49 protein-coding genes (1 of these 49 cut by a window edge) are annotated in these 54,978 nt (G+C 64.7%); 38 read left to right on the top strand and 11 right to left on the bottom strand.

What is annotated here, in order from left to right; translation table 11 throughout:
• Nucleotides 1-332 precede the first annotated feature (332 nt).
• From PQR42_RS35300 to PQR42_RS35285, 4 genes are all read left to right on the top strand, one after another.
• On the top strand, nucleotides 333-536 hold the full coding sequence (locus PQR42_RS35300) for a cold-shock protein (RefSeq protein ID WP_007181784.1): 204 nt from the start codon (nucleotides 333-335) through the stop codon (nucleotides 534-536).
• 334 nt (nucleotides 537-870) lie between these two features.
• Nucleotides 871-2,292: a hopanoid biosynthesis associated radical SAM protein HpnJ gene (gene hpnJ, locus PQR42_RS35295; protein WP_408389915.1), complete on the top strand. Its 1,422-nt coding sequence runs from the start codon at nucleotides 871-873 to the stop codon at nucleotides 2,290-2,292.
• Complete coding sequence (gene hpnI / locus PQR42_RS35290) at nucleotides 2,289-3,449, top strand: bacteriohopanetetrol glucosamine biosynthesis glycosyltransferase HpnI (RefSeq protein ID WP_408389917.1); 1,161 nt, start codon at nucleotides 2,289-2,291, stop codon at nucleotides 3,447-3,449. Before hpnJ ends, hpnI (PQR42_RS35290) begins: the two co-directional genes overlap by 4 nt.
• 96 nt (nucleotides 3,450-3,545) lie before the next feature.
• Nucleotides 3,546-4,541: a flippase-like domain-containing protein gene (locus PQR42_RS35285; protein ID WP_408390051.1), complete on the top strand. Its 996-nt coding sequence runs from the start codon at nucleotides 3,546-3,548 to the stop codon at nucleotides 4,539-4,541.
• An 83-nt stretch (nucleotides 4,542-4,624) separates the two neighbouring features.
• On the opposite strand, the gene PQR42_RS35280 is transcribed toward PQR42_RS35285, so the two are convergent.
• Both PQR42_RS35280 and PQR42_RS35275 read right to left on the bottom strand, forming a co-directional pair.
• On the bottom strand, nucleotides 4,625-6,028 hold the full coding sequence (locus tag PQR42_RS35280; RefSeq protein ID WP_408389919.1) for an ATP-binding protein: 1,404 nt from the start codon (nucleotides 6,026-6,028) through the stop codon (nucleotides 4,625-4,627).
• Complete coding sequence (locus PQR42_RS35275; protein WP_408216010.1) at nucleotides 6,025-6,684, bottom strand: response regulator; 660 nt, start codon at nucleotides 6,682-6,684, stop codon at nucleotides 6,025-6,027. Before PQR42_RS35275 ends, PQR42_RS35280 begins: the two co-directional genes overlap by 4 nt.
• Nucleotides 6,685-7,026: 342 nt before the next feature.
• Here PQR42_RS35275 and PQR42_RS35270 point away from each other — a divergent pair, with 342 nt between their 5' ends.
• From PQR42_RS35270 to hpnK, 3 genes are read left to right on the top strand one after another with little or no spacing between them, the layout of a single operon-like run.
• Entirely contained in the window at nucleotides 7,027-7,377 is a 351-nt protein-coding gene (locus PQR42_RS35270) for a hypothetical protein (protein WP_408216008.1), read from the top strand.
• Between the two features lie 12 nt (nucleotides 7,378-7,389).
• Nucleotides 7,390-8,664 carry a bacteriohopanetetrol glucosamine biosynthesis glycosyltransferase HpnI gene (hpnI, locus tag PQR42_RS35265; RefSeq protein WP_408389922.1) on the top strand — a complete coding sequence of 425 codons (1,275 nt, stop codon included), beginning with the start codon at nucleotides 7,390-7,392 and terminating at the stop codon, nucleotides 8,662-8,664.
• On the top strand, nucleotides 8,654-9,478 hold the full coding sequence (hpnK, locus tag PQR42_RS35260; RefSeq protein WP_408216003.1) for a hopanoid biosynthesis-associated protein HpnK: 825 nt from the start codon (nucleotides 8,654-8,656) through the stop codon (nucleotides 9,476-9,478). The genes hpnI (PQR42_RS35265) and hpnK overlap by 11 nt, the downstream gene beginning before the upstream one ends.
• Before the next feature lie 84 nt (nucleotides 9,479-9,562).
• On the opposite strand, the gene PQR42_RS35255 is transcribed toward hpnK, so the two are convergent.
• Genes PQR42_RS35255 through PQR42_RS35245 form a run of 3 tightly spaced genes read right to left on the bottom strand, consistent with a single transcriptional unit; the run spans nucleotide 9,563 to nucleotide 15,151 of the window.
• On the bottom strand, nucleotides 9,563-12,613 hold the full coding sequence (locus tag PQR42_RS35255; protein ID WP_408389924.1) for an efflux RND transporter permease subunit: 3,051 nt from the start codon (nucleotides 12,611-12,613) through the stop codon (nucleotides 9,563-9,565).
• Nucleotides 12,610-13,731, bottom strand: a complete 1,122-nt coding sequence (locus PQR42_RS35250) for an efflux RND transporter periplasmic adaptor subunit (protein WP_408389926.1) — start codon at nucleotides 13,729-13,731, stop codon at nucleotides 12,610-12,612. Before PQR42_RS35250 ends, PQR42_RS35255 begins: the two co-directional genes overlap by 4 nt.
• Nucleotides 13,721-15,151, bottom strand: coding sequence for a TolC family protein (locus PQR42_RS35245; protein ID WP_408390054.1), 1,431 nt, complete (start codon nucleotides 15,149-15,151; stop codon nucleotides 13,721-13,723). Before PQR42_RS35245 ends, PQR42_RS35250 begins: the two co-directional genes overlap by 11 nt.
• Before the next feature lie 254 nt (nucleotides 15,152-15,405).
• On the opposite strand from PQR42_RS35245, the gene PQR42_RS35240 reads away from it, so the two are divergent.
• Together PQR42_RS35240 and PQR42_RS35235 are read left to right on the top strand one after the other, a co-directional pair.
• Complete coding sequence (locus PQR42_RS35240) at nucleotides 15,406-16,065, top strand: response regulator (RefSeq protein ID WP_408389928.1); 660 nt, start codon at nucleotides 15,406-15,408, stop codon at nucleotides 16,063-16,065.
• Entirely contained in the window at nucleotides 16,065-17,429 is a 1,365-nt protein-coding gene (locus PQR42_RS35235) for a sensor histidine kinase (protein WP_408389930.1), read from the top strand. Before PQR42_RS35240 ends, PQR42_RS35235 begins: the two co-directional genes overlap by 1 nt.
• Before the next feature lie 25 nt (nucleotides 17,430-17,454).
• Here the strand turns inward: PQR42_RS35235 and PQR42_RS35230 are convergent, their stop codons facing one another.
• Nucleotides 17,455-18,441, bottom strand: coding sequence for a LysR family transcriptional regulator (locus PQR42_RS35230; protein ID WP_408389932.1), 987 nt, complete (start codon nucleotides 18,439-18,441; stop codon nucleotides 17,455-17,457).
• 305 nt (nucleotides 18,442-18,746) lie between these two features.
• Between PQR42_RS35230 and PQR42_RS35225 the strand changes: the two genes are divergently transcribed.
• The 8 genes from PQR42_RS35225 (at nucleotide 18,747) to PQR42_RS35190 (ending at nucleotide 29,489) form a co-directional block, all read left to right on the top strand.
• Nucleotides 18,747-20,231, top strand: coding sequence for a UbiD family decarboxylase (locus PQR42_RS35225; protein ID WP_408389934.1), 1,485 nt, complete (start codon nucleotides 18,747-18,749; stop codon nucleotides 20,229-20,231).
• On the top strand, nucleotides 20,224-20,853 hold the full coding sequence (locus PQR42_RS35220; RefSeq protein WP_408389936.1) for a UbiX family flavin prenyltransferase: 630 nt from the start codon (nucleotides 20,224-20,226) through the stop codon (nucleotides 20,851-20,853). The genes PQR42_RS35225 and PQR42_RS35220 overlap by 8 nt, the downstream gene beginning before the upstream one ends.
• Nucleotides 20,850-23,888, top strand: a complete 3,039-nt coding sequence (locus tag PQR42_RS35215) for a xanthine dehydrogenase family protein molybdopterin-binding subunit (protein ID WP_408389938.1) — start codon at nucleotides 20,850-20,852, stop codon at nucleotides 23,886-23,888. Before PQR42_RS35220 ends, PQR42_RS35215 begins: the two co-directional genes overlap by 4 nt.
• The gene (locus PQR42_RS35210; RefSeq protein WP_408389940.1) at nucleotides 23,885-24,706 is read left to right on the top strand and encodes an FAD binding domain-containing protein; all 822 of its coding nucleotides are present in this window, start codon (nucleotides 23,885-23,887) and stop codon (nucleotides 24,704-24,706) included. The genes PQR42_RS35215 and PQR42_RS35210 overlap by 4 nt, the downstream gene beginning before the upstream one ends.
• Nucleotides 24,707-24,738: 32 nt before the next feature.
• A complete protein-coding gene (locus PQR42_RS35205) occupies nucleotides 24,739-25,260 on the top strand; it encodes a (2Fe-2S)-binding protein (RefSeq protein ID WP_408390056.1) in 522 nt (173 codons plus the stop codon).
• The gene (locus PQR42_RS35200; RefSeq protein ID WP_408389942.1) at nucleotides 25,253-26,830 is read left to right on the top strand and encodes an AMP-binding protein; all 1,578 of its coding nucleotides are present in this window, start codon (nucleotides 25,253-25,255) and stop codon (nucleotides 26,828-26,830) included. Before PQR42_RS35205 ends, PQR42_RS35200 begins: the two co-directional genes overlap by 8 nt.
• Nucleotides 26,831-26,834: 4 nt before the next feature.
• Nucleotides 26,835-27,641: an enoyl-CoA hydratase/isomerase family protein gene (locus PQR42_RS35195; RefSeq protein ID WP_408215969.1), complete on the top strand. Its 807-nt coding sequence runs from the start codon at nucleotides 26,835-26,837 to the stop codon at nucleotides 27,639-27,641.
• Between the two features lie 471 nt (nucleotides 27,642-28,112).
• Nucleotides 28,113-29,489 carry an MFS transporter gene (locus tag PQR42_RS35190; protein ID WP_408389944.1) on the top strand — a complete coding sequence of 459 codons (1,377 nt, stop codon included), beginning with the start codon at nucleotides 28,113-28,115 and terminating at the stop codon, nucleotides 29,487-29,489.
• Between the two features lie 153 nt (nucleotides 29,490-29,642).
• Here the strand turns inward: PQR42_RS35190 and PQR42_RS35185 are convergent, their stop codons facing one another.
• Complete coding sequence (locus PQR42_RS35185; protein ID WP_408389946.1) at nucleotides 29,643-30,554, bottom strand: LysR family transcriptional regulator; 912 nt, start codon at nucleotides 30,552-30,554, stop codon at nucleotides 29,643-29,645.
• Between the two features lie 199 nt (nucleotides 30,555-30,753).
• Here PQR42_RS35185 and PQR42_RS35180 point away from each other — a divergent pair, with 199 nt between their 5' ends.
• Nucleotides 30,754-31,515 carry a ProQ/FinO family protein gene (locus tag PQR42_RS35180; protein ID WP_408494927.1) on the top strand — a complete coding sequence of 254 codons (762 nt, stop codon included), beginning with the start codon at nucleotides 30,754-30,756 and terminating at the stop codon, nucleotides 31,513-31,515.
• A gap of 15 nt (nucleotides 31,516-31,530) precedes the next feature.
• Here the strand turns inward: PQR42_RS35180 and PQR42_RS35175 are convergent, their stop codons facing one another.
• Nucleotides 31,531-32,883: a TAXI family TRAP transporter solute-binding subunit gene (locus PQR42_RS35175; protein ID WP_408389950.1), complete on the bottom strand. Its 1,353-nt coding sequence runs from the start codon at nucleotides 32,881-32,883 to the stop codon at nucleotides 31,531-31,533.
• A 127-nt stretch (nucleotides 32,884-33,010) separates the two neighbouring features.
• Between PQR42_RS35175 and PQR42_RS35170 the strand changes: the two genes are divergently transcribed.
• From PQR42_RS35170 to hypB, 19 genes are all read left to right on the top strand, one after another.
• Nucleotides 33,011-33,454: a DUF2946 domain-containing protein gene (locus tag PQR42_RS35170; RefSeq protein WP_408389952.1), complete on the top strand. Its 444-nt coding sequence runs from the start codon at nucleotides 33,011-33,013 to the stop codon at nucleotides 33,452-33,454.
• 106 nt (nucleotides 33,455-33,560) lie between these two features.
• Complete coding sequence (locus PQR42_RS35165; protein ID WP_408215954.1) at nucleotides 33,561-34,457, top strand: hypothetical protein; 897 nt, start codon at nucleotides 33,561-33,563, stop codon at nucleotides 34,455-34,457.
• 15 nt (nucleotides 34,458-34,472) lie between these two features.
• Nucleotides 34,473-34,865 (top strand): copper resistance CopC family protein, encoded by a 393-nt coding sequence (locus PQR42_RS35160; RefSeq protein WP_408390059.1) that lies wholly within the window; start codon nucleotides 34,473-34,475, stop codon nucleotides 34,863-34,865.
• Nucleotides 34,866-35,000: 135 nt separating this feature from the next.
• A complete protein-coding gene (locus PQR42_RS35155; protein WP_408215952.1) occupies nucleotides 35,001-36,056 on the top strand; it encodes a HoxN/HupN/NixA family nickel/cobalt transporter in 1,056 nt (351 codons plus the stop codon).
• Nucleotides 36,057-36,393: 337 nt separating this feature from the next.
• The gene (locus tag PQR42_RS35150; RefSeq protein WP_408215949.1) at nucleotides 36,394-37,452 is read left to right on the top strand and encodes an NADH-quinone oxidoreductase subunit B family protein; all 1,059 of its coding nucleotides are present in this window, start codon (nucleotides 36,394-36,396) and stop codon (nucleotides 37,450-37,452) included.
• Nucleotides 37,453-37,505: 53 nt separating this feature from the next.
• Nucleotides 37,506-39,320, top strand: coding sequence for a nickel-dependent hydrogenase large subunit (locus PQR42_RS35145; RefSeq protein WP_408215946.1), 1,815 nt, complete (start codon nucleotides 37,506-37,508; stop codon nucleotides 39,318-39,320).
• Nucleotides 39,317-39,919, top strand: coding sequence for a NifU-related iron-sulfur-binding protein (locus PQR42_RS35140; protein ID WP_408389956.1), 603 nt, complete (start codon nucleotides 39,317-39,319; stop codon nucleotides 39,917-39,919). Before PQR42_RS35145 ends, PQR42_RS35140 begins: the two co-directional genes overlap by 4 nt.
• Nucleotides 39,916-40,554, top strand: coding sequence for a DUF5947 family protein (locus tag PQR42_RS35135; RefSeq protein ID WP_408389958.1), 639 nt, complete (start codon nucleotides 39,916-39,918; stop codon nucleotides 40,552-40,554). Before PQR42_RS35140 ends, PQR42_RS35135 begins: the two co-directional genes overlap by 4 nt.
• Nucleotides 40,547-41,206 carry a DUF6084 family protein gene (locus PQR42_RS35130; protein WP_408215938.1) on the top strand — a complete coding sequence of 220 codons (660 nt, stop codon included), beginning with the start codon at nucleotides 40,547-40,549 and terminating at the stop codon, nucleotides 41,204-41,206. The genes PQR42_RS35135 and PQR42_RS35130 overlap by 8 nt, the downstream gene beginning before the upstream one ends.
• Complete coding sequence (locus PQR42_RS35125) at nucleotides 41,203-42,615, top strand: hypothetical protein (RefSeq protein WP_408389960.1); 1,413 nt, start codon at nucleotides 41,203-41,205, stop codon at nucleotides 42,613-42,615. Before PQR42_RS35130 ends, PQR42_RS35125 begins: the two co-directional genes overlap by 4 nt.
• The gene (locus PQR42_RS35120) at nucleotides 42,612-43,163 is read left to right on the top strand and encodes a hydrogenase maturation protease (RefSeq protein WP_408389962.1); all 552 of its coding nucleotides are present in this window, start codon (nucleotides 42,612-42,614) and stop codon (nucleotides 43,161-43,163) included. Before PQR42_RS35125 ends, PQR42_RS35120 begins: the two co-directional genes overlap by 4 nt.
• Nucleotides 43,164-43,223: 60 nt before the next feature.
• Entirely contained in the window at nucleotides 43,224-43,325 is a 102-nt protein-coding gene (locus PQR42_RS35115; RefSeq protein ID WP_370707810.1) for a DUF6893 family small protein, read from the top strand.
• A 24-nt stretch (nucleotides 43,326-43,349) separates the two neighbouring features.
• Nucleotides 43,350-45,761 (top strand): carbamoyltransferase HypF, encoded by a 2,412-nt coding sequence (gene hypF / locus PQR42_RS35110; protein ID WP_408389964.1) that lies wholly within the window; start codon nucleotides 43,350-43,352, stop codon nucleotides 45,759-45,761.
• Nucleotides 45,762-45,789: 28 nt separating this feature from the next.
• Nucleotides 45,790-46,065, top strand: coding sequence for a HypC/HybG/HupF family hydrogenase formation chaperone (locus tag PQR42_RS35105; RefSeq protein ID WP_408389966.1), 276 nt, complete (start codon nucleotides 45,790-45,792; stop codon nucleotides 46,063-46,065).
• Nucleotides 46,066-46,096: 31 nt separating this feature from the next.
• Nucleotides 46,097-46,804: a D-sedoheptulose-7-phosphate isomerase gene (locus PQR42_RS35100; protein WP_408389968.1), complete on the top strand. Its 708-nt coding sequence runs from the start codon at nucleotides 46,097-46,099 to the stop codon at nucleotides 46,802-46,804.
• The gene (gene hypD, locus PQR42_RS35095) at nucleotides 46,801-48,066 is read left to right on the top strand and encodes a hydrogenase formation protein HypD (protein ID WP_408389970.1); all 1,266 of its coding nucleotides are present in this window, start codon (nucleotides 46,801-46,803) and stop codon (nucleotides 48,064-48,066) included. Before PQR42_RS35100 ends, hypD begins: the two co-directional genes overlap by 4 nt.
• A complete protein-coding gene (hypE, locus tag PQR42_RS35090; RefSeq protein WP_408215917.1) occupies nucleotides 48,063-49,145 on the top strand; it encodes a hydrogenase expression/formation protein HypE in 1,083 nt (360 codons plus the stop codon). The genes hypD and hypE overlap by 4 nt, the downstream gene beginning before the upstream one ends.
• A 21-nt stretch (nucleotides 49,146-49,166) precedes the next feature.
• On the top strand, nucleotides 49,167-49,496 hold the full coding sequence (gene hypA / locus PQR42_RS35085; RefSeq protein ID WP_408215914.1) for a hydrogenase maturation nickel metallochaperone HypA: 330 nt from the start codon (nucleotides 49,167-49,169) through the stop codon (nucleotides 49,494-49,496).
• Complete coding sequence (hypB, locus tag PQR42_RS35080; RefSeq protein WP_408389972.1) at nucleotides 49,496-50,410, top strand: hydrogenase nickel incorporation protein HypB; 915 nt, start codon at nucleotides 49,496-49,498, stop codon at nucleotides 50,408-50,410. Before hypA ends, hypB begins: the two co-directional genes overlap by 1 nt.
• Nucleotides 50,411-50,464: 54 nt before the next feature.
• Here hypB and PQR42_RS35075 read toward each other — a convergent pair whose 3' ends face one another.
• The 3 genes from PQR42_RS35075 to PQR42_RS35065 form a co-directional block, all read right to left on the bottom strand.
• Nucleotides 50,465-51,667, bottom strand: coding sequence for a porin (locus PQR42_RS35075; protein ID WP_408389974.1), 1,203 nt, complete (start codon nucleotides 51,665-51,667; stop codon nucleotides 50,465-50,467).
• A 133-nt stretch (nucleotides 51,668-51,800) separates the two neighbouring features.
• Nucleotides 51,801-53,264: an amidase family protein gene (locus PQR42_RS35070; protein ID WP_408389976.1), complete on the bottom strand. Its 1,464-nt coding sequence runs from the start codon at nucleotides 53,262-53,264 to the stop codon at nucleotides 51,801-51,803.
• Between the two features lie 45 nt (nucleotides 53,265-53,309).
• Nucleotides 53,310-54,623 carry an MFS transporter gene (locus PQR42_RS35065; RefSeq protein ID WP_408215904.1) on the bottom strand — a complete coding sequence of 438 codons (1,314 nt, stop codon included), beginning with the start codon at nucleotides 54,621-54,623 and terminating at the stop codon, nucleotides 53,310-53,312.
• Nucleotides 54,624-54,928: 305 nt separating this feature from the next.
• Here PQR42_RS35065 and PQR42_RS35060 point away from each other — a divergent pair, with 305 nt between their 5' ends.
• On the top strand, nucleotides 54,929-54,978 hold the beginning of the coding sequence (locus PQR42_RS35060; protein WP_408215902.1) for a LysR substrate-binding domain-containing protein. 883 nt of this gene lie beyond the right edge of the window; only the first 50 of its 933 coding nucleotides appear in the window; it begins with the start codon at nucleotides 54,929-54,931; its stop codon lies off the right edge, out of view.

Raw genomic sequence — 54,978 nt, 5'->3', positions numbered from 1 at the left:
TCGAGGTGGCCATGCTGGGGTTCCTGTGTAGGGGAAAACGACAGGTCGCGCGGTCTTGAAACATTGGGCTGGACCCGCGCGGCCATGGATGGACTGCCGATAACCGATTATCTTATCCGATTGTGCGAAATCGCACCGGCGGCCCCGCCGGCCGTGGTGCGCGGCATGCGTCTTGCGGCATGGCTGCTGCGGCGGCGGAAAACCGGGCAAAGCAGCGCCGCGCAAAGAAGCGTAGAGTCGAGCAGCGGTGACAGGATCCGGCGCACACCCGCGGCGGCGGGCGTAGCTCGGCGAATGCAGCCCAATCAACCCAGATGCACAGAGGAATCGACATGCCAACCGGTACAGTGAAGTGGTTTAACGACGCAAAAGGCTTTGGCTTCATCACCCCCGACGACGGCGGCGAAGATCTGTTCGCCCACTTCTCGGAGATTCGTTCCGAAGGTTTCAAGTCCTTGCAGGAAAACCAGAAGGTCAGCTTTGAAATCAAGCAGGGACCGAAGGGCAAGCAGGCGGCGGATATCAAGCCGGTCTGACGTCATGGCCGGTTCGCGCGCGCAACGCGTGCGGCCGGCCATCATTCCGCGTGATCCACACAGCGAAAGAAGCGGCTCGTTCACGCGCGTGACATAAAGCGCCGCGAGCGGGATTTTGCCCGCTCGATCCTCTCTGCCGCACCTATTCCGACGCCTGTTTCGAAGCACATGGAACCGCGCCGCCGGCATCGTCGGCGCCCGTATTTTCCTTAAGGTTTCCTTCAGCTTTGCTCCGTAGTATCTGCGCGATTCCCCCGCCTCCTGGCGGGCACTAGTTCCGATAGTTTGTCGACAGAGAACTGAAAGCGCCGATTCAAGGCTTGCTGGAGCATCCATGAAAACCCTGTTCTTGCAGGCGCCGTCGTATGACGGCTTCGACGGTGGCGCGGGTTCGCGCTATCAGGCCAAGCGTGAAGTCCGCTCCTTCTGGTATCCGACGTGGCTCGCGCAGCCCGCGGCACTCGTGCCCGACAGCCGCGTGCTCGACGCGCCCGCTGACGGCCTGTCCGTCGAGGCATCGCTCGACATCGCGCAGCACTACGATCTGGTGGTGATCCACACCAGCACGCCGTCTTTTCCCACCGATGCGCTATTCGCCGAAGACCTGAAAAAGCGCAAGCCGTCGCTGCTGATCGGCATGGTCGGCGCGAAGGTGGCGGTCGATCCGCACAATTCGCTGACCGCGAGCGAGGCGATCGACTTCGTCTGCCGCGAGGAATTCGACTTCACCTGCCAGGAAGTCGCCGAGGGCAAACCGTTCGCGCAGATCAAAGGGCTCAGCTATCGCAACCGTGACGGTTCGATCGAGCACAACGAAGCACGCCCGATTCTCGAGAACATGGACGAGCTGCCGTTCGTGGCGCCCGTGTACAAGCGCGATCTGAAGATCGACAACTACTTCATCGGTTATCTGAAGCATCCGTACGTGTCGATCTACACGGGCCGCGGCTGCCGCTCGAAGTGCACCTTCTGTCTGTGGCCGCAAACCGTGGGCGGGCATCGCTACCGCACGCGTTCGGTCGAAAACGTGCTGGCGGAAGTGAAGTGGATTCGCGACAACATGCCTGAAGTCAAGGAGATCATGTTCGACGACGACACCTTCACCGACTTCAAGCCGCGCGTCGAGGAAATCGCTCGCGGCCTCGGCAAACTGGGTGTGACGTGGTCATGCAATGCGAAGGCGAACGTGCCGTACGCCACGCTCAAGATCATGAAGGAAAACGGCCTGCGTCTTCTGCTGGTCGGCTACGAATCCGGCGACGACCAGATCCTGCTGAACATCAAGAAAGGTCTGCGCACCGACATCGCGCGCCGTTTCAGCGACGATTGCCGCAAGCTCGGCATCAAGATTCACGGCACCTTCATTCTCGGTCTGCCGGGCGAAACGCAGGACACGATCCAGAAGACGATCGAGTACGCCAAGGAGATCAATCCGCACACGATCCAGGTGTCGCTCGCCGCGCCATATCCGGGCACGACGCTCTACAACCAGGCGGTCGAAAACGGCTGGCTCGAAGAGAACAAGGTGATCAATCTCGTGAGCAAGGAAGGCGTGCAACTCGCGGCGATCGGCTATCCGCATCTGTCGCGCGACGAGATTTACCATCAGCTCGAAAACTTCTATAAGCGTTTCTATTTCCGCCCGTCGAAGATCTGGGAAATTCTGCGTGAGATGTTGACGAGCTGGGACATGATGAAACGGCGCTTGCGTGAAGGCGTCGAATTCTTCCGTTTCCTGCGCGCCCACGAGGCGTGAGCGTCGCACATCTGGTCGCCGTCACGCTGGCCTGTGCGTGCGCGGCTGGCGCGGTTTTCGGCGTCGGCTACACCGTGCTCGCCGGCGCGTTGATCGGGCGGTTCTTCGCGCGAGCGGTGTCCGAGCCGATCGCCTTTCCGCCGGTCACGATCGTTAAACCGCTGCACGGCAATGAGTGGGCGTTGCTCGCCAATCTGTCGAGCTTCTGCCGGCAGGACTATCCAGGGCCCGTGCAATTCCTGTTCGGCGTGCACGACTCGGCCGACCCCGCGCTGCAAACCGTCGACGACCTGCGGCGCCTCTATCCCGAAGCGGACATCACGGTCGTGGCCGACGCGCGCCTGTACGGCCCGAACCGCAAGATCAGCAACATCCTCAACATGCTGCCGCAGGCGCGGCACGACGTGCTCGTTTTCGCCGACAGCGATGTGAGCGTCGGCGCGGACTATCTGCGCAATGTGATCGGCGAGTTGCAGAAGCCGGGCGTCGGTCTCGTCACCTGCGCGTATCGCGGACAGCCCGATCCGGGCTTCTGGCCGCGCCTGTCGGCCAAGGCGACCAACTATCAGTTCCTGCCGGGTGTCGTGACCGGTCTCGCGCTCGGGCTCGCGCGCCCGTGCTTCGGGCAGACCATCGTGATGCGCCGCGATACGCTCGAAAAAATCGGCGGTTTTACGCCATTCGTGCGGCATCTGGCGGAGGACCATGCGATTGGCGAGGCGGTGCGCCTGATCGGCGAGAAGGTGGTGATTCCGCCGTTCACCATCTCGCATGCGTGCGTCGAATCGAGCGCGGCGCAGCTGATCGCGCATGAACTGCGTTGGAGCCGCACCATACGCCGCATCGATCCGCTCGGCCATCTCGGCTCGGCGCTGGTTCATCCGTTCGCGTTCGCGCTGCTTGCGGTCATTTTCTCGGCCGGCGGGTGGTGGGCGTGGTCGCTCGCGCTCGGCGCCATGTGCGCGCGACTCGCCTTGAAGCTGCTGTCCGATCGCGCGTTGAAGCAGGCGCATCGCGACCTGTGGCTGCTGCCGTTATGGGATATCGTATCGTTTGCGATTTTCGTCGCGAGCTTCTGGTCGTCGCGCGTGATCTGGCGAGGCTTCAGCTTCAAGGTGGATGGCGATGGCCTGTTGTCGGCGGCGCAGGACGAATGAACGGCAGCACGGATCGGTCATGATGCACAGGTTTTTTAATGCAGCGGTTAAAAGCAGGGCAATGCGCCTGAAGCGCACGCACGAGGTGTTCGCGTGATGAAGCATCTCGGCCGCATCGCCGCGCTTGCCGGCTTGCTGGTGTCGCTCTGGCTCGTCTGGCAGGACAATCCCGGCGCCGTGCTCGGCGCGCTGCGCGCGGCCGGCGCGGGACTGCTGCTGGCCGCGCTCGCGCACGTGCTGCCGATGCTCGCCAACGCTTGCGACTGGCGTTCGCTGATCCGCGGCGCGAACCGTCCCGGTCTCCTCACTATGCTGCACCTCGTATGGGTGCGCGAATCGGTGAATAGCATGCTGCCGGTGGCGCGCATTGGCGGCGAAGTGGTGTCGTTTCGCATGCTCAAACGTTGGGGCGTGCGGCCGTCCACGGCGGTGGGCAGCATCGTCGTCGATATGCAGCTCACGGTGATCAGCCAGTTGCTCTTCACGATGGTCGGCATCGGCTTTCTGTTCGCGCACGCGCATTCCGACACGCTGCGGCTCGCCGGACAACTGGCGTGGGGTGTGGTGGTGCTCACGCCGTTGCTGGTGCTGTTCGCGATGGTGCAGCACGCGAGTCCGTTCGAGCGCATCACGCGCGCGCTCAATCATATGACGAGCGGCAAGCTCGCCGCGCTGGTCGGGCAGTCGGCGCAGATCGATCAGGCCATCAAGCTGATCTGGCGCCGGCGTGGCGTGGTGTTGCGCTATCTGTTTTTCTGGCAACCGTTGCAGTGCTTCCTCACGTCGCTGGAAATCTGGCTGGCGCTGCACTTTCTCGGCGTGCAGGTCACGCTCGTGGAAGCGGTGGTGATCGAATCGCTGATCCAGGCGATCAGCAGCGCAGCCTTCTTCGTGCCGGGCGGTCTCGGCGTGCAGGAGGGCGGTTTCATTCTGATCGGCGGCGCGCTGGGCCTCGACCCTTCCATCTGTCTCGCGCTGGCCGGCGCGCGCCGTATTCGCGATCTCGTGATGTTCGTGCCCGGCCTGATTGCGTGGCAGTTCGCGGAGTCGTCGAATCGGGCGCCGGAGCGGGCGTTCGAGCGCGCGCCTTAGAGACGAACGGGCGGGGCGCGTGAAGCTGATGGAGCACAGCGTCGTGAACGAGGCGAGCGGGCGCGGCGCCGCCGGCAAACTCCTCAGTTCGCCTGCGCATAAGCGGGAAACGATACCTCGACCGCGAGCCCGCGCTCGCCGATGCCCGTGCCCAGACGCAGGTTCGCGCCGAAATGCTCCGCGATCCGCGCGACGATCGAAAGACCCAGCCCGCTGCCGGTGGCCTGGTTGCCGGTCGCGCGAAAAAAACGATTGGTCAGACGGTCGAGATCGCCCGGCGCGACACCGGGGCCGTCGTCGCGCACGGTCACCTGCACCCGGTCCTGGGCGTGCTGCACGGCCACTTCGATGCTGCCGCCGGCGTGCCCGTACTTGATCGCGTTATCGAGCAGATTGTCGAGCAGGATGCCGATCAAGACGGGCTCCGCGTCGATCTCGGCGCGCATGTCGCCCGACAGCATCACGTGAATGTTTTTCTGCTGCGCGTTGCGCTCGTTGGCGAGCAGCGCGTCTTTCGCCACCGTTGCAGGCTTGAGCGGCGCCGTCGAGATTTTTTCGTGCACGTCCAGACGCGCGAGCAGCAGCAATTGCTCCGCGAGCCGCGCGCTGCGATCGACGCCTTGCACCACGCGCTCCATCGCCAGCCGCTGGCGCGCCGTGTCCGTTTCCGCCAGCGCGACTTGCGCCTGCACCTTGATCGCGGCCAGCGGCGTTTTCAGTTCGTGCGCGGCGTCGGCGGTGAACGCGCGCTCGCGCTCCAGCGAATGCAGCAGGCGCGACAGCAGCAGATTGATCGCATCGACGAGCGGGCGCACCTCGGTCGGCGCGCGGCCGATGTCGACCGGTTCCAGCCGGTTCACGTCGCGTGAACGGATGGCGCGCGAGAGCAGCCTGAGCGGCGCCAGACTCCAGCCGATGCTCAACCACACCAGCACCGCCAGCACCGGCAGCGCGACCAGCGTGGGGCGGGCGATCCGGCTCGCGACGCCGCTCACCAGGTCGCTGCGCGTATTGGCCGGCTCGAACACGCGCACGGTGTGGCCGAGCGCGGTGTCGCGCAAGGTGAACGAATGATACATCTGGCCGCCGAGCGTGATGTCCTGCGTACCGCTCATGGCCGGTACCGGCAGATCCCATGCCTTGAGCTCGCGCAGTTGCGGGCTGCCCGCCAGCACTTCGCCGTTCGGGCCGCGCACCTGGAACAGCGCGTCGCGCGGCAGCGCGTCGTCGTCGTCGCTGTCGTTGGCGCCGGGCTCGCCGCCTTTTTCTTCCTCGCGCACGTCGATGCGCGCGTTGGCGAGCGTGGTCAGATTGCGCTGATCGAGCAGGGCGAGAATCTGCGCGAGTTCCGCGAGACGCGCCTCTTCCCATTCGGCGACTTCGCGTGTGGCCTGACGATAGCTCGACACCAGCGCAACGCCCCAGACCAGCGCGATGCTGGTGAGGACCAACAGCACGAGACGCCGGCGAATCGACGCGCCCATCATTCTTTCTCCACCACGTAGCCGATATTGCGTACCGTCTTGATCAGTTTCGAGCCGAGTTTCTTGCGCAGATTGGACACGTGCACCTCGATTGCGTTGCTCTCGATTTCTTCCTGCCAGCCATACAGGCTTTCTTCGAGACGCGAGCGCGACTGGGGAATCCCCTGATTGGTCAGCAACTGCAACAGGATCGCCCATTCGCGCGAAGTGAGCGGCACGCGCGTCGTGCCCACTTCGACGGTTTGCGCGGCCGGGTTGACCGTCAGATCCTGATAGCGGATGTGCTCGACGCTGCGGCCCTGCGCGCGGCGCAACAAGGCCCGGCAGCGGGCTATTAGTTCGGTCAGATCGAAGGGCTTGCCGAGGTAGTCGTCGGCGCCCGCTTCGAGGCCGCCGACACGGTCGACCACCGTGCCCCGCGCGGTCAGCACCAGCACCGGCACGTCCTTGCCCGAATCGCGCAGCCGTTTCAGCAGATCCATGCCCGAGACGCGGGGCAGGCCGAGATCGAGCAGCACCAGCGCGTAGGCGGTGGTGTCGAGCGCGAGACCGGCCTTGTGGCCGTCGCGGGCCCAGTCGACCGTGAAGCCGGCCTGACGCAGTCCCGCTTCGATACCGCAGCCGATCAGGTCGTCGTCTTCTACGAGGAGTACGCGCATGAGTCCATTATTTCCGTTCGATGTTCCATTGCACGGCAGCCGCGATATTCAAGCAAGCGCCGGACCCTAATCCGAAGTTTAACCATGCTGTTCATCCCTCGCTTTATACGCCTTCTTCCTTAAGGTTTCCTTCAGCTTGGATCGCTACTATCGCCCCTCAACAGATCGCTGTCGCGGCGTCATCGCGGGCACGCGGCGGCGGGTCTGTTGCAACGTTGTTGCAGTTCAATCGTAAGCACATCGATGGGATGGACAGTCGGTGCTTTTCCACACCGACGAGTCGCGCCGACGAGTTGCGTCGAATCAGGCGCCGGGCATTCCGTCAGGTCACGAGACCCAGCCATGAAGCCAGCCACCGTCGACATGCTGCGCGCCCACCTGATGGTGGCCTCGCTCACCGCCATGGGCGCCGAGCTGCTCGCGTTTCTCGCGCTGCTAGTGCTGCCGCTTTCGCACAGCGCCTTCAGTTCCATGCCGTTCCGGCTGCTCGCCATCGCGGTGATCGCGAGCGGCGTGATCGTGACGCGCCAGTTCGCGCACGCCGCCTTCGAACTCGCGCTGCAGGGCCATTACGCGACTGGCACCAGCCGCCTGGCGCGGCCGGTCGCGATTGCCTCGGATTGTCCGCGGCGCTGGCTCGTGATTCTTCATCTGCGCCTGACCGGCAGAGCGTTCGTGCTGGCCGAGCACTGACGGAACCGGACGATGGCGGCGCACGCAGTGACGGCATCCCAATGGATCCTGCTAGCCGGCTGCGCATGCGCGTCGCTTTACGCGCTGCTGGCGGCGGTCGCGATGCCGTTTTTTGGCTCGCGCCTCGGCGCGGCCGGTCGTGCCTATTATTCCGTCTCGCAAGCTTCGCGGCCGCTGGATCGCTTCGAGCATGTCGGCGTCAGCGTACTCAAGCCGCTGTGCGGCGCGGAGCCGCGTCTGTACGACAATCTGCGGACCTTTTGCGACCAGCGTCATGAACATTTCCAACTCGTGCTCGGCGTGTCCTCGCCGGACGATCCCGCGATTGCCGCGGTGCGCCGCTTACAGGCCGCCTATCCCTTGCACGACATCGAACTGGCGATCGACACGCGCGTGCACGGCAGCAATCTCAAGGTCAGCAATCTGATCAACATGGCGGCGCGGGCACGCCATGACGTGATCGTGATTGCGGATAGCGACATTGCCGTCGAAGCCGATTATCTCGACAGCGTGGCCGCGCCGCTCGCGGATCCACAGGTGGGCGTGGTCACGTGTCTCTACGTGGCGCGGGGCATCGGCGGCTTCTGGCCGCGCGTGGGCGCGCTCTTCATCAACGAATGGTTCGCGCCGTCGGTGCGTGTCGCGCACGCGGCCGGCTCGCGCCGCTTCGGCTTTGGTGCGACGCTCGCGTTGCGGCGCGCGACGCTCGAGCGCATCGGCGGTTTCGAGGCCCTGAAAAACTGTCTTGCGGACGATTACTGGCTGGCCGAACACGTGCGCGCCCTCGGCCTGCAAACCGTGCTCTCGCGCGTGATGGTGGCCACCGACGTGATCGAGCCGACGTTTTCCGCCCTGTGGCAGCGCGAAACACGCTGGCTGCGTACGATTCGCTCGGTAAATGCGCCGGGTTTCGCGTTCCTCTTCGTCACATTTCCCACGCCCTGGCTCGTGGCCGGCGCGTGGCTCACTGCCGGCCTTGCGGCTGGTTCGTCCGACGTGCTGCACGCGTGGGCCGCGTTCACGAGCGCGACCGGCACCGCCGCCGGCCTGGCCGCGCGTCTGTTGATGCATCTGCGCTCGGCGCGTCGTGAGCGTACGTTCTGGCGTGATCTGCCGCTGGTGCCGTTGCGTGATACGTTGCTGGCGTTGCAGTGGTGCGCCGCCGTGTTCGGCTCGCATGTGATGTGGCGCGGTGCGCGCGTGCCCGTCGAGGCTTCCCCGTCGAGGGCCGCGCGCAACGGCGCGTTGAACGTGATGGATGTCATGGAGGCGTCGGATGGCGGCTAAGCCACGCGCATTGATCGTGACCGCCGATGATTTCGGCCTGCACGCGCGGGTGAACCTGGCGGTCGAGCAGGCGCATCGAGACGGCGTGCTGAGCGCCGCGAGCCTGATGATCGGCGCACCGGCTGCCGGCGACGCGGTGGCGCGCGCCCGCGCCTTGCCGAGACTGCGTGTCGGCCTGCATCTGGTGCTGGCCGACGGCGACGCGGTCACGCCGCGCGCGGGGATTGCCGCGTTGCTCGATGAGCATGGCCGCTTTGGCGACAACATGGTGCGCGACGGCGTGCGGTTTTTCTTTTTACCGCATGTGCGCAAGCAGCTTGCGCGGGAAATTCGCGCGCAGTTCGAGGCCTTTGCGCAGACCGGTCTGACGCTCGACCATGTCAACACGCACAAGCATTTTCATTTGCACCCGACGGTGCTCGGACTGATTCTGGACATCGGCCGCGAGTATGGGATGAAGGCCATGCGCTTGCCGTTCGAAGCGAATGCGCCGCTGTGGTTGCGGCCGTGGATCGCGCGGGTCAAGGCGCGTCTGGATCGCGCCGGCGTCGCGCATAACGATTATGTAGTGGGGATCGCGGATAGCGGCCGGATGGATGAGGCGGCGTGGCTGGCGGCGCTCGCCGATCTGCCGCATGGGGTGGGGGAGATTTACTGCCATCCCGCGGTGGCGGGGGAGCGGGCGTTGAGTGAGGGGATGAGGATGTATCGGCACGAGGATGAATTGCGTGCGTTGTTGTCGCCGAAGGTGGCCATGGCGATTCGGGCGGCGGGGGTGCGGGTTGGCGGGTTTGGTGATGTGCTGAAGGTGTAGGTCTCTCATTGCGTCAACTGAATCGGAGGTGCGCCCGCGGCGAGCCACAGGCGCACAGATCGGATAAACCGCGCACGTTGCAGCTTAAATCGCCTCCCTCTTCATCAACAACTTCAACAGCACCGGCAGCAACAACAACACCAGCGGCAGCTGAACAATCAACCCCGAAATAATCGCAATCGCCAGCGGCTGCTGCATCGCCGACCCTTGCCCCAATGCAAAAGCCAGCGGCAGCAGCGCCAGAATCGCGGCAATCGTCGTCATCGCGATGGGACGCAGGCGATTACGCCCGGCGCTTAGCAATGCGTCCTCGAACGGCATCTCGTCGTCCCGCACGAGCCCCTGCAACTCCGACACATAGAAAATCGCCACCTCGGTCACGATGCCGATGATCATCGTCATGCCCATCATCGCGGAGATGTTCAACTCGATGCCCGTGATCCATAAGCCGATGAATACCGCGCCCGTCGCCAGCAACGGCATCGCCATGACCGCCAGCGCGACGCGAAAGCGCTCGTACAGGAACAGCAGCAAGCCGAACACCAGCGCAATCGCCGCGCCGAACACGCTCAGCAGCCCTTTGAACGCGATCTGCTGCTGCTGATACAGGCCGCCCAATTCGTAATACACGCCGCTCGGCAGCAGACTCTTATCGCTGAGCGTCTTCTGCACGTCGGCGATCGTCGAGCCGAGATCGCGGCCGTCGATGCGCGCGGTCACCGCCACCATCCGTTTCAGATTGTCTCGGCTGATTTCCGGCTGGCCGGTCACCGTCACCTGATCGGCGACGCGATCGAGCGCGAACAGATGGCCGTCAGGCGCGCGAATCTGCAACTGCCCCAGTTGCGTATCCGTGAGCTTCATCGCGCCGGCCACGCGCACGCGCACGCCGACCGTTTTCGGCCCGCTCTGGAATTGCGTGGCCACGTTGCCTTCCACCATATCGGACACGGCCTGCGCGATCGACTGCGGGTCCATGCCTTCGGCTGCGGCCGCTTCGGGCCGGATGTGCAATTCGAGGGCGTCGCCGGCCGGATTGATGCCGTCGTTCACATCCACCACGCCCTGGATCTTGCCGATCTGCGCCGCTACCTTGCGCGCGGTCGTGTCGAGCGTGTTCGGGTCGTCGGAATAGATCTTGATCTGGACCGGTTGCGGCACGGCCGTCAGGTCGCCGATCAGATCCTCCATCAACTGGGCGAGTTCGATGCTCACGCCGGGCACCTGGGTCTCGACCTTCGAGCGGATTTCTTCCATCACGGTGTCGATCGGTTCGCGATTGCCCGACTTCAGCCGCACGAAGAAGTCGCCCTTATTGGGCTCGTTCAGGTCCCCGCCGAGACCTGCGCCAGTGCGGCGCGAATAGGTCGCGACATTCGGATTCGCGCGGATGATCCCTTCGATCTGCTTCATCAACCGGTCGGTCTCGGTCACCGACGTGCCCGGTTCAGTGTGATAGTCGAGCACGAAACCGCCTTCGTCCATGCTCGGCATGAAACCGCTGCCCACGCGGGTGAACGCGAACGCGGCCACCACGATCAGCGGCAGCAGGCCCAGAAACACGAGCACCGGCCGCGCGGTGACGCGCTCGACCAGAAACGCGTAGCGCCGGTTCATCCACGAGGCGAAGCGGGTTTCCTTGTGTTCCTCGGCGTCTTTCGGTTTCAGCCAGCGGTCGCACAGAATCGGCACCGCGAGCCACGTGACGAGAAATGAAATGAACAGGGCGCTCGCCATGGTCACGGAGAGCGCCTTGAAGAACGCACCCGTCACGCCCGATAGAAACGCCAGCGGCACGAAAATGATCAGCGTCGCCGCCGACGAGCCGGCCAGCGGTCGCGTGAATTCGAGCGCCGCCGCCATCACGCGGCCATGAAATGCGCGTGCGCCGCCTTCGCGCATGCGCCGCACGATGTGTTCGATCATCACGATCGCATCGTCGATCACGAGACCGACGGCGGCGGCCATGCCGCCGAGCGTCATGATGTTGAAGCCCATGCCGAACACGTCGAGCAAGAGGATCGTCGCCGCCATCACCACCGGCACGAGCGCGACGGCGATCGCGGTGATCTTCCAGTTGCGCAGAAAGGCAAATAGCGTCAACGCCGCCAGCACCACGCCGATCATGATCGCGTCGCGTACGCTGGTGGCCGAGGCGATCACCAGTTCGCTCTGGTCGTACCAATTCGACAGATGCACGCCGGCCGGCATCTGATGCTGGAAACCGGCGAGTTTCGCGCGGATCGCCTTGGCCATCGCGACACTGTTCGCGCCCGGCTGCTGATACACGTTGATGAGCACGGCGTCCTGGCCGTCGGCGGTGACGCGCATCCATTGCGGCACCACGCCCTGACGTACGGTCGCGATGTCGCCGAGGCGAATCTGCGTCGCGCCGTTGGCCGACACCACGACGTTGCGCAGTTCGTCGAGCCGCGTAATGGTGGTGTTGGCGATCACGAGGTAGAGCTTGTAGTGATCCTCGATGCGGCCGTTCGCCATCAGCACATTGCTCGCGCCGATCGCCTTCGACACATCGGACAGCGAGAGTTTGTACGCGGCGAGTCGCGCGGGATCGATCGCGACTTCGAACTCGTCCTGCGCGCCGCCCGTCACGTCGACGCGCGCCACGCCTTCCACCGACGACAGCAACGGCCGCATCTGGAACTGCGCGAGATCGTGCAGCGCGGAGAGCGACTGTCGCTGCGAAGTGAGGCTATACGCCAGCACCGGAAACACGGTCGGGTCCATGCGCCGCACCTGCATCGAGGTGCCTTGCGGCAGCGTCGCGAGAATCTCGCTGATGGCCGACTGCGCCTGCAAGGTGGCTTGCGCCATGTCGGTGCCCCAGTCGAAATTGATCGAGATTTCGGCCGCGCCGCGGCTCGTCTTCGATTCGACGTCGCGCACGTTCGGCACGCGCCGCAGCGCTTCCTCGACCGGCATCGTGACGAGCGTGGCCATCTGTTCGGCGGGGCGGTCGCCCGCGTCGAGCGACACCACGGCGCGCGGAAACGCGACGTTCGGGAACAGCGAGATCGGCAGACGGAACGCGGTCAGTGCGCCCGCGATCGCCAGCAACGCGATCACGAACAGCAGCGAGCGGCGGTGCTTCTGCATCCATTGGCCGAAATTCATCGCGGCGCGCCTCCGCTGATTTGCACCGCCATGCCGTCCTTCAACTCATAGTTGCCGCTGACCACGAGCCCTTGAGCGGCGTCGAGCGCGCCATCCACGCCGTAGCGCTCGCCGTTCTCGACCTGCGTGGCCACCGCCACACGGCGCGCCTTGTTCTGCGACGTGATCTGAAACACGTAGGCACCTTTGGCATCTTTCAGCACGGCGGCGCGCGGTACGATCCAGTGTGTGCCGCTGCGGGTCGCGATGTCGGCGCTCACGCGCGTGCCGGGAATGAAGGCTGTCTGACCGAGCGGCACGTTCGCGCCGACATCGACGAGTTGGCTCTGCTGATCCACCGAGGCGCCGACCAGCGCCACGTGGCCGTTCGCCGACATCTGCGCCAGCGACGTGGACAGGCCGTGCAACGTGACGGTGTCGGCGGCGTGGATCGCGGCGGCATCGGCGGGTTCGACGCCGAGCATCACGTTGGCGCGCGCGTCCTTGCCGCTGCCGCCGGCGAGTTGCAGGATCGCCGCGCCGGGCTGCACCTGGTCGCCCTGAGCCGCCGTGACCTGCAGCACCACGCCGTCGTTTGGCGCGGTGATGATCTTGTTGCCGCTTGCCACGCCTGTCTGGTTCTGCGCGGCGAGCGCCTGCTGCGCGTCTTCAGCGGCCTTGCGGGCGCTGGCGAGTTGCGACTGCGTGGCGAGCGCTTTGTCGTACAGCGATTGCGTGCGTGCCAGCTCGCCTTGTGCGAGCGTCAGGGCGCTTTTCGCCTGGGTGGCCGCGAGGACGGCGGCAGGGTCGGCCTGCACGACGAAGAGCGGCGCGCCGCGCGTCACGGTTTGCCCCGGCTGTACGCGCATCTGCACGATGCGCGCGGTGTACGGCAGATTGACGGTGGTGAGGTTCGACGCGGACGCCGCGACGATGCCATACGCACGCACCGGCTGCGCGATCTCGGCGCGCTGCACGCGCACGGTCTGGACGGCGACCACGGGTTGCTCGGTGGCATCGGCGGCGGGCGCTGCCGCGCGGGCCACATGGACGCCGGCGCACAGCAACGTGGCGCAGGCGATAAAGATCGCACCCGCGGCAATGCGCGGCCGCGGCGCTGAAATCAGGCTATTTCGCATGAGTGTCGGAGTCAGTCAAAGCGGTGGAGTAGGCGTCGGGAATCGCGCTGCCGAGCAGCGCCTGCAAGCCGACGCGTTGTTCGGCAAGCGACTCGCGCAACGTCGCGACGTCGATCTGTTTGGTGAGCGCGGCGCTTTGCGCGTCGGTGTAGGCGCCGAGCGCGAGATTGTGTTCCGCGTAGGCCGCGGCCGCGTGCCGGGCGGCGACGTCGACATCGGGCAAGGCGGCCTCGGTCTGCTGCAACTGCCGCGTGAGGATCGCGTTGTCCGCGCGCAGATGCGCGACGTCCGCGTAAGCGTTGTTCAGCCGCGCCTGATATTCGTCGCGCAGATGCTGGCGGGTCGCTTTCTCGATCGCGACGTTGCCCTGGTTGCGGTTGAAGATCGGCAAGCTCAGGTTGATCTGGAAGCCGCTCGTGTAGATATTCGACGTATCGCGCGCCCGCACGAAGCCCACGGACAGACTCGGGAACTGGCTGAGGATCGCGGCGCGATATTTTTGTTCCTGCGCCTCGTAGCCCGCTTGCAGGGCGATCAGATCAGGGCGGCGTCGAGGCAGTCCGGTGAGTGCGGCGTCGAGCGTCGTGTCGGAGAGCGGCTCGATGTCTTCGCTGCCGGTGAGTTGCAGTTGCACCTCGGGCGAGACGCCGAGCAGCGCGTTCAGATCGTGGTGCGTTTGCTCGGCTGCGCGTTCGGCATCGGTGTATTGCTTGCGGGCGTCGCTATAGGCGAGGAGCGCGGCGCTCAGCGTGTCGTCGGTGAGGTTGCCGTCGCGGCGCGCTTCGGCCATGCGTTCGTAGCGCGTGCGCGCGAGGTCGCGCTGACGCTGCAAAAGCGGCAGCGTGTCCTGCTGGAAGCGCGTCTTGATGAACAACTGCCGCGCCTGCGCGACGATCTGCCATTCCTGCCACAGCAGACCGAGATCGGTTTTCGTCACGGTGGCATCGGCGGATTGCTTGTTGGCGCTGCGCAGGACGATCGCCATCACGTCCATGCTCAACCCGTAGCTGAACGCGCGCGTGGTGCCGATCTGCCCGGGATAATCGCTCGATACGCTCAATTGCGGGTCGGGCAGCAGACCTGCCGAGTAGGCTTGAGCGCGGGCGATGCCGAGGTCGTCGCGGGCCAGCTTGAGGTCGGGATTGTTGGCCACCGCGAGCATCGCGACTTCGTCGATATCGAGCCCGTCGGATGGGTCGAAGCGATGCGCGGCCAGCTCCGGCAGCGGCATGCTCGACGGATCGATGCGGATGCGCTCGAGCGAACGCACGGAGGTGGACGTATCCTGCGGCGCGAGCGGTTCGCGGTGATACCACGTGCAGCCGCCCATCAGCAGCGCGCAGAGTGGCACGAACGCGCGCAGCCGTTCATGGGGTCGCGGCGCGGGTTTGATCGCTGGCCTCGCGGCCGCGGCAAGCATGGACACGACCGCTGATATAACCGCTCGCGCGGCTTTGATAACGGGCAAAATCCGGCTCCTGAATGAAGAGTGAGGCATCCGGGAAGGGATGCCGAAAAACAGGAGCCGATTCTGCTGATGGACTGCTTAAGACACGCTTAACGCCAATTTAAGGATCCCTTCAGCGTCCCTTCAGCAAAACATAAGCAAGCCATAAGGAAGCGTTAAGCTACCGGGCGGGACAATGCCGGGGCCAACACGGGAGAGGAGGGACCATGCGGCTGTTACTGGTCGAAGACGACGACATGATTGCGGAAACCGTACTGGGCGCGATGCGCCGCGCCGGCTACGCGATCGACTGGGCCGAAGACGGCCGCGCGGCGGAGCTGTCGCTCGGCAATGGTGTGTACGACCTCGTGCTGCTCGATCTCGGCTTGCCGAAGAAGGACGGCATCGACGTCCTCAACGTCTACCGCAAAAACGGCGGCGCGGCACCAGTCATCATCCTGACGGCGCGCGATGCCGTCGACGAACGCATTCGCGGCCTCGACGCCGGCGCCGACGACTATCTGATCAAGCCATTCGATCTCGACGAGTTGGCCGCGCGCGTGCGCGCGCTGCTCAGGCGCCGCACCGGCCAGAAGCAGCCAATATACGCACATGGCGAGCTCACGCTCGACCCCGCCGCGCACGAAGTCACCAAATCCGGCGAGCCGCTGCCGCTCGTGCCGCGCGAATTCGCATTGCTGCAAGCGCTGATCGAAGAGCCGACGCGCGTGTTCACCAAGACCGAACTCGAAGAAAAGCTGTACGGCTGGGGCGAGGAAGTGGGCAGCAATACGATCGAAGTGCACGTGCATAGTTTGCGGCGCAAGATCGGCGCGGACCAGGTGGTGACCGTGCGCGGCGTGGGCTACCGTCTGAAGAGGTGCTGATGACGTCGATTCGCCGCTGGCTGCTGGGCTGGCTGATTTTCGGTCTGGCGGCCGCCTCGGGCGTGGCAGGCTACGGCATCTTCCATACGGCGCGCGAGGAAGCGAGCGAACTGTTCGATTACGAGTTGCGCACGATCGCGCTGTCGCTGCCGTCGAATCTCGCCGGCGCGGGCGACGGCGAACATCGCGACCCCGACCTGGGCGGTCTGGCCGACGACCGGGTCGTGATCGAAATCTGGGACGCCGCCGGCAAGCTGATTTATCACTCGCTGCAGGCGCCGGTGTTTCCGCGCCAGCCCGCGGGCTTCAACACGGTGGAGCGCGGCGAGTATCACTGGCGTACTTTCGCCGTGCAGCAGGCGCAGCGCTATATCCAGGTGGCGCAGCCCATCTCCGTGCGCGAAGACCTCGCGCTGCGACTCGCGCTGCACACGCTCTGGCCGCTCGGCGTGCTGGTGCCGGTGACCATCGTGCTGGTCCTGCTGGTGGTGGCGCGCGGGCTGGCGCCGATAGGCGGGCTGTCGCGCGCGCTGTCCACCCGCACGATGGATTCGCTCGAACCGCTGCGTCTGGACGGCAGCGTGCCGGTCGAAATCAAGCCACTGGTCGAGGCGCTCAACGATATGTTGCAACGGCTGCACACGGCGTCGCAGGCGCAGCGCACGTTCATCGCCGATGCCGCGCACGAGTTGCGCTCGCCGCTCGCCGCGCTGAAGCTGCAATTGCAGGCCGCGTCACGCGACGGTTCGTTAAAGGGCGAAGGGCAAACGCTCGAACGTGTCGAAGGGCGCGTCAATCGCATCATTCACCTGGTGCAGCAACTGCTGACGCTGGCGCGTGAAGATGCGCATCCCGTCACGTCGATGGTGCCGGCCAGCCTGCGCCGGATCGGTGAGCAGGCCGTGGGTGATTTTTCGATGCTGGCGGAAACGAAGGAGATCGACATCGGTCTGGAATGCGAGGGCGCGCGCACGAAGGGCGATGCTTATACCGTGCTGGCCGAGCCGCACGGCATGAGCGTTCTGCTGGGCAATCTGATCAACAACGCGATCCGGCATACGCCGCGCGGCGGCCGCGTCGACGTGATATTGAAGCGTGCCGGTACGCGCGTCGGCTTCGAGGTCGTCGATACGGGCGCGGGCATTCCGGAGGCCGAACTCGAACGGGTCTTCGACCGCTTCTATCGCGGCGAAGAAGCGCAAGGCGAGGGCAGCGGCCTCGGGCTCGCGATCGTGTCGCGCATCGCCGAGCGGCATCAGATGGATCTTTCCCTGCGTAACAACGAGGGCCGGCCCGGCTTGCGTGTGACGGTGTCCGGTCTGAAGGCGCATGACGTCGACGCGCCGGTGGCTGTCAAAGGCTGACGGCGTGCAATTCACCGCGCCACGTTCATGCGGAGCGTTCCCCGGGCAATGCCGCTGAACGCGGATCGTTCGATGCATCGCTGGACGGCCCGTTCAGCGATGCATCCAGTTCCGACGCGCTCGACACCTGGCGCAATTCGTCGGCGATGATCGACACCAGCGCATCCGCCGCGGCGCTCAACGGGCGTCGCGGATGGCTCACACACACGATATGCCGCACGATGCGCGGCGCGAGAATCGGATAGGCGCGCAGGCTGCCCCGGCGCACCGCGCGCTGCACGGCGATACGCGGCAGGATGGTCGCGAAGTGCGTGCTTTCCACCAGCTTCACGATCGTGCTCAACACGTCGATCTCGAAGCGCGGCGCGAGCAGCACGTCTTCATGCTGCGCTGCTGTATCGAGCACGCCACGCAAGCCGTGGCGCTTGGTCGGCAGCACCAGCTCCAGTTCGGGCAATTGCGCGAGTTCGATCGCATGCGGCAACTCGGGGCCGTGCTCGGCACTCGTCACCAGCACCATTTCTTCGTCGAGCAAGGGCTGCGCGTCGAGCGAAAGGCGCGCGCGCGGTTTGTTGATCAGCGCCGCGTCGAGTTGGCCGCCCGCCACCCAGTCGATGAAGGTCGCGCTGTAGCCGTCCGCCACCGTCACTTCAACATGGGGGTAACGCGCGTGAAAACGCGACAGCGCGTCGGCCAGCACGCTCTCCGTGACCGACGCGATCAGCCCGATCGACACATGCCCAGTCACCACCTCGTCGCGCTGCACGAGTTGCTGGCGCGCGTGCGCGAGGTCGCGCATGATCGGCAGGAAGAGCCGGTACATCAGCCGGCCGGCGGCCGTCGGCGCCATGCCGTGGGCATTGCGCTCGAAGAGCTGCTGATGCAGTTCGTCCTCGAGTTTGGCGATCTGCATGCTGAGCGCGGGCTGCACGATGTTCAGGCGTTTCGCCGCCCGCGTGACCGAACCGTCCTCGAAGAGCGCGATGAAATACTGGATTTGCCTGAGGTCCATGTTGGTATGAATAAAACATCAGCAAACGTAATGAGAATGACGCGCTGTATCAGACGATGGCCTGATCGCGCCTCACGGACGCTTCGAGACCTCGGCTCCGGTCCCGCAGGATGCGCCGCCGCACGAGCGGTGTCTATTGATATCCCGCCTACAATTGCCTGTCATTGGTGCTAACACGCATATCATCGGGAATGATTCGACGCATCAATAATCAATATTAGAAGTTATAAGCTGATCTCGTTACGCTTCCATCATCAACTGGCAGTCCGGTTCGGACATGAAGCCAGGCATCGATGGAGACGTGGATGAATACTCGCGATGGCGCAGCGCACCGCACTTTCCCCCTGACGTGGGCTCGCCCGACCGGCGCGCTCACGCTGCGCGACTGGCTGGCGCATCTGGCACGCACGGGCCGGGTCGCTACGATCGACAAGGCGGTGGCGCTCGAACACGAACTCGCCGCCATCGCCAAGCGCCTGGACGGCACGCAAGCCGCGTTCTTCACGAAGCCGGGTGGCCACGATGTGCCGGTGGTCAGCGGTTTCATGTCGCGGCGCGCGTGGATCGCGGAAGCGATGGGCGTGGCCGAGGCTGATCTGCTGGCGCGCTTTCGCGACGCGGCGGACCAGCCGATTCCTTCGAAGGAAATCCCGCGCGCCGAAGCGGCCTGCCAGCAGGTCGTGCATACCAGCGGGATCGATCTTCACAAGCTGCTGCCGATTCCGACCCATAGCGAGCATGACAACGGGCCCTACATCACCGCGGGTCTCGTGATCGCACGCAATCCGCGTACCGGGGTGCAGAACGTTTCCATCAATCGCATTCAGGTGCACGGGCCGGACCGCATGGCGATCCTGCTGTTGCCGCGCCATCTGTATGCATTCCAGAAAGCCGCGGAAGAGGCGGGCGACGCGCTCGACGTCGCGATCGCCATCGGCGTCGATCCGTTGACGATGCTCGCCTCGCAAGCGATTTCCCCGATCGATTCCGACGAGCTGGAAATCGCCGGCGCGCTGCACGGCGCGCCGCTGCCGGTCGTCAAATGCGTGAGCAACGGTGTCAACGTGCCGGCTTTCGCCGAGATCGTGATCGAAGGGCGAATTCTGCCCAACGTGCGCGAAATGGAAGGCCCATTCGGCGAATTCCCCAAGTACTACAGCGCTCAGGAAGCGCGTGAAGTGATCGAAGTCACCGCGGTCACGCATCGCGAGAAACCGATCTTTCATACGATCGTGCCGGCGGAAATGGAGCATCTGCTGCTCGGCGCGATTCCGCGCGAGGCGACGTTGCTCGCTCACCTTCAACGTAGTCATCCTAACGTCAAGGACGTGCATCTCTCAGTGGGCGGCGTGTGCCGTTACCACCTGTGGGTGCAGTTCGAGAAGAAGCGCGAGGGCGAAGCGAAGAACGTGATTCTGTGCGCGTTCGGCGCGCACTACGACATCAAGCAGGTAGTGGTGGTCGACACCGATGTGGACGTGCACGACCCGGCCGAAATCGAATGGGCGATCGCCACGCGCTTCCAGGCCGATCGCGATCTGGTCGTGATTGAAGGCGCGCAAGGCTCGCCGCTCGATCCGTCGACTACCGTCGGTCAGCCGGAAGACGCGCCGCCGCATCTGCAAGGTGTGAGCGCGAAGATGGGACTGGATGCCACACGGCCGGTGGTGTACGCGTCGCATGTGTTTACACGGGTGCGCATTCCCGGACAGGACACAGTGAATCTGGACGCCCTCGTCGCCGCCGACAACACCGCCTTCGACGGCTATCTGGGTGGCACTCATGTCTGAGCACAAGCACACGCCTGAGCGCATCGTCGTCGGCCTATCGGGTGCAAGCGGCGCGCTGATCGGCGTACGTCTGCTCGCCGCGTTGCGGCGCCTCGGCACGCACGAGACGCATCTGATCGTGTCGGCCTCCGGCGCGGTCACGGCGGCGCAGGAACTGGGCATGACGCGCGGTGATCTGGAACGCCTTGCCGACGTGGTCTACAACGTACGCGACATCGGCGCGGCCGTGGCGAGTGGTTCGTTCATCACGGCGGGCATGGTGATCGCGCCGTGCTCGATGAAGACGCTCGCGAGCGTGGCCAATGGTTTCGCCGACAACCTGCTCACACGTGCCGCCGATGTGATGCTCAAGGAGCGCCGCCGGCTCGTGCTGGTCGCGCGCGAAACGCCGCTCAACCTCGCGCATCTGCGCAACATGACTTCCGTCACCGAGATGGGCGGGATCGTCATGCCGCCGGTGCCCGCCTTCTACGCGCATCCCAAGACCATCGAGGACGTGGTCGACCACACAGTGGGGCGGATTCTGGATCTGTTCGGTATCGAGCATCGCGAAATCGCGCAGCGCTGGAGTGGACTCGCCGACGAATTCGCGGAGCGCCGCGAATCGGGAGCGGACCAATGAATCGGCGCGACACGCTCCACGCAGGTGACACGGCGACGCAGGAACGCGAGCCGGAACTGGAAAAACGCCCGCAGCGTCATCTCGGCCGCCCGATGGAGCGTCTGGAAGATCCCGCGATTCTCACCGGCCGCGGCCGTTATGGCGACGACATCGGCATCCGTCCGGGCACGCTGCACGCCGCGATCCTGCGCTCGCCGCACGCGCATGCGGAACTGGTGTCGATCGACACCGACGCCGCCTCGAAACTGCCCGGCGTCCACGCGATCCTGACACGCGATGACCTGCGCGCCTGGTCGCGGCCCTTCGTGGTCGGCGTGAAATCGCCGATGGAGCAATGGGCGCTGGCGATGGACCGCGTGCGCTATGTCGGCGAACCGGTGGCGGTGGTGCTGGCGCAATCGCGCGCCATCGCCGAGGACGCACTCGATCTGCTCAAGGTCGAGTACGCGACGCTCGATCCGGTCACATCGATCGAACAGGCGGCGAGCGAAGAATCGCCGGTGCTGCACGAGAAAGTGGGCAGCAACGTGATCAGCGACCGGCACTTCCGCTACGGCGAGCCGGAAGCCGCGTTCGAGAAAGCGCCGCATCGCGTGAAACTGGTCGCGCATTATCCGCGCAATAGCTGCGCGCCGATCGAATGCGGCGTGGTGATCGCGGAGTATCTGGCGGGCGATGAAGGCTACGACGTCACGTCGAATTTCATGGGCCCGTTCTCGCTGCACGCGGTGATGGCGATGGCGCTGAACGTGCCCGCCAACCGTCTGCGGCACAAGGCGCCGCGCGATTCGGGCGGCAGCTTCGGCGTGAAGCAGGCGGTGTTCCCGTACGTCGTGCTGATGTGCCTCGCCTCGCGCAAGGCCGGGGCGCCGGTGAAGTGGGTCGAGGACCGGCTCGAACATCTGAGCGCGGCGACGTCCGCGACCGCGCGCGTCTCGACGCTCGAAGCGGCCGTGGAGAACGACGGTCGCATCACGGCGCTCGCCTACGATCAACTCGAAGATTGCGGCGGCTATCTGCGCGCGCCGGAACCGGCCACGTTCTATCGCATGCATGGTTGCCTGACCGGCGCGTATGCGATCGACAATCTGCTGGTGCGCAACCGCGTCGTGCTGACCAACAAGACGCCGACGGGTCTGGTGCGCGGCTTCGGCGGACCGCAGGTGTATTTCGCGCTCGAGCGGCTGATACAGCGCATCGCGCTCGAACTGAAGCTCGATGTGCTCGACGTGTACCGCCGCAATTTCGTCGCCGCCGATGCATTCCCGTATCGCGCCGCGGCCGGCGCGCTGCTCGACTCGGGCAACTATCAGGAAGCGCTGCGCCGCGCGTTGGCCGAAGGCGGCTATGACGAGCTGCTTGCACGTCGCGAGGCGGCGCGCAAGGAAGGGCGGCTGTATGGGATCGGCTTCGCGGCGATCGTCGAGCCGTCGGTGTCGAATATGGGCTACATCACGACGGTGATGCCCGCCGACGCGCGCAGGAAAGCCGGACCGAAGAGCGGCGCGATCGCAAGCGCGACGGTCAGCGTCGATCTGCTCGGCGGCGTGGTGGTGACGATTGCGTCGACGCCCGCGGGCCAGGGGCATATGACGGTGTGCGCGCAAGTGGTTGCGGATGTGCTCGGCGTGTCGCCGCATGACGTCGTCGTCAATGTCGAATTCGATACGCACAAGGACGCGTGGTCGGTGGCGGCGGGCAACTATTCGAGCCGCTTCGCCGGCGCGGTGGCGGGCACGGTGCATATGGCCGCCGTGCGCGTACGCGACAAGATCGCACGCATCGTGTCGAAGCAGTTGGGCTGCGCGCCGGACGATATCCGTTTCGAAGAAGGCCGCATCTTTGCAAGGGGCGCCGAGGATCGCGCTCAGCCGTTCGGCCGCGTCGCCGCCAATGCGCCGCATTGGGCGCCCGCGCTGTTGCCCGAAGGCGAAGAGCCCGGTCTGCGCGAGACAGTGTTCTGGAATCCGCCGAACATGGCCGCGCCGGACGAGAACGATCGCGTCAATACGTCGGCGGCGTACGGGTTTGCTTTCGACATGTGCGGCGTCGAAGTGGAGCGCGCCACCGGCCGCGTGCGGATCGACCGCTACGTCACCGCGCACGACGCCGGCACGCTGCTGAACCCCGCGCTCGCCGACGGCCAGATTCGCGGCGCGTTCGCGCAAGGACTCGGCGCGGCGTTGATGGAGGAGTTTCGCTACGGCGCGGACGGCAGCTTCCAGTCCGGCACGCTCGCCGACTATCTGATGCCGACCACCTGCGAAGTGCCCGATCCGGTGATCGTGCATCTGGAAACGCCGTCGCCGTTCACGCCGCTCGGCGCGAAGGGACTCGGCGAGGGCAACAACATGAGCACGCCGCCGTGCATCGCGAATGCGGTGGCGGATGCGCTCGGCGTCGACGATATCCGTTTGCCGCTGACGCCTTCGAAGGTAATGGCGCTGATCGGCATCGACGACCCCGCGCCGTCGCGTCCCGAGTTGCGTGAAGCGCCGGCGGCCAAACCGGCGATGCCGGGTAGCGGCAAGGCGCTCACCGCGCAGGGCAGCGTCGATTTACCGGCGTCGCCGGAAGCGATTTTTGCCGTGCTGCTCGATCCGAACGCGCTCGCGAAAGTGATACCCGGCTGCCATGCGCTCGAAGCCGAAGGCACGAACCAGTATCGCGCCGACGTGACGGTCGGCGTCGGCATGATCAAGGCGCGCTTCGAAGCGAAGATCGGCCTGTCGGAAATCGACGCGCCGCATCGGCTGCGTTTGGCGGGCGCGGGCATGTCGTCGCTCGGCAGCGCGCGCGGCAGCGGCCTCGTCGAATTGACGCCGATTGAAAACGGCACGCGTCTTTCGTACGACTACGAAGCCCAGGTGTCGGGCAAGGTCGCGGCGGTCGGCGGACGCATGCTCGAAGGCGCAGCCAAGGTCGTGTTGCGGCAACTGTTCGAATCGCTCGGCCGTCAGGCGGCCGGCAAGCCGGTTCACGCCGGCGGCTCGTGGCTCTCGCGCTTGCTGGCCCGTTTCAGGAGACAGGCATGAAACCCGCGCCGTTCGATTATCTGCGCGCCATGACCAGCCAACATGCGCTCGATGCCCTCGCGCAAAGCGGCGAGGACGCACGCGTGCTGGCCGGCGGCCAGTCGTTGATGGCGGTGCTGAACATGCGGCTCGCGCAGCCGCGCATGCTGATCGATATCTCGCGCACTGACGAGCTGAACTCGGTGCGCGTCGATCACAAGGCGGGCTTGCTGGTGGTAGGCGCGGCAGCGACGCAAGGCAGCGTCGAGTGGCGCGAATCGTTGCGCGATGAAGTGCCGTTGCTGGCGATGGCGTTCCCGCATATCTCGCACTTCCAGATCCGCAATCGCGGCACGGTGTGCGGCTCGATAGCGCATGCCGACCCGAGCGCGGAACTGCCCCTGGTGCTGGCCGCGCTTGGCGGCGACGTGCTGCTGCGCTCGAAAAAGAAACACCGCGTGCTGCCAGCCAGCGAGTTTTTCCAAGGCATGTTGATGACCGCGCGCGAGCCCGACGAACTGGTCGAAGCCGTGCGCTTTCCGCTGAAGCGGCCAGGCGAGCGCTACGGCTTCACGGAATTCTCCGCGCGCCACGGCGACTTCGCGATGGTCGCCTGCGCGGCCGTCGTGACGAGCGATTCGATTCGCCTCGCGGTGGGCGGCGTCGCGGACAGGCCGGTGGTCGAGCAATGGCCGCGTCTGCGTGACGAGGACCTGCGCAGCGCATTGAACGATTTGAGCTGGAAGCTGGGCGCGCAGGACGACGCGCATATCAGCGCGACCTATCGCCGGCATCTGGTCCGGCAACTCGGATGGCGCGTGATCGAGGAGGCGAAGTGAGCAACACATCGAACGGCAACGTCGTGCACGTGATGCGGCAAGGCGAACGGCAATGCGTCACGCTGACGCTCAATGGCCGTGAACGCAGCGGCTATTGCGAGCCGCGCGAACTGCTATCGGATTTCATTCGTCACGAACTGGGCGCGACCGGCACGCACGTCGGCTGCGAGCACGGTGTGTGCGGGGCGTGCACGGTGCACGTCGACGGCGTGGCGGGACGCTCGTGCCTGATGCTGGCGGTGCAGGCCGACGGCCGCCGCATCGACACCGTGGAGGGACTCGCTCCCGACATGAAACTCGGCGATCTGCAGCAGGCGTTCCAGCGTCATCACGCGTTGCAATGCGGGTTCTGCACGGCCGGGATTCTGATGTCGTGCGCGGACTATCTGCAGCGCGTGCCCGATCCGAGCGAAGCGCAAGTGCGCGAGATGCTCTCGGGTCATCTGTGCCGCTGTACGGGCTATACGCCGATCGTCGCCGCGGTGCTCGACGTGGCGGCGCGGCGCCGGCAAGGCAAGGCGGCCGGCGAGACCGTGGAGGCCGCTCATGCTTGACCTCGGCCGAACCTTTCTGCAGAGCGTGGAACGCAGCCCCAATGCGCTGGCTCTGGTCGACGGTGAGCTGACGCTGACGTACGCGCAGTGGCACGGCGTCATCGTGAAGGTGGCCGAAGGTCTGCGCGGTCTGGGCCTCGCGCATGGCGACCGCTTGCTGGTGGTGCTGCAAAACCGCTGGGAAATGGCGACCCTGCATTGGGCCTGCCAGTTCGCGGGCGTGGTGATCGTGCCGCTGAACTGGCGCGCGAAACCCGATGAACTCGAATACTGCGTGACCGACGCCGGTGTGAAGGCCATCGTGTACGAGCCGGTTTGCGCCGATGCCGTCGCGCAGAGTCCCGCAGCGCAACGTCTGCCGCGTATCGGTCTCGACGACGCGCAAGGCTGCACCGCGAGCTTCGAAACGCTGATGGCGCACAGCACGCCGGACGCGTTGAACGTGGGGCACACCAGCGCGGATGCCGACGACTACTCGCTGATTCTCTATACCTCGGGCACCACCGGCAAGGCGAAGGGCGTGCCGCGCCGTCATCGTCATGAACGCGCCGCCGCGCTCGCACATGTCGCGCAGAATCTGTATGGCCACGGCGAACGCACGCTCGGCGTGATGCCGCTTTATCACACCATGGGCGTGCGCTCACTGCTCTCGATGGCGCTGGTGGACGGCCTGTTTGTCTGCGTGCGCCGCTGGAATGCGCGCTTCGCACTCGATGCGATCGCGCAGCACAAGCTCACCTGCCTCTATCTGGTACCGACGCTGTATCACGATCTGCTTGCCGATCCGGCTTTCGCGTCGATTGATACCTCGACGGTGAAGAAGCTAGGCTTTGCGGGCGCGCCGATGAACGACGGTTTGCTCAAGCGCCTCTCAGCGGCATTCGAACCGGAACTGTTCGTCAATCACTACGGCTCGTCCGAGGTCTATACCTTCAGCATCGATCAGGACGCCACGCGAAAACCAGGCAGTGCAGGGCGCGCGGGCATCAACACGCGTTTGCGCGTCGTCAGGCTCGACGCCCACACGCCGGAGGACCTGGCGCAAGTGGGAGAAGAAGGCCAGATCATCGCCGACCTGCTCGGCGACGAAGCCTTCGAAGGCTACTGGAACCGTCCCGATGCGAACGCCAAATCATTGCGCGACGGCTGGTACTTCACGGGCGACACCGGTTTCTTCGACGCGCAAGGCGACCTGTATGTGTCGGGCCGCGTCGACGACATGATCATCAGCGGCGGCGAGAACATCTCGCCGGTCGATATCGAGTCGGTGCTGTCGCTGCATCCCGCGGTCGACGAGGTCGCGGTGGCCGGCGTGAAGGACGAGCGCTGGGGCCAGCGCGTGGTCGCCTTCGTCAAGCGCCGCGATTACGTCGACGCCGAGACGCTCGACGCGCACTGCCGCACCTCCGACCTCGTCAACTTCAAGCGTCCGCGCGAATACGTGTTCGTCGACGACATACCGAAGTCGCCGGTCGGCAAGATCCTGCGCCGCAAGCTGTCGGCGGGCGAGTACCAACGCGACACGCGCGGCGAATCCCTTGCACCTCACACGGAAACTACCAAGGAGTAACCTCATGACCGACCTGACTCACCGCGGCCAGAGCCTGCTGCAAGAACTCGACGGCTTTTCCATCGAGATCGACGCGCAACGCGAGCGGGCCGACATCATCCTGCACCGGCCGCCGCTGAATGTGATTTCGATGCATGCGCGCGACCAACTGCGCGCCGCCTTCGAGGCGCTCGACGAAGACCCGCGCGTGCGCGTGATCGTGGTGCGCGCGAAGGGCGAACACTTTTCGAGCGGCGGCGACATCAAGGGCTTTCTCGAAGCATCGCCGGAAACCGTGTCGAAGCTCGCCTGGAATATCGCCGCGCCCGCGCGCTGCTCGAAGCCGGTGATCGCCGCCAATCGCGGCTTCTGCTTCGGCGTGGGTTTTGAACTGTCGCTCGCGTGCGACTTCCGCATTGCCACCGACACCACCTTCTACGCGCTGCCGGAACAGAAACTCGGCCAGATTCCGGGTTCGGGCGGCTCGGCCCGTTTGCAGCAGATGGTCGGCATCGGCCGTACCAAGGACATCGTGATGCGCTCGCGCCGCATTCCGGGCAAGCAGGCCTACGAGTGGGGCATCGCGGTCGAGTGCGTGGCCGACTCCGAACTGGAAGCCACGACCGACGCGCTGGTGGATGAGCTGCGCGCGTTCTCGCCGCTCGCGCAACGTACCGCGAAGAAGCTTCTCAACGATACCGAGGACGCGCCGCTGTCCATCGCGATCGAACTCGAAGGGCACTGCTATAGCCGTCTGCGCACCTCTGACGATTTCCGCGAAGGCGTCGAGGCATTTCACGGCAAACGCAAGCCGGTGTTTCGCGGCAGTTAGGGCGAACGCCGTGCAACGGCGAACGGGAAAACAGCAGCCGGGTTGCATGGGACCGGAGTAAGCGCTAAAGCGCTAACTCCGGTCGACAGCTTTGCATGGGATCGGAGTAAGCGCTAAAGCGCTAACTCCGATCGACAGCCTTGCATGGGACCGGAGTAAGCGCTAAAGCGCTAACTCCGGTCGACAAAGGAGACACGTGGATGGAGCGTTTCTTCACGCGGGGTCAGCGCATGTCCGCGCTGCTGGTCGAGCCGGGCGCGCTCGAAGACTTCATTGTCCGACCATCATGATGGCCGAAAAAATCGCCGACGCGATGCTCGCGCGGCGCGAGGCAAATGCTGCATCGAATACGGCGCCGCTGACCACGGCCTCGCCATAAGGTTTCTTAACACCACCAAGAGCACGCGCAAGCGAACGTGCCTAAAACGGGGACGATCGAGAGACGGCCCGCTGATAGTCAAGGAGATGACGATGTCCGTAGCAGCGCAAAATGGCGCCGCCTTGCCCGCGGTAGACCAGCGGCAAGTGATGGGTGCGGTAATGGCCTCGTGCCTCGGCTGGGCACTGGATCTGTTCGATCTGTTCGTGTTGCTGTTCGTCGCGCCGGTGGTCGGGCGGCTGTTCTTCCCGTCCGAGCACGCGATGCTCTCGCTCGCCGCGGTCTATGCGTCGTTTGCCGTGACCCTGCTGATGCGCCCGCTTGGTTCGGCATGGTTCGGCTCCTACGCGGACCGCCACGGACGCAAGGGCGCGATGATCATCGCCGTGGTCGGCGTGGGTCTCTCGACGGCCGCCTTCGGCGTGCTGCCGACCGTCGCGCAGGTGGGTCTCGTCGCGCCGATCCTGTTCCTCGTGCTGCGTCTTGTGCAGGGCGTGTTCGTGGGCGGCGTGGTGGCGTCGACGCATACCATCGGCACCGAATCGGTCGCGCCGAAATATCGCGGCGCGGTGTCGGGGTTGATCGGTGGCGGCGGAGCGGGGCTCGGCGCGTTGCTCGCCTCGCTCACGTATCTGGCGATGTCGGCGCTATTCCCCGGCCCGTCGTTCGACGTGTGGGGCTGGCGCTGCATGTTCTTCACCGGCATCATTAGCTCGGTGCTCGGGCTGTTCGTCTTCAGTAGTCTCGAAGAGTCGCCGCTGTGGAAAAAGCTCGCCGCCGAAAAGGCCGCCAAGGCCGCGGCGCAGAAGCTCGGCACGCCGGTCGAAATCGTGCGCTCGCCGGTGCGCACGCTGTTTTCCCGCGACTATCGGTCGATTCTGTTCGTCAACCTGTTGCTGACCATCGGCGGCGGCAGCGGCTATTACCTGACCTCGGGCTATCTGCCGACCTTTCTCAAGGTGGTGAGCCACGCGCCGAACGGCGCCGCGGCGGCGATCCTGCTGATCTGCAGCGTGGCGGTGGTGATTGCGTCGGTGGCGGCGGGGCATCTGAGCACGTTCATCGGGCGCAAGACCGCTTTCATCTGGCTCGGCCTGATTCGCCTGTTCGCATTGCCCGCGCTGTTCCTGCTGCTGCCCACGGCGCAAAGCATCACGATGATCGGCGTGTACGCGGTGATTCTCAGCGCGCTCGGGAGCGCGGGCTACGCGCCGATCCTGATCTTCCTGAACGAACGGTTCCCGACCGCGATTCGCGCGACCGGCACGGGGCTTTCCTGGAACATCGGCTTTGCCATTGGCGGGATGATGCCGACTGCTGTCTCGCTGGTGGCGAAAGATGCGAGCGAGTTGCCAATGACGCTGGCGATCTTTGTAGGCGCGATCAGCGTGATTTTCCTGATCGGGGCGTTCGTCGTGCCGGAAACGCGTGGGCGGCTCGAGCAGGGGGCGGTGCGCGAGGCGGTTTAGGCCGCGGACCTGGCGGTCGGCCGGCTGCGGTTCGAGCAGCGTTTCAGGCAGGGGCTCGGACAGCGATTCACGCAGCGGTTTAAAGGCCAGCGTGGACGGCGGTTCAGGCCGCAGAGTTCAGACTGCGGCTTAGACGGCAACCGGGACGGCGTTTCAGACGGCGGGCACACCCGTCGTCACCCGCCGAATCTCCTCGCCGATGATCTCGATCAGCGCGTGCGCCGCCGGCCCGATCGGCCGCTTCGGATGGCTCACGCGGATGATGTGCCGCACGATAGGCGGCGACGCGATGGTGCGCGCGCACAGCACGCCTTCGTCGACCTTGCGCTGAACCACCACGCGCGGCAGGATCGTCGCGACGCCGCTCTGTTCGACGAACTGCACGATGGTGTTCAGCAGGTCGATCTCGAACTTCGGCTTGATGACCACGTCGGCGGCCAGCAGCGCCGCGTCCAGCACGCCGCGCAGGCCGTTGCGGCGAGTGGGCAGCACCAGTTCGATGCCGGTCAGTTTCGCGAGATCGACGGCAGGCGGCAGGTCGGGGCCGAGTGCGGCGCTCGTCACCAGCACCATTTCCTCGTCGAGCAAGGGCACCACGTCGAGCGTGAGGCGCCCGCGCGGCTTGTTGATGATGGCCGCGTCCAGCCGCCCGGCTTCGACCGCGTCGATCAACTGCGCGCTGAAACCGTCGGCGACCGACACTTCGACCTGCGGGAACATCGCGTTGAACCTGGCGAGCGACTCCGGCAGCACGCTCTCCGCCTCCGACGACACCATGCCGAGCGACACGCGCCCCGTGACGATCGCATCCTGCCGGCTCAGCTGGTCGCGCGCCCGCTCGATGTCGCGCATGATCGGCGTGTACAGGCGGTACATCTGGCGTGCCGCGTCGGTCGGCGTCATGCCGTGCGGCCCGCGTTCGAAGAGTTTCTGACGCAATTCGGTCTCGAGCTTCGAAATCTGCATGCTGAGCGCGGGTTGGACGATATTGAGCCGTTTCGCCGCGCGCGTGACGGAGCCGTCTTCGAAAAGCGCGATGAAATACTGGATTTGCTTGAGGTCCATGAAGCGCGGCAACCGGTGCGAGAAGGGGAAAAAAAGGGGGCGGTGGGGCGGAAACGGCCGGAAACATCGAGTTTAACCGTGCCGCGCCGAGCCTACACGGATGCACGCGCGCAAGCCCGCGCGGCGCGGCTCGCGGCGTCGTCACGAGCGTGTTTCCTTACGCTGCTACAATCTCGTCTTTCTCGATCGATTGTGCGCTATGGGTTTCGAACAACTCGCTGAACTGAAGAAGCAATTGGCCGCGGCTCGCCGCGAGGCTGCGCCTGCCGCGAAGTCCGGCGCGAAGCCTGCTTCGAAGGACGCTTCCAAGCCGGCTAAGGACGCTTCCAAGCCCGCTGCAAAGGACGCTTCCAAGCCGGGCGCGAGGCCTGCCCGCAAGCCCGCGCCGCCGCGCCGTGCCGCGCCCGCAGCCGCGTCCGACGCCAAACCGGCGGTGGAGGCGAAGCCGGTGGATCCGGTGGTGAAATCGATCGGGCGGCTGCAGAAGCGCTTCCCCATTGCCTTCCCGAAGAATCCGGCGCCCAAGCTGCCGCTCAAGGTCGGTATTTTCGAAGACCTCGTGGTGCACGCCAAGGAACTGTCGCTGAGCGAAGCCGAATTGCGCGACGCGATCAAGACGTGGTGCCGTGGCAGCCGCTACTGGAAATGTCTTGTGGAGGGCGCGGCTCGCGTCGATCTGACGGGCGCCGAGGCGGGCAAGGTCACGGCGCAGGAAGCCGCGGGCGCTCAGCGTCTGCAGGCGCATCGCGCGGGAAGGGGTGCGCAGAAGGCGGCAGCCGGCGCGACGAACGCGAATGCGACCGGCGAGGCAGCCACGCAAGCGCCTGCCGAAGCAGCCGCGCAAGCGCCGGCCGAAGCAGCCGCGCAAGCGCCGGCCGAAGCAGCCGCGCAAGCGCCCGCTGAAGCAGCCACGCAAGCGCCTGCCGAGCCGGCCAACTCGCCGGCCACCCGCGAAGCGTAAAACCCGCCGCCCCGGCTAGGGGCGGCTGCCTTGCCGCGACGCAGCCCCCAGCCGGCTGCGCACGAAGCCGACGTGTTCGCGCAGCACATAGAACGCGTCGGCGTAAGCGAGCGGCATGCGCAGCCGATTCAACGAATCCTCGATCTGATCCAGCTCCGCGAAGAGCCGCGTGCGCTCCTCGTCGGTCGAATCGGCGAGCGCGCCGCGTTCGATCGCAATCAGCGAACCATAGTAGCGATAGATGCGCGAACGCACCCGCCAGCGGTAGAGCGCCGGAATCAGGCGCATGGCCGGGAACAGCAGCACGGCCATCGGCAGCAGTAGAACGACCGTGCGATCGCTGATGCTCGCCAGCCAGAACGGCAGCGTGCGGTACAGAAAGCTCTTGCCCGTCTTGTAGTAGCGCTGCGCGTCCTCGCTGATCTGATATTCACGCGCGACCGGACTCGGAAATTCCCCCGCGCGCTGCAACAGCCCCGGCATGCCGTGCACTTCCTGCGCGGCTTCGATCAGCAGATCGGAAATGGCCGGATGCAGCGTGGTGCGGGCCACCAGCTCGACGGTCGGGCTGATCAGATGCACGGTCTCAGGCGGAATCCTGCGCCTCAGATCCAGCACGCCGGCCGGCAGGTCGATCTGGTCCAGATAGGGAAAGAGACGCGTATAGGCGCTCGCCTCCGTGAAGTTCATCACCGAAATGCCGGGCACCTTGAGCAGGCGCAGCATCAGGCCGCGCGTGGCCGAGTCGCCGTTCAGGATTGCCGCGTCCACATTGCCCGCCACCAGTTGGGTGGCGGCCTGCAAGCCGTCGCTCGGCACCAGCGTGGTGTCGCCGCCCGGCTCGATGCCGTTCGCATCCAGCAATTTGAGCGCGAGCAGGCGCGTGCCGCTGCCTTCGCGGCCCACCGCGATCCGTTTGCCTTCCAGTTGCGAAAGCTGGCTCAGGCCCGTGCCGCGATAGAACACCACCACCGGAATATAGAAAACGCTGCCGAGCGACATCAACGACGAGGTGTCGAGGCCGTCGGCCACGCCGCCTTGCACGAGCGCGACGTCGACGCGCTGCTTTGGGTCCAGCAGACGTTGCAGGTTCTGCACGGAGCCGTCGGACTCCAGCACGTTCAGCTTGATGCCGTTGCGGGCGAGGATTTTCCTGTACTGCTCGGCAGCGACGAAAAACGAGCTGTCATGCGGACCGGCGCTCAGGGTGATCGTCTTGGGCGGCGCCGGATCGACCAGCCAGACGGCCAGCGTGACCATGAGTATGATGAGCGCCGCCACGACGGCATAGAGCAGGGTATGATCGCGCCACTCGGCATGCGGCTCTTCGCCGGGAAAGTGCGGGGGACGCGGGCGCTGCGCTTTCATGGACACTCCGTGCCGGGAGCCGGGATGATTGCATTGTCCACTGTCCGCGGTGGGTTTGCCGTCGGCAGTTTGCTCTATTGACCGTGGCATAATCCGCGACAGCTTCCCCATTGTCGCCGGGCGTATCGTGAGTCGTTTCTATCGGAAGATCGGCAGTTGGCTGGGATTGTTCGCGATCCTGATGGCCACGCTCGCTCCGACGATCTCGCACACGCTCGCCGCACGCAGCGATGAAAGCGCCATGTCAGCCGAGCATTGCGACATGCCGTCGATGGCGTCCATGGGTTCGATGGACTCGATGCAGGACGACATGCCGGACGCGACATCGGTCACATCGAACGCGCCCGATCAGGCAGGCGACAAACACACCCAGCACACCGTCATGTCCGACGGCGACGCCTGCGGTTATTGCAGCCTGCTCGCCCACATGCCGGCCGTGCCGAGCGTCGAGGCACTGTTCGTCGTCACCGTGCGCGCCTTGCAGCACACCGTCGCGACCCGCTTCGAGAGCGTGCGCCGTGTCGAACCGCTCACCTTCGCTCAACCCCGCGCCCCTCCGTTCGCATCCTGATTCGAGTCACCACGGCGCGATGCATCGAATGCATCGCGGCTGCCGCTGCGCGTCCCTATCGACTGCGCGCGCCGGCATTGTCACGACCCATGAAACAGGATGAATCATGCCTACCCACACAACGCCACGCGCGCAACCGCTGCGCTCGGCGGCGCTTCTCGCCGCCACCGCCGGCGCATTGCTGTGCGCGCCAACGCTCGCCGGCGCCCACGCCATTGCGGGCAACCGTGTCTTCCCATCGACGATGGCCGTCGATGACCCCGGCGTCGGCGACGAAGCCAACTTCGAGTTCGGCCACCAACGCGTGCCGGGCGACAACGGCGACCAGAGCATCAACACCTTCGACTTCGAATACGACAAGCTGATCACGCCGCGGCTCGCGGTGTCCGTCGACGGCACTTATGCAATGCAGAACAATCCGCGGGCGCGCGGCTTCGACAACTTCGGCGTCGGCTTAAAGTACCTGCTATACGTCAACGACGCGCACGAATTCATGACCTCGATCGGTGTGGCTGCCGAACTCGGCGGCACGGGCAGCCGCGCGATCGCCGACAACTTCTCGACAATCTCGCCGACCATCTTTGCCGGCAAGGGCATGGGCGATCTGCCCGACTCGCTGGCGTATCTACGGCCGATCGCCATCACGGGTGAAGCGGGACCGGCGCTGACCACCGGCGCGGGACAGCCGAACGCCTTCAACTACGGCTTCACCGTGCAATACAGCTTGCCGTATCTGCAGCAGCACGTGCGCGACGTCGGCCTGCCGCAGCCGTTCGCCAATCTGATTCCGCTGGTGGAAATCCCGCTGTCGCGCAGCCAGGGGCAGACGACCGGCACGGTCAATCCGGGCTTCATCTGGATCAACCGTTATGGGCAGTTCGGCGTGGAGGCGCAGATCCCGATCAATCGTGCGAGCGGCTCGCATGTGGGCATTCTGGTGCAGGCGCATATCTTCTTCGACGATGTCGCGCCGACCACGATCGGCAAACCGCTGTTCCAGTAACGCAGGAGAGTGATGATGAATGGCACGATGAAACACCGACGTTTGCGCGGTATCAATGCCGCGGCGAAACTGGCGGCGCTGTTCGCCGGCCTCGCGCTCGCGAGCGCGGCCTTCGCTCACGTGTTCCCTCAAAAGCAGGAGCCGGGAGCGGGCGCGACGGTGGCGTCACCCGCGCAGGTGCGGGTGATTTTCGACGGGCCGCTCGAAGCGGCGTTCAGTTCGCTGACGGTGACCGACGCGAGCGGCAAGCAGGTCAACACGCAGAAAGCCGCGGTCGACGAGCATCAGCCGGCGCTGGTCGCCGTGCCGCTGCCGCCGCTCGCGGCCGGTCGCTACACGGTGCATTGGGTGGCCGTGGCGTCGGACGGGCATCGCACCCATGGCGACTATGCGTTCAATGTGAAGTAGCCTGAAGCGGTGATGCGCTGCGTCATCCATCGAGCGATGGCGCAGCGTCTGAAAAGGTCTATTATCGAAAAGACGCATCGAGCGCCTGGCTGTGCAAAGCAGCCGCCTTCGCCTTCGCTCCGAGGAGAAGAACACATGACGGAGTTCGTGAAGGCATTCCCGATAGCGGCGTCCGGCCATCAGCGCCGGCGCATCGCGTGGCTCTACGCGTTGCTACTGACTTTCAATCTCGCCGCGTGGCTTGCGGCCTTCATGGCGTTTCGTGGCTATCCGCTGCTGATGGGTTCCTGTCTGCTGGCTTACTCGCTCGGTTTGCGGCACGCCGTTGACGCGGACCACATCGCCGCCATCGACAACGTCACGCGCAAGCTGATGCAGTCCGGCCAGCGTCCGCTGACAGCAGGGCTGATGTTCTCGCTCGGCCACTCCACCATCGTCGTATTGGCGACGCTCGGCATTGCCGTCACCGCGATGGCCTTGCAAACCCGGCTGAGCGGATTCAGGGAAACAGGCGCGATGATCGGCACGCTCGTGTCGACGTTTTTCCTGTTCGCCATCGCGCTGCTGAACCTCATCGTGCTGCGCTCCGTGCTGCGCGCGTTTCGGCGCGTGCGCCGCGGCGAGCCCTACGTCGACGAAGATCTCGACATGCTGCTCGCCAATCGCGGTTTTCTCGCGCGCATGTTCCGGCCGCTGTTTCGCCTGATCACACGAAGCTGGCACATGTATCCGCTCGGCTTTCTGTTCGGCCTCGGCTTCGACACCGCGACCGAAGTCGGCTTGCTCGGCATTTCCGCGGCGGGCGCCGCGCAAGGCATGTCGATCTGGTCGATCCTCGTGTTCCCGGTGCTGTTTACGGCGGGCATGACGCTGATCGATACCACCGACAGCATCCTCATGCTGGGCGCTTACGGCTGGGCCTTCGTGAAGCCGGTCCGCAAGCTCTACTACAACCTCGCCATCACGACGATTTCGGTGCTGGTGGCGCTGCTGGTCGGCAGCATCGAAGGCCTTGGGCTCGCGGCTGAGAAGCTGCATCTGAATGGCGGATTCTGGCAGACCGTGGCGGTTCTCAACGATAACTTTGGCATGCTCGGCTATGCGATCGTCGGCGTATTCGCGGCCGCCTGGTTATTGTCCGTGGCGGTCTACAAATGGCAGCGAATCGGAGAAATGGAGATCCGTTCCTGATTAGCACATAACGGCAGATCAGTTTGGCGCAAACCCTTAGGGGCTATCGTCAGAGAATTGAACAGGGTGCATGGATGCGGCTATCGCGGTGCGTAAAGCTTCGCCAATAAGCTATGAAAATTGGGTTATTCCGTATCGCTGACCTATACTCGAAAAAGTTTTGCGGGCTCATTGCGATGAGCACCATTCAAACGAAAACATGCAGCAAATCCGATCTTTTTAACCGCTCCCCACGCGGAAATGACCCCTGATCGATTGCTGGACACGTGACTGCCGTGCGGCGCTCGCCACGTATCTTTGCCTGTCCAGAAGAACGTGAACGCAGTGGAGACACATCATGGCAGAAGCAGACAACGTCCCCTATGGGCGCAAGACTCAGCACGCGCCGGCCCTCAAGGAAGTGCACATCATCTGGATTACCGCGGGCCTCGGCTGCGACGGCGATTCGGTCTCCATTACCGCCGCCACCCAGCCGAGTATCGAGGACGTGATTCTCGGCGCGATTCCCGGCTTGCCGAAGGTCCATTTACACAATCCCGTGCTCGCGTATGAAAACGGCGACGAGTTTCTCAAGCCGTTTCACCAGGCCGCGCGTGGCGAGCTGGACAACTTCGTGCTGGTGATGGAAGGCTCGATTCCCAACGAGCGTATCAATCGCGAGGGCTATTGGGCCGCCTTGGGCACCGACCCCGATACGGGCGACCCGATCACGATTCCGCAATGGCTCGACCGGCTCGCGCCGCGCGCGCTGGCGGTGGTCGGCGCGGGAACCTGCGCGACGTATGGCGGCATTCACGCGATGCAAGGCAACCCGACCGGCTGCATGGGTCTTGCCGACTATCTCGGCTGGGACTGGAAGTCGAAAGCGGGCCTGCCGATCGTCAACGTGCCGGGCTGCCCGGTGCAGCCGGACAACTTCATGGAGACGCTGCTCTATCTGCTGTATCAGCTCGCGGGCCTCGCGCCCATGATTCCACTCGACGAAGCGTTGCGGCCGAAGTGGCTGTTCACCCGCACCGTGCACGATGGTTGCGACCGGGCGGGTTCGTACGAGCAGGCGATCTTCGCGACCGAATACGGCAGCCCGAATTGCATCGTCAAGCTCGGTTGCTGGGGACCTGTCGTGCAATGCAACGTGCCCAAACGCGGCTGGATGGCGGGCATCGGCGGTTGTCCGAACGTGGGCGGCATCTGCATCGGCTGCACGATGCCGGGCTTCCCGGACAAGTTCATGCCGTTCATGGACGAGCCGCCCGGCGCGGTGCTGTCGTCCAATCTGATCAGGAGCTATGGCCCGCTGATCCGCAGCTTGCGCAAGCTGACCAAAAACACGCTCAACGATGAGCCGAAATGGCGTCACAACCGTTCGGAACTCACCACCGGTTATCGTCGCTGAGCGAGCGGAATACGCGCAGTCAGTGTCGTCAGCATAGTCAGCAGGAGAAGGTCATGGCCGTCAGCACCGCACCTGAAGCGACCAGCACCACCCAGGCAGCGCCGGGCAAGCTGGTCGAAATGAACTGGGATCCGATCACGCGGATCGTCGGCAGTCTGGGGATTTACACCAAGATCGATTTTGCGAATCGGCGAGTGGCGGAATGCTACAGCACGTCGTCGATCTTTCGCGGCTATAGCATTTTCATGAAGGGCAAGGACCCGCGCGACGCGCATTTCATTACGAGCCGCATTTGCGGCATCTGTGGCGACAATCACGCGACCTGCTCGGTCTACGCGCAGAACATGGCCTACGGCGTGAAGCCGCCGCCGATCGCCGAATGGATCGTCAATCTCGGCGAAGCGGCCGAATACATGTTCGATCACAACATCTTCCAGGACAACCTGGTGGGCGTGGACTTCTGCGAGACGATGGTCAAGGAGACCAATCCGGGCGTGTGGGCCAAGGCCCAGAAAACACCCGCGCCGCACGCGGACAAGCACGGCTATAAAACCATCGCGGAGATCATGACCGCGCTCAATCCGTTTACCGGCGAGTTCTACCGCGAGACGCTGATGGTGAGCCGCTACACGCGTGAAATGTTCTGCCTGATGGAAGGGCGCCACGTGCATCCGTCGACGCTGTATCCCGGCGGTGTGGGCACCGTGCCGACCATTCAGCTCTTCACCGACTACATCACGCGCTTGATGAAATACGTGGAGTTCATGAAGAAGGTCGTGCCGCTGCACGACGATCTGTTCGACTTTTTCTACGAGGCACTGCCCGGTTATGAAGAAGTGGGCCGGCGCCGCGTTCTGCTCGGCTGCTGGGGCTCGTTTCAGGACCCGAACGTGTGCGACTACAACTACAACACCATGACGCAATGGGGCCGCGGCATGTTCGTCACGCCGGGCGTGGTGGTCGACGGCGAACTGGTCACGACCGACCTCGTCGACATCAACCTGAACATTCGCATTCTGCTCGGCAGTTCCTATTACGACGATTGGGATCACGAAGAAACCTTCGTGAAGAACGACCCGCTCGGCAATCCGGTGGACCGCAAGCATCCGTGGAATCAGACCACGCTGCCGCATCCGCAGAAGCGCAAATTCGACGGCAACTATACGTGGGTGATGTCGCCGCGCTGGCTCGACAAACGCACGGGCGACCACCTTGCGCTCGATACCGGCGGCGGTCCGATTGCGCGACTGTGGGCCACGGCGTTGGCGGGACTGGTGGATATCGGCTATATCAAGGCGACCGGTCATAGCGTGAAGATCTATTTGCCGAAGACCGCGCTCAAGCCCGAAGTCGAATTCGAGTGGAAGATTCCGAAGTGGAGCAACGCGCTCGAACGCGATCGCGCCCGCACGTATTTTCAGGCTTATTCGGCAGCGGCGGCATTGTATTTCGCCGAGCAGGCGCTCGCCGAATTGCACGCGGGCCGCACCCGCACGTTCAGCGATTTCACGGTGCCGGAAGAAGGCCTCGGCTGCGGCTTCCATGAGGCGGTGCGCGGCGTGCTCTCGCATCACCTCGTGATTCGCGAGGGCAAGATCGCCAACTATCATCCGTATCCGCCTACGCCGTGGAATGCCAATCCACGCGATATTTATGGCACGCCCGGACCTTATGAAGACGCGGTGCAGAACACACCGATCTTCGAAGAGAACGGCCCCGACAAGTTCAAGGGCATCGACATCATGCGCGCGGTGCGCAGCTTCGATCCGTGCCTGCCGTGCGGCGTGCATATGTATGTGGGCAACGGCAAGACCATCGATACCTCGCACTCGCCGACCTTCGGCGTGATGCAGGGAGCGCATACGTGAGCACCCAGACGAGCGACCAGCGGGCGGTCGCCGCCCAGCAACGCCGCATCGAGGAGCTGATTGCGGCGCTGGAGACGCTCGACGATCCGCCGGCGCGCGAAAGCGCACAGGAACTGCTACAGGTGGTGCTCGATCTGCATACGAACGGGCTCGCGCGTCTGCTGGAAATCGTCTCGTCCGCCGGGGCGATGGACGACGCCATGCTCGAAGCGTTCGAACGCGACGCCAGTGTATCGGCGCTGCTGCTGTTGCATGGTTTGCATCCGCAAGACCTGCCGACGCGTGTGTCGCGTGCGGTGGAGAAGATGCGGCCGCTGCTCGGCGTGCAGGGCATCCAGATCGAATTGCTCGACGCCGCCGAAGAAGCGGTGCGCGTGAAAGTGGGCGGGCGTCTGCAAGGCAAGCACAATTCGGTCGGCGAATTGCAGCAGGAAATCGAGCTTGCGATTTTCGAAGCGGCGCCCGAGGCGATGCGCGTCGACATCGCGGGTTTGCAGGACGTCAACGTGCATGAATTGCGCTTCGTGCCTAATACGCACACCGAGGCGCGCACTGAGCACACCAAGGTAGCCAGCCGGACCGAGGCCGGCGCGCAATGACACCCGCCGCCGCCACGACGCGCGGCTGGGTCGCGGCCGTGCGCCATTTCGTGCGCCAGACCGACGACACGCACTGCGAGTTGTGCGGCGCGTTGCTGCTGGCCGACCATCCTCATCTGTTCGAAATCGCCAAACGTCAACTGTATTGCTGCTGCCGTGCCTGCGCGCTGCTGTTCGGCAATCAGCAGAACGCGCGCTATCGTCCGGTACCGCGCGACGCGCGTTATCTCGACGGCTTTCGCATGAGCGACGCGCAGTGGGATGCGCTGGCGATTCCCATCGACATGGCTTTCTTCTTCCACGACAGTTCGGCGCAACGTATCGTCGCGCTGTATCCGGGACCGGCGGGCGGCACGCAGTCGCTGCTGGATCTGCAGGCGTGGACCGAACTCGTCGCCGACAATCCGTGGCTCGCGCAACTGCAGCCCGACGTCGAGGCGCTGCTCGTGAACCGCAGCGAAGGCGCGCGCGAGTACTACCGCGTGCCGATCGACCAATGTTATGCGCTGACCGGCGTGATTCGCGCGCGTTGGCGCGGCGTCTCGGGCGGCCGGCAGGCCTGGGACGCGATCCACCGCTTCTTCGCCGCGCTGAAGACCCAGGGCCGCGTACCGGAGGGCTTGCTCCATGCCTGATCTCGGATTCACCGTCGAGTCGGCGGAAGTGGTGCCGTTTGCCGCGGCGCCGCTGTTGTTGTTCAAGCTGCATGTCGTCGATACGGCGGTTGACAGTGCGCCGCACCGCGAGATCGCCAGCATCACGCTGCAATGCCAGATCCAGATCGAAGCCGCGAAACGCCGCTACGCGCCCGCCGAGCAGTACGGGCTCGAAGACCTGTTCGGCATTCCGCCGCGTTGGGGCGATACGTTACGCACGATGCTGTGGACGCATGCGTCGACGGTGGCGCCCCCCTTTACCGGCGAATGCACGCTCGATCTGCCCGTGCCGTGCAGCTACGACTTCAATCTGGCCGCCACCAAATATTTTCACGGACTCGAAGAGGGCGAGATTCCGCTGATGCTGCAGTTCAGCGGCACGGTGTTCTATCGTGAGGCCGACGGCGCATTGCAGGCCGCGCCGATTCCGTGGCATAAGGAGGCGGCGTACCGTCTGCCGGTGGCGCTATGGCGTGACATGATGGCTCGCTATTACCCGAACGGCGCATGGCTATGCCTGCATCGCGACGTGTTCGATCGCCTCTCGCGCTTTAAAACCCGCGGGGGGCTGACGAGCTGGGAGCAGGCGGTCACGAGCCTGCTCGACAAGCTCGAGGAGGACATATCGTGAATGCGGTCGAGAGCGTGGTGCAGGCGGTGCTGTACGAAGGCTACATGCTGTATCCGTACCGGCCGACTTCGGTGAAGAACCGGCAACGGTGGACCTTCGGCGGTGTCTATCCGCGCGCCTATGCGGAGGCGTCCGGCAGCGATCCGTGGGTGACGCAAAGCGAGTGTCTGCTGCGCGGCGGCGAGCACACGCGAGTCGCGGTGCGGCCCGGGTTTTTGCAGGTGATCGAGCGGATGGTGCTGGACGTGTCGGAGAACGCCGCGGTGCGGCCGGAGTCGGGCGAGCCCGCATGGCGCACGGTGCCGGTGCTCGATATCGACGAACGGCGCTACACGCCGTGGCAGGAAGCGGCTGAACGGCATCTCGCGCTGCCCGTGCTGGTGCTAGGCGAATTGCTGAACGCTCCACGCGATATTCCCTTTTCATTCGATGCCGGCAGTGAACTCGAACCGCTGGCGGACCGGCACGGCACGCTGCGTGGCGCGTTGCGCCGCACGCGCGCGGCGCTGCAAGGCCGCGTCGAAATCAGTGCGGCGAACGTGGCGGCGGGCGTCTATCGGCTGAAAGTGCGCATTGTCAACGAGACGCCGCTCGATCATGCGCGCAGCCTTACGCGCGACGCCGCGTCGCTCTATGCACTGGTCTCGTGCCATACCGTGCTGACCATCGAGCGCGGCACATGGATCTCGTCGATCGATCCGCCCGACGACCTCGCGGCGGCGTCGGCCGCGTGCCGCAATATCGGCGTGTGGCCGGTGCTGGTCGGCGATGAACAGCGGCCCGACACCATGCTCGCCTCGCCGATCATCCTCTACGATTTCCCGCAGATCGCGCCCGAAAGCGCCGGCGATCTGTTCGACGCCACGGAGATCGACGAGATTCTCACGCTGCGCATTCTCACCATGACCGACGAGGAAAAGCGCGAGATGATCGCCACCGACGAGCGCGCTCGGGCCTTGCTCGCGCGCACCGAAGGTCTGGGCGCCGAGCAGATGCAGAAGCTGCACGGCACCTTGCGGCAGGTGCGCGCGCTCGATGCGGCGAGCGTGGGCGCGTCGATTTCGCCGACGCAGACCGTCATGCCCGTCTCGCCGTGGGATGAACTCGATGCGCGACCGCATCTTGCCTGCGTGCGGGTCGCGGGCGTGGAGATTCGCATCGGCGATCAGGTGCGCTTGCGCCCGCGCGGCCGCGCGGACATCTTCGATATCGCGCTGAGCGGCATGGTCGCGACGATCGAATCGATCGAACGCGATTTCGACGACCACGTGCATGTCGCCGTGACTATCGACGACGATCCGGGCAAGGACTTCGGCGTGCAACGCATGCCGGGCCATCGGTTCTTCTTCGGGCCGGACGAGATCGAACCGCTCGGCCACGCTGCCGGCGCCCGGCGGGGCCGCGTATGAGCACGATTCTGGTGGCCGGCATCGGCAACGTGTTTCTCGGCGACGACGGCTTCGGCGTGGAAGTGGTGCGGCGCTTGCAGGGACAGGTGGCCGCGGGCGAATTGCCGGGATTCGCGGCGGGCGTCAACGTCGCGGACTTCGGCATTCGCGGCGTCGATCTGTGTTACGCGCTGCTCGACGGCGTGGACAGCGCGATCCTGATCGACGCGACGCAGCGTGGCGGCGCGCCCGGCACGTTGTACGTGATCGAGCCGTCCATCGAAGATTCGGGCGGCGCCGCGAGCGGCGATCCGTACGCCGTGCCGATCCTGATGTCGCCGCATGAAATGGACCCGGCCAAGGTGCTGCAAACCGTGCGGATGCTCGGCGGCGGTTGCGAGGACGTCGTCGTGCTCGGCTGCGAGCCGCAGGACTTCGGTTGCGAAGAGGGCGAAGAAGGACGGATGAGTTTGAGCGGCCCCGTGGCGGCCGCGGTGGAGCACGCCGCTGAAGTGGTGGTGCGGCTCGTGACGGCGAGGCTCGCGCAGCGCGCCGCGCGAGTGACCTGACATACGAGGCGTGTGGACACGTCATGCATACGGTGTGAAATAACTGAAGCGGGAGACATCATGAAAGGATTCCTGAAGTACCTGTTGTTGCCGGCATTGGTGGTCGGCGTGTTGGCGAATATGAAGGACATCAAGCGCTATATCCGCATCCGCAACATGTAGGCGAGAACGGCCAGGGAGATGGCGATGAGCACGCATGCACAGCCCACCGGGCAGGGTTCGACGCAGCATCCGGCGGTCGTGGCACCGATCGGCGAGGAGATTCGCGTGCGCGGACTGGTGCAGGGCGTCGGCTTCCGGCCGACCGTGTGGCGGCTTGCGCATGCCTGCGGCGTAGTCGGCGACGTGTGCAACGACAGCGACGGCGTGCTGATTCACGCATGGGGCGACGCGTGGATGCTGCAGCGCTTCATCGACAGCCTGAGCGCCGAGTGTCCGCCGCTCGCGCGCATCGACGCGATCGAGCGGCATCAGTTGAGCGAGGCGGCCGAGGCGAACGACTTTCGTATCGTGCCGAGCGTGAGCGGCCATGTGCAAACCGGCGTCACGCCCGACGCGGTCATCTGCGCCGACTGCGCGGCGGACATCGCTGATCCGGCGAACCGCCGCTACCGCTATCCGTTTACGAACTGCACGCACTGCGGCCCCCGGCTGTCGATCGTGCAGGCCATTCCCTACGATCGCGCCAACACGACGATGGCGGCGTTCGCCATGTGCGACGCGTGTCGCGCGGAATACGACGATCCCGCCGACCGGCGCTTTCACGCGCAACCGGTTGCGTGCCCGGCGTGCGGCCCGCGTGTCTGGCTGGAGAGCCGCGATGGCGCCCGTGTCAACGGCGACGACTCGTGCCGCGCGGCGAGCCAGCTGTTGCGGCACGGCGCGATCGTTGCCATCAAGGGCTTAGGCGGCTTTCAACTGGCCTGCCATGCGAGCGATGAAACCGCCGTCGCGCGTCTGCGGCGGCTGAAACGGCGTGAGCGCAAACCCTTCGCGCTGATGGCGCGAGATCTGCAAACCGTGCGCCGGTATTGCACGCCGAACGAAGCCGAATGCGCGCTGCTCGCGAGCGCCGGCGGACCGATAGTGATCATGTCCGCCAGTGGCGCCGAATGCGTCGCGCCGAGTGTTGCGCCGGGCGTCGGCACGCTCGGCTTCATGCTGCCGTCCACGCCGCTGCATCGGCTGCTGACGGAATCGATCGATTCCGCGCTGGTGGTGACGAGCGGCAACACCAGCGACGAGCCGCCGTGCATCGACAACGCGGACGCCCGCGCGCGTCTCGGCCGTATCGCCGATGTCTTCCTGATGCACGATCGCGACATTTCGCGCCGGGTCGACGATTCGGTGGCACGCGTGGTGCAGGGTACGGCGCGGATCGTGCGGCGCGCGCGCGGCTATGCGCCGGCGCCGCTGCTGTTGCCCAAAGGTTTCGCCGACACCCCCGCGGTGCTGGCGATGGGCGGCGAACTCAAGAACACCTTCTGCCTTGCGCGAGATGCGCAGGCGATCGTCTCGCATCACATCGGCGATCTGGAAGACGCGCTGACGTATGCGGACTATCGCCGCGCGGTGGCGCAGTATCTGCGGTTGTTCGAGCACGAACCCCAGGTGATCGCGCTCGATCTGCATCCCGAATACCTGTCGCGCAAGATCGGCTACGAGCTCGCGCAAGCCTCGCGGATTCCCGTGGTCGAAGTGCAGCATCATCACGCGCATCTCGCCGCCTGCATGGCCGAAAACGGCGTCGCCTTCGATGCGTTGCCGATGCTCGGCGTCGCGCTCGACGGTCTTGGTTACGGCGACGACGGCACGCTTTGGGGTGGCGAATTCATGCTGGCCGACTATCGCGGCTATATGCGGCTCGGCCGCTTCAAACCGGTGGCGATGCCGGGCGGCACGCGCGCCATCGACGAGCCGTGGCGCAATGCCTACGCGCATCTGCGGGCGGCTTTCGACTGGTACGGATTTACGCGGCACTACAGCGGTCTCGAGATGCAGCAGTTCCTGAGCAGCCGTCCGCGCGCCGCGCTCGACTCGATGATCGCGCAGCGCGTGAACAGCCCGCTCGCAAGTTCGGCGGGGCGTCTGTTCGACGCGGTGGCGGCCACGCTCGGCGTGTGCCGTGAGCGCGTGCTTTACGAAGGGCAGGCCGCGATCGAACTGGAGGCGCTGGTCGATCAGCACACGCTGCGCAACGATAGCGACGCGCATGCGTACCCGTTCGAGTTGACCAACACTGTGCCGGGTGGGTTGCGCTGCATTGAACCCCGGCCGATGTGGGAAGCCTTGCTCGACGATCTGCTGCGCTGCACGCCCGTGCCGGTGATTGCGGCGCGTTTTCACAAGGGCGTGGCGATTGCGATCGTGCGCATGGTGGAGTGTCTTGCCGATCTGCTGACCGGTCCGGCCGATGCGCGCAGCGTCGCGCTATCGGGCGGCGTGTTCCAGAACCGCATCCTGTTCGAACAGGTCGCAACGCGCCTCAACGAAGCCGGTTTTCGCGTTCTGACGCATCGCCAGGTGCCGGCCAACGACGGCGGATTGTCGCTTGGGCAGGCGGTCATCGCGGCGGCGCGGCAGCGCGACAAGGGTTGATATTTGCACGGGCAAAGGGGAGAGCGACATGTGTTTAGGCATCCCAGGGCAGATCGTCGAAGTGACGGATGCGGCGAACGATCTCGCGCTCGTCAATGTCGGCGGTGTGCGGCGCGTGATCAATATCGCGTTCGTGATCGACGAAGACCGGCCGGCGAGCGCGTGCGTCGGCGAATGGGTGCTGGTGCATGTCGGATTTGCGATGAGCCGGCTCGACGAGCAGGAAGCGGCGCGCACGCTTGCGCTGCTGCACGAACTGGGCGTCGCGCAGGGCGAGATGGATGAGCTGCGCGCCGCGCCGTGAGCGCGCTGTCACCAGGACACGGAGACCGGTCATGCCCGAACATGAATCGCTGCAAGCGCTGTATCCGTTCCTGCACGGCGCGCATCAGGATACTGAGCGGCTCGATGCGGCCCTGCTCGAATCGGTGCGCGCCAAGGCGCAGGACAGCGTGGATGCGAAGACGCGCTTCTTCGAGGAAAGCGCACCCGAGGTCGTGCGCGTTGCGCACGCCATTGCCGACGTGTATCGCCGCGGCGGCCGGCTCTTCGCGATGGGCAACGGCGGCTCGAGTTGCGACGCGGCGCATATCGCCGTCGAGTTTCTGCATCCCGTGACGACGGGACGTCCCGCGCTCACCGCCATCAATCTTGTCGCCGATATGGCCATGTTGACGGCGGTCGGCAACGACGTCGGCTTCAATCATATTTTCGTTCGGCAACTGGTGGCGCAGGCGCGGCGCGGCGATGCGCTGATCGGCGTGTCGACGAGCGGCAATTCGGAGAACCTGCTGGCCGCGTTCGAGAAGGCCAAAGAGATGGAGCTGCTGACCATCGGACTCTCCGGTCACGACGGCGGACGCATGGCCACGAGCGCCGCGCTCGATCATTGCCTCGTGGTGAGAAGCGACAGCATTCATCGCGTGCAGGAGACCCATGTCGCGATTTATCACATTCTGTGGGACCTCGTGCATACGCTGCTCGCCGACGACCGCGGCGGTCTCGGCGCTTCGGCCAAGGCGGCTGCGGGAGACACGCCATGAAGTACGTCGATGAGTTTCGCGACCCGGACAAGGCGAAAACGCTCGCGAGGGAAATCCGCGCGCTGGTGTCGCGCATCGAGCGCGCGAAGCAGCGTCCGTTGCAGATCATGGAAGTGTGCGGCGGCCACACCCATACGATATTCCGCTACGGCATCCAGCAATTGCTGCCCGACGCCGTCGAGTTCGTTCACGGCCCCGGCTGCCCGGTGTGCGTGCTGCCGATGGGCCGCGTCGACGATTGCGTTGCTCTGGCGGAGCGTCCGGAAGTCATCTTCACGACATTCGGCGACGCGATGCGCGTGCCCGGTTCGAGGAAAAGCCTGCTCAAGGCGAAAGCCGACGGCGCCGACGTGCGCATGGTCTATTCGCCGCTCGACGCATTGAAGATCGCGCAACTCAATCCGCAACGCGAGGTGATCTTCTTCGGCCTCGGTTTCGAAACGACGATGCCGAGCACCGCGATGACCGTCTTGCAGGCGCACGCGCAAAAGATCACGAATTTCTCGCTGTTCTGCAATCACATCACGATCATTCCGACCATCAAGGCGATTCTCGATTCGCCCGATTTGCACCTCGATGGCTTCCTTGGTCCGGGACATGTCAGCATGGTGATCGGCACGCGGCCGTATGACTTCATCGCGCGGCACTATCGCAAGCCGATCACGGTGGCCGGCTTCGAGCCCCTCGACGTGCTGCAATCGATGTGGATGGTGCTCAAGCAGATTGCGGATGGCCGCTGCGAGGTCGAGAACCAGTACGGACGGATCGTGCCGGAGGATGGCAACGCGCAAGCTTTGTCGGCGGTGGCGCGCGTGTTCGAGACGCGCGAGTTTTTCGAGTGGCGCGGACTCGGCTCGATCGATCATTCCGGCGTGCGGATGCGTGAGGCGTTTGCGGGATTCGATGCGGAGCGCAAGTTCGCGGTGCCGAATGTGAAGATCGCCGATCCGAAAGCGTGTCAATGTGGCGAGGTGCTCAAGGGCGTGATCAAGCCGCATCAATGCAAGGTGTTCGGCACGGCGTGCACGCCCGAGTCGCCGCTCGGCTCGCTGATGGTGTCGAGCGAAGGGGCTTGCGCGGCGTATTACAACTATGGGCGGATCGATACGTCGCGTATCGATGAACGGCGCCAGGCGCGGCAAGCGGCGGCGCAGACAGCGGCTCAGGCATTGGCTCAGGCGGCGCCATGTCTGGGCGCGGGCGGCATGGCCGCTACGGCTGCTGCGAGGCCTGCCGCTTCCACCGTGCGAGGCGGCCCATGAATGACCGCGCCGCCACCGCTATCAAACCCGGCGCGGCACACCGGGTGCGCGACGCCTCCGTGAATCTGGCGCACGGCAGCGGCGGCCGCGCGATGCGCGATCTGATCGAGGACGTGTTCGTCTCGACCTTCGACAATTCCACGCTCGCGGCGCTGGAAGATCAGGCCGTCTTCTCGCTTGCCGATCTCGCCACGCACGGCGACCGGCTCGCCTTCACGACCGATAGCTACGTAGTCGATCCGTTGTTCTTTCCGGGCGGCGACATCGGCACGCTGGCTGTCTCCGGTACGGTGAACGACCTGGCGGTGTGCGGCGCGACACCTTTGTATCTGTCGTGCGCGGTCGTGATCGAGGAGGGGTTCTCCGTCGATCTTCTGCGCCGTGTCGCGGCGAGCATGCAGCGCGTCGCGCTGGAAGCGAGCGTCGCGATCGTCACGGGTGATACGAAAGTGGTGGAGCGCGGTTGCGCAGACAAGCTGTTCGTCAACACCGCGGGCATTGGCGTGGTGCGCCACGATGTTTCGATCTCGGCGCGCAACGCGCGTCCCGGCGACGTGGTGATCGTCAACGGCTATCTCGGCGATCACGGCGCGGCAATTCTGGTAGCGCGTCAGCAGCTTGCACTCGAAGCCGACATAGAGAGCGATTGCTGTCCCCTCAACGGCCTCATCGCGGCGATGCTCGATGCTTGTCCGCAGATTCATTGTCTGCGCGATGCGACGCGCGGCGGTGTCGCGACCGTGCTCAATGAATTCGCACAAAGCTCGAACGTGACGATACGCCTCGATGAAGCCGCGCTGCCCGTGCGCGAACAGGTGCAGGGAGCCTGCGAAATTCTGGGGTTGGACCCGCTGTATCTGGCCAATGAAGGCAAGCTGGTGGCCGTCGTGCCGGCGGATGCCGCCGAACGCGTGCTGGCCGCCATGCGCGCGCATCCGGCGGGACGCGAGGCGGCGGTGATCGGTGCGGTGGAAAGGAGCGAGGCGGACGCGAGAGGGCTCGTCGTCATGCAGACGGTGTTCGGTGGGCGACGTATCGTCGATATGCTGGTGGGTGAGCAATTACCGCGTATCTGCTGAACCACCAAAGGAGAGCGCGCCGTGCACGAGTTGAGTATCGCGAACAGCGTCGTCGAGATTTGCGCGGAACAGGCGCACGGCGCGCGCGTGCGGCGCGTGACGCTGGAGATCGGGCAATTGTCGGCCGTCATGCCGGAAGCGATCCGGTTCTGCTTCGACGTGTGCGCGAAGGATACGGCGGTGGAGGGCGCGATGCTCGAGATCGTCGTGATACCGGGCGAGGCGCGCTGTCTCACATGCGGCGCGACGCTCGCGGTCGACGTGCCATTCGGGCAATGCGCTTGTGGCAGCGAGAGTCTCGAACTGATTTCCGGTCAGCAGTTGAAGATCCGGCAGATGGAGGTGGTGTGATGTGTACGACATGCGGATGCTCGAACACGCAGAGCGCGGCGGTGACTGATCTGGATGCGGCGGCGGGGGATGGGGCTCAGTCGCAGTCGAAAAGCAGTAGCGCGGGCTCGGCCGGAACTGCTTATCGGCGGGTCAGCGAGCGTCTTCGTGTTGGTGTCAGTGCGCATTCGCATTCCCACTCGCACAGCCATCACGATGATCACGAGCACGGGGATGTCCACCACCATCACGAACATCACCACGAACACGAACATGGCACCTCGATCAACCTCGAACGCGACATCCTGGCGAAAAACCAGTTACTAGCCGAACGCAATCGCGGCTGGCTCGCCGGTCGTTCGATACTGGCGCTGAACCTGATGAGTTCGCCGGGCGCCGGCAAGACGACATTGCTCGAAAGAACGATCCGCGATCTGGGTACCGCGTTCCCGCTGACGGTGATCGAAGGCGATCAGGCCACGCTCAACGACGCCGAGCGGATCCGCGCGACCGGCGCGCGCGTGGTGCAGATCAACACCGGCACCGGGTGCCATCTCGACGCGGAGATGGCGTCGAGAGCATTGACGCAACTCGACCCGCCGCTGCATTCGGTGGTGATGATCGAAAACGTCGGCAATCTGGTGTGTCCGGCGTTATTCGATCTGGGAGAAGCAGCCAAGGTATTGATTCTTTCGGTGACTGAAGGCGAGGACAAGCCGATCAAGTATCCGTATATGTTCCGGGCGTGTTCCTTGTTGTTGCTGAACAAGATCGACTTGTTGCCGCATTTGCGTTTCGATGTCGAGCGGTGTATTGAGTATGCGAAGCGTGTCAATCCTCAAATGCAGATTCTTCAGGTCTCGGCGCAGAGCGGAGAGGGAATGGAGGGGTGGTATGGATGGTTGCGGACGAGAGCAACCTCGATTCACGCATAGAATGGAGTGGGGCCGCCGCATGTACACGGTGAGCCCCGCGTCTGTGAGCCGGAATCAGAACTTATGCCGCATCCCAATCCGCACCACCGCCTGCTTATCATCCGCCGAAGCAGACGGACCGTTGATCGCGGCAACGGCTTGCTTGCCGGTCGAGTCCGTTCCAGACGCCTTCTGATAAACGCCAATCAAGTAAACATCAGTACGCTTCGAAACGAAGTAATCGATACCTGAAGCGAATTGATGATAAGTCGCTCCGGTCATGCCCTTCACCGAGCTTCCCTTCGTGTAGTCATACGCGAGTCCGCACAGCAAGTCGGGCGTAATCTGATACTTGAAGTTCACCTCGGCATTATTCAACGTCGCATTGCCGCTCAACCCGGCCGGATTCGGTCCTGAAGATAAATCTCCGAGATCGCGAAAGCTCGTATTCGAATACGTCGCGCCGAACGTCGCCGCACCGAAAAGGTAGGACGCCCCCGCGCCGATCACGTGCATGGATTTCGCCGACGCATAACCCGAATACACCGGTGAGAGCATATTGCTCCCCGGCACGCCATTTACCGTCGCGGCGGGACTCCCCGTACTGCCGAAGAAAGACGTATTCGGATTGGCGACGTCGAGATATCCCACACCCAGTGCCAACGGCCCGTTCACGTAGCCGGCGGACACTGACCAGATGCGATTGCGCGAGAAATTGCCGGCCACGCCGCCGAGGCTATACAGCGCTTCCACCGTCAACCCGCCATACGTGTTGCTGGTGAACTTGATCGAGTTATTCGTCGAGTTGGTGTTGTTGATGTTGTCGAGATCGCCCGGATGCGCGGCCATGTAGCCGCCCCATTGATCGCCCACTTCGAACGGCCCGAGAATATCGACGTTGGTATCGTATTGCCGCCCGAGCGTCACCGTGCCGAACGCGCCGGACAATCCCACCCATGCCTTCTTGCCGAACAGGAGCCCGCCCTGGCCGAACTTACCGGTGCTTGCGTCGAAGCCGTTCTCCAGCATGAAGATCGCTTTCATGCCGCCGCCGAGATCTTCCGATCCGCGCAAACCCCAGCGGCTTTGTTGCATCACACCGCTCAACAGACGAACCGCGCTGTGGCCCGAGACGCTGCCGTTGCTGTTGGTCGTCGGCGCATTGCTCGTATAACTCAAACCTTCATCGATGATGCCGTATAGCGTGACGGCACTCTGTGCGTGCGCGGCTGCCGGAATGGTCGCGGCGAGGCATACTGCCAGTAGCGTTTTTTTCATGTGGTCTGACGCTCAGGTGGAGAAAGTGCGAAAAGTGACGGACGTGTTCGCTCCCGCGAGCCACGCGTTGCTTGTCTGCCAGCAGCCGGCGGGAAACCGGCTACTGGAAGAACCCGGGATTAAGGAATAGCGTTTAGCGCGAGCCGGTGATCAACGGCGGCCGCATCGCTCCATGTGAGGCCGCTGCCTCATGGGCATGGCCGAATTGCAGCAGGCCCCAATCGTCGCGAAAGCGTCCGGCGATCTGCAGGCCGATCGGCAGGCCGGACGCGCTGAACCCGCACGGCAACGCCAGCACCGGCGATTCGGTGGACGACAGATACCAGCAGATCCGCATCCAGTCGATGTACGAGTCGTAGGGCGTGCCCATGAATTCAGTGGGCCAGCGCAGATCGGCATCGAAGGGCAGCATTTGCGTGGCGGGCAGCACGTAGAACGCGTGGTTGTCCATGAAGCGGCGCATACGCTCGAACAGCGCGGTCTTGCGCACGAACATGTCGCCCAGATCCGCCGCCGAGAGCGAGCGATGCAGGCGGCACTCTGCTTCGATCTCCGGCTTCAATTGCGTGCGTGCGTCCTCATCGAGCCGATCGACGAGACTGCCGATCATCCACGCACGCTCCATGCGGAACACGTCCTCGACGTCGCCGAGATCGGGGTCGGCGAATTCGACCTCGCAGCCCATGGACTCGAACACGGCGGCCTGGGCCTGCACGGCGCGCTGAATCTCGGGATCGACGGCGAGGCCCGCAAGCTGCACCGACATGGCGATGCGCGTGCCGCGAAAGTCGCGTCGCAACGGCAGTGCGAAGCGAGAACCGGGCTCGCCGATCTCCGTCGCGGTTTCGCCCGACGGACCGGCGATCGCGCTCAACAGCAGGGCCGTGTCGGCGACGTTGCGCGCCATCGGTCCGTCCACGCCGAGCGTCGCCCAGCCATTCGAATCCGGCGCGCGCGGCACGCGTCCCGGCGAGGGACGCAAGCCGACCACCGCATTCCACGCCGCCGGATTGCGCAGCGAGCCGCCCATGTCGCTGCCGCACGCGAGCGGATTCATGCCGCACGCCACCGATGCCGCCGCGCCGCCGCTGCTGCCGCCCGCTGATTTGCTCAGGTCCCACGGATTGCGCGTCACGCCGAACACCTCGTTGAAGGTGTGCGAGCCCGCGCCGAACTCCGGCGTATTCGATTTGCCGATCATCAGCGCGCCCGCCGCATCGCAGCGGCGCGCGATCAGCGCACTATGTTGCGGCACGTGATGTTCGAATACCTTCGAGCCGAACGTGGTGCGCACGCCTCGCGTCGCGGTCAGATCCTTCTGCGAAACCGGCAGTCCGTGCAGCGGACCTTGCCAGATGCCACGCGACCATTGCGTATCGATTTCCGCGGCACGCGCGCGTAAAGTCGAGGGGTCGGCGATCGTCACCAGCGCGTTGACTTGCGGGTTCACGGCTTCGATACGCGAGAGGTGGGCGTCGAGTATCTCGACGGCGCTGACGGTTTTTTTGCGCTGCAGATCCAGCAAGGTGACGGCGGACAGATCGCAGAGTTCGCTGCCCGTGGCGAGCGATGCATCGGCATGAAGAATGTCTGACATGAGAATTTCGCGTTGAAAGAGAGTGAATGACGCGTGAGTCGCGGCTCAAATATCCTGGCGCGTGCGGTCGACCACGAACAGCAGCGCGATCAGCGAGAGCACGCCGCAGACGATCACGTACCACGCGGGCGCGGCAGGATCGCCAGTCGACTGGATCAGCCACGTCACGATGAATTGCGCGAAGCCGCCGAAGATGGACACGCCCGCGGCATACGCGATCGACAGCCCTGTCGCGCGCGTGCTGCGAGGAAACATCTCGGGCAGCATGGTGCCGTTCGCGCCGGCGTTGATGGAGTGCAGCGCGGCAAGCCCGCAGACGACGAGATAAAGCGTGCTGACCGAAGGCGCGTGCTCGATCAGATAGAAGCCCGGCAGGATCAGCAGCGTCAGCAGCAGGCGCGAGATGAACGTGACGCGTTTGCGTCCATACATGTCGGACCAGATACCGCCCACCGGCGACATCACCAGCATGACGGCGCCCGCGAGAATTCCGCACCACAAGGCCGCGTCCATGGGCAGATGCAGCACCTTGATCGCATACGTCGACATGTAATAGATCACGATGAAATGCGCGGACGTGCCGCCGATCACGAGCAGAAACGCCACCAGCACGAGACGCCAGTCGCGTTTCATCACGGTCTTCAGCACGCCGGCGGAATCGCGCGCGGCGTCGGCGGGCGCGTCGGCTTCGCTGCCCAGACGCGAACGCAGATACAAGCCGAGTGGCGCGATCAGAATGCCCGCGAGGAACGGAATGCGCCAACCCCACGCTTCGAGCGATGCCTTGTCGAGGTAATGCGAGAGCAGGAAGCCGACCAGCGAACCCGCCAACGCGGCCGCGCCTTGACTTGCAAACTGCCAACTCGTGATGAACCCGCGCCGCGCGGTGGGCGCGCGCTCGGCGAGCAGCGTGGTCGCGACGCCGACCTCACCACCCGCGGAGAAGCCTTGCAGCAACCGTGCGGCGACTATAGCGAGCGGCGCCGCGATGCCGATTTGCGCGTAGGTCGGCATCACGCCGATCAGGCCGGTGCCGACCGCCATCGTGACGAGCGTGAGATTCATCGCGGCGATGCGTCCGAAGCGGTCGGCCAGCACGCCGAACAGCACGCCGCCGAGCGGCCGAGCAACGAAGCCGATGCCGAACGTGCCGACCGAGAGCAGCAGTTGTTGCTGCGACGAAGCGAGCGGAAAGAACAGCTTGCCGAGCAACACGGCGAAAAAACTGTAGACGGTGAGGTCGAAGAATTCGAATGCGTTGCCGATGGTCGTCGCGACGATCAAGCCGCGGGTCGAGGCGCCGTGCGCGGCGCTGTGACTGACATCGTGCAGCGAGGAACTGAGTGACGGTGACTTCATGAACGGGATCCCTGTGGAGGTGAATCGAACCGTGATGCTTCAGGACACTGGCGCGCAGCGCCTTCAATGACGACGACATGAAAAGTCTAGGGAGTTCAAAAAACCATCTGGATTTGCTTTTTCTTATTGTGATAACGCAGGGTTATCGCGTCCGGCGGGACGGCCGTGGGCGGCATGGGCAATGCGTATTTGGGAGCATGGCCGGGGTTTTTATCGCGGTGTACCATCGATTCAAGCCTTCAGCCGCCGCTCTGGCGCTGACCGTGAGTCCCTTCCACCAACGGTTCGACTAACCGCTCACGCCCGTGAAATACAACCAGTTGCGCGCTTTAGTGGCCATTGCCCAGCACGGCAG

Origin of the sequence: Paraburkholderia sediminicola (assembly GCF_046027355.1) — a bacterium.
Lineage (GTDB): Bacteria > Pseudomonadota > Gammaproteobacteria > Burkholderiales > Burkholderiaceae > Paraburkholderia > Paraburkholderia sediminicola_B.
Note: the sequence above shows the minus strand (reverse complement) of the source record. Positions and strands in the feature narration are given on the sequence as shown.

Bases quoted from the DNA above. Each gene is read 5' to 3' on its own strand.
- PQR42_RS35300 (WP_007181784.1), top strand. From the start codon at position 333: ATGCCAACCGGTACAGTGAAGTGGTTTAACGACGCAAAAGGCTTTGGC.
- hpnJ (WP_408389915.1), top strand. From the start codon at position 871: ATGAAAACCCTGTTCTTGCAGGCGCCGTCGTATGACGGCTTCGACGGT.
- PQR42_RS35285 (WP_408390051.1), top strand. From the start codon at position 3,546: ATGAAGCATCTCGGCCGCATCGCCGCGCTTGCCGGCTTGCTGGTGTCG.
- PQR42_RS35280 (WP_408389919.1), bottom strand. From the start codon at position 6,028: ATGATGGGCGCGTCGATTCGCCGGCGTCTCGTGCTGTTGGTCCTCACC.
- PQR42_RS35275 (WP_408216010.1), bottom strand. From the start codon at position 6,684: ATGCGCGTACTCCTCGTAGAAGACGACGACCTGATCGGCTGCGGTATC.
- PQR42_RS35270 (WP_408216008.1), top strand. From the start codon at position 7,027: ATGAAGCCAGCCACCGTCGACATGCTGCGCGCCCACCTGATGGTGGCC.
- hpnI (WP_408389922.1), top strand. From the start codon at position 7,390: ATGGCGGCGCACGCAGTGACGGCATCCCAATGGATCCTGCTAGCCGGC.
- hpnK (WP_408216003.1), top strand. From the start codon at position 8,654: ATGGCGGCTAAGCCACGCGCATTGATCGTGACCGCCGATGATTTCGGC.
- PQR42_RS35255 (WP_408389924.1), bottom strand. From the start codon at position 12,613: ATGAATTTCGGCCAATGGATGCAGAAGCACCGCCGCTCGCTGCTGTTC.
- PQR42_RS35250 (WP_408389926.1), bottom strand. From the start codon at position 13,731: ATGCGAAATAGCCTGATTTCAGCGCCGCGGCCGCGCATTGCCGCGGGT.
- PQR42_RS35245 (WP_408390054.1), bottom strand. From the start codon at position 15,151: ATGCTTGCCGCGGCCGCGAGGCCAGCGATCAAACCCGCGCCGCGACCC.
- PQR42_RS35240 (WP_408389928.1), top strand. From the start codon at position 15,406: ATGCGGCTGTTACTGGTCGAAGACGACGACATGATTGCGGAAACCGTA.
- PQR42_RS35235 (WP_408389930.1), top strand. From the start codon at position 16,065: ATGACGTCGATTCGCCGCTGGCTGCTGGGCTGGCTGATTTTCGGTCTG.
- PQR42_RS35230 (WP_408389932.1), bottom strand. From the start codon at position 18,441: ATGGACCTCAGGCAAATCCAGTATTTCATCGCGCTCTTCGAGGACGGT.
- PQR42_RS35225 (WP_408389934.1), top strand. From the start codon at position 18,747: ATGAATACTCGCGATGGCGCAGCGCACCGCACTTTCCCCCTGACGTGG.
- PQR42_RS35220 (WP_408389936.1), top strand. From the start codon at position 20,224: ATGTCTGAGCACAAGCACACGCCTGAGCGCATCGTCGTCGGCCTATCG.
- PQR42_RS35215 (WP_408389938.1), top strand. From the start codon at position 20,850: ATGAATCGGCGCGACACGCTCCACGCAGGTGACACGGCGACGCAGGAA.
- PQR42_RS35210 (WP_408389940.1), top strand. From the start codon at position 23,885: ATGAAACCCGCGCCGTTCGATTATCTGCGCGCCATGACCAGCCAACAT.
- PQR42_RS35205 (WP_408390056.1), top strand. From the start codon at position 24,739: ATGCGGCAAGGCGAACGGCAATGCGTCACGCTGACGCTCAATGGCCGT.
- PQR42_RS35200 (WP_408389942.1), top strand. From the start codon at position 25,253: ATGCTTGACCTCGGCCGAACCTTTCTGCAGAGCGTGGAACGCAGCCCC.
- PQR42_RS35195 (WP_408215969.1), top strand. From the start codon at position 26,835: ATGACCGACCTGACTCACCGCGGCCAGAGCCTGCTGCAAGAACTCGAC.
- PQR42_RS35190 (WP_408389944.1), top strand. From the start codon at position 28,113: ATGTCCGTAGCAGCGCAAAATGGCGCCGCCTTGCCCGCGGTAGACCAG.
- PQR42_RS35185 (WP_408389946.1), bottom strand. From the start codon at position 30,554: ATGGACCTCAAGCAAATCCAGTATTTCATCGCGCTTTTCGAAGACGGC.
- PQR42_RS35180 (WP_408494927.1), top strand. From the start codon at position 30,754: ATGGGTTTCGAACAACTCGCTGAACTGAAGAAGCAATTGGCCGCGGCT.
- PQR42_RS35175 (WP_408389950.1), bottom strand. From the start codon at position 32,883: ATGAAAGCGCAGCGCCCGCGTCCCCCGCACTTTCCCGGCGAAGAGCCG.
- PQR42_RS35165 (WP_408215954.1), top strand. From the start codon at position 33,561: ATGCCTACCCACACAACGCCACGCGCGCAACCGCTGCGCTCGGCGGCG.
- PQR42_RS35160 (WP_408390059.1), top strand. From the start codon at position 34,473: ATGAATGGCACGATGAAACACCGACGTTTGCGCGGTATCAATGCCGCG.
- PQR42_RS35155 (WP_408215952.1), top strand. From the start codon at position 35,001: ATGACGGAGTTCGTGAAGGCATTCCCGATAGCGGCGTCCGGCCATCAG.
- PQR42_RS35150 (WP_408215949.1), top strand. From the start codon at position 36,394: ATGGCAGAAGCAGACAACGTCCCCTATGGGCGCAAGACTCAGCACGCG.
- PQR42_RS35145 (WP_408215946.1), top strand. From the start codon at position 37,506: ATGGCCGTCAGCACCGCACCTGAAGCGACCAGCACCACCCAGGCAGCG.
- PQR42_RS35135 (WP_408389958.1), top strand. From the start codon at position 39,916: ATGACACCCGCCGCCGCCACGACGCGCGGCTGGGTCGCGGCCGTGCGC.
- PQR42_RS35130 (WP_408215938.1), top strand. From the start codon at position 40,547: ATGCCTGATCTCGGATTCACCGTCGAGTCGGCGGAAGTGGTGCCGTTT.
- PQR42_RS35120 (WP_408389962.1), top strand. From the start codon at position 42,612: ATGAGCACGATTCTGGTGGCCGGCATCGGCAACGTGTTTCTCGGCGAC.
- PQR42_RS35115 (WP_370707810.1), top strand. From the start codon at position 43,224: ATGAAAGGATTCCTGAAGTACCTGTTGTTGCCGGCATTGGTGGTCGGC.
- hypF (WP_408389964.1), top strand. From the start codon at position 43,350: ATGAGCACGCATGCACAGCCCACCGGGCAGGGTTCGACGCAGCATCCG.
- PQR42_RS35105 (WP_408389966.1), top strand. From the start codon at position 45,790: ATGTGTTTAGGCATCCCAGGGCAGATCGTCGAAGTGACGGATGCGGCG.
- PQR42_RS35100 (WP_408389968.1), top strand. From the start codon at position 46,097: ATGCCCGAACATGAATCGCTGCAAGCGCTGTATCCGTTCCTGCACGGC.
- hypD (WP_408389970.1), top strand. From the start codon at position 46,801: ATGAAGTACGTCGATGAGTTTCGCGACCCGGACAAGGCGAAAACGCTC.
- hypE (WP_408215917.1), top strand. From the start codon at position 48,063: ATGAATGACCGCGCCGCCACCGCTATCAAACCCGGCGCGGCACACCGG.
- hypB (WP_408389972.1), top strand. From the start codon at position 49,496: ATGTGTACGACATGCGGATGCTCGAACACGCAGAGCGCGGCGGTGACT.
- PQR42_RS35075 (WP_408389974.1), bottom strand. From the start codon at position 51,667: ATGAAAAAAACGCTACTGGCAGTATGCCTCGCCGCGACCATTCCGGCA.
- PQR42_RS35070 (WP_408389976.1), bottom strand. From the start codon at position 53,264: ATGTCAGACATTCTTCATGCCGATGCATCGCTCGCCACGGGCAGCGAA.
- PQR42_RS35065 (WP_408215904.1), bottom strand. From the start codon at position 54,623: ATGAAGTCACCGTCACTCAGTTCCTCGCTGCACGATGTCAGTCACAGC.